51 protein-coding genes (2 of these 51 only partly in view) are annotated in these 56,647 nt (G+C 60.5%); 29 read left to right on the plus strand and 22 right to left on the minus strand.

Annotation, left to right across the window (positions count from 1 at the left end):
* Both PSCI_RS09200 and PSCI_RS09205 read right to left on the minus strand, forming a co-directional pair.
* A protein-coding gene (locus PSCI_RS09200) for a DUF3301 domain-containing protein (RefSeq protein ID WP_045485495.1) crosses the window boundary here: on the minus strand, positions 1 to 21 show its 5' end (the start). The gene continues 372 nt to the left of window position 1, outside the view; the window shows 21 of its 393 coding nt (coding positions 1-21); the start codon lies at positions 19 to 21; its stop codon lies beyond the left edge, outside the window.
* A gap of 143 nt (positions 22 to 164) precedes the next feature.
* The gene (locus tag PSCI_RS09205; RefSeq protein ID WP_045485497.1) at positions 165 to 650 is read right to left on the minus strand and encodes an acyl-CoA thioesterase; all 486 of its coding nucleotides are present in this window, start codon (positions 648 to 650) and stop codon (positions 165 to 167) included.
* Positions 651 to 942: 292 nt separating this feature from the next.
* Here PSCI_RS09205 and PSCI_RS09210 point away from each other — a divergent pair, with 292 nt between their 5' ends.
* Positions 943 to 2,706 (plus strand): cation:proton antiporter, encoded by a 1,764-nt coding sequence (locus PSCI_RS09210; RefSeq protein WP_045485499.1) that lies wholly within the window; start codon positions 943 to 945, stop codon positions 2,704 to 2,706.
* A 26-nt stretch (positions 2,707 to 2,732) separates the two neighbouring features.
* On the opposite strand, the gene PSCI_RS09215 is transcribed toward PSCI_RS09210, so the two are convergent.
* The 3 genes from PSCI_RS09215 to uvrD form a co-directional block, all read right to left on the minus strand.
* The gene (locus tag PSCI_RS09215) at positions 2,733 to 3,140 is read right to left on the minus strand and encodes an SMI1/KNR4 family protein (RefSeq protein WP_045485500.1); all 408 of its coding nucleotides are present in this window, start codon (positions 3,138 to 3,140) and stop codon (positions 2,733 to 2,735) included.
* A 133-nt stretch (positions 3,141 to 3,273) separates the two neighbouring features.
* Entirely contained in the window at positions 3,274 to 4,119 is an 846-nt protein-coding gene (locus PSCI_RS09220; protein ID WP_045485501.1) for a Tim44 domain-containing protein, read from the minus strand.
* Positions 4,120 to 4,304: 185 nt separating this feature from the next.
* Positions 4,305 to 6,488 carry a DNA helicase II gene (gene uvrD, locus PSCI_RS09225; RefSeq protein ID WP_045485502.1) on the minus strand — a complete coding sequence of 728 codons (2,184 nt, stop codon included), beginning with the start codon at positions 6,486 to 6,488 and terminating at the stop codon, positions 4,305 to 4,307.
* Positions 6,489 to 6,736: 248 nt separating this feature from the next.
* Here uvrD and PSCI_RS09230 point away from each other — a divergent pair, with 248 nt between their 5' ends.
* Together PSCI_RS09230 and hexR are read left to right on the plus strand one after the other, a co-directional pair.
* Complete coding sequence (locus PSCI_RS09230) at positions 6,737 to 9,229, plus strand: putative bifunctional diguanylate cyclase/phosphodiesterase (RefSeq protein ID WP_045485503.1); 2,493 nt, start codon at positions 6,737 to 6,739, stop codon at positions 9,227 to 9,229.
* Positions 9,230 to 9,375: 146 nt separating this feature from the next.
* Positions 9,376 to 10,242: a transcriptional regulator HexR gene (hexR, locus tag PSCI_RS09235; protein ID WP_045485504.1), complete on the plus strand. Its 867-nt coding sequence runs from the start codon at positions 9,376 to 9,378 to the stop codon at positions 10,240 to 10,242.
* 88 nt (positions 10,243 to 10,330) lie between these two features.
* Here the strand turns inward: hexR and PSCI_RS09240 are convergent, their stop codons facing one another.
* Together PSCI_RS09240 and PSCI_RS09245 are read right to left on the minus strand one after the other, a co-directional pair.
* A complete protein-coding gene (locus PSCI_RS09240; protein ID WP_045485506.1) occupies positions 10,331 to 10,648 on the minus strand; it encodes a hypothetical protein in 318 nt (105 codons plus the stop codon).
* 87 nt (positions 10,649 to 10,735) lie between these two features.
* Complete coding sequence (locus tag PSCI_RS09245) at positions 10,736 to 11,038, minus strand: hypothetical protein (protein WP_045485508.1); 303 nt, start codon at positions 11,036 to 11,038, stop codon at positions 10,736 to 10,738.
* Between the two features lie 319 nt (positions 11,039 to 11,357).
* Here PSCI_RS09245 and PSCI_RS29760 point away from each other — a divergent pair, with 319 nt between their 5' ends.
* Entirely contained in the window at positions 11,358 to 11,576 is a 219-nt protein-coding gene (locus PSCI_RS29760) for a PA3496 family putative envelope integrity protein (RefSeq protein ID WP_084709911.1), read from the plus strand.
* Here the strand turns inward: PSCI_RS29760 and PSCI_RS09255 are convergent.
* Positions 11,530 to 12,480 carry a LysR family transcriptional regulator gene (locus PSCI_RS09255; protein WP_045485513.1) on the minus strand — a complete coding sequence of 317 codons (951 nt, stop codon included), beginning with the start codon at positions 12,478 to 12,480 and terminating at the stop codon, positions 11,530 to 11,532. The two genes, PSCI_RS29760 and PSCI_RS09255, sit on opposite strands and share 47 nt — an antisense overlap.
* A 227-nt stretch (positions 12,481 to 12,707) precedes the next feature.
* Between PSCI_RS09255 and PSCI_RS09260 the strand changes: the two genes are divergently transcribed.
* The 4 genes from PSCI_RS09260 to PSCI_RS09275 all read left to right on the plus strand — a co-directional run bounded on the left by PSCI_RS09260 (position 12,708) and on the right by PSCI_RS09275 (position 17,752).
* Complete coding sequence (locus tag PSCI_RS09260) at positions 12,708 to 14,123, plus strand: acetyl-CoA carboxylase biotin carboxylase subunit (protein ID WP_045494075.1); 1,416 nt, start codon at positions 12,708 to 12,710, stop codon at positions 14,121 to 14,123.
* Positions 14,124 to 14,134: 11 nt separating this feature from the next.
* A complete protein-coding gene (gene oadA / locus PSCI_RS09265) occupies positions 14,135 to 15,943 on the plus strand; it encodes a sodium-extruding oxaloacetate decarboxylase subunit alpha (RefSeq protein ID WP_045485514.1) in 1,809 nt (602 codons plus the stop codon).
* Positions 15,944 to 16,154: 211 nt separating this feature from the next.
* Positions 16,155 to 17,480 (plus strand): type II toxin-antitoxin system HipA family toxin, encoded by a 1,326-nt coding sequence (locus PSCI_RS09270; RefSeq protein WP_045485515.1) that lies wholly within the window; start codon positions 16,155 to 16,157, stop codon positions 17,478 to 17,480.
* Entirely contained in the window at positions 17,477 to 17,752 is a 276-nt protein-coding gene (locus tag PSCI_RS09275; RefSeq protein WP_045485517.1) for a helix-turn-helix transcriptional regulator, read from the plus strand. The genes PSCI_RS09270 and PSCI_RS09275 overlap by 4 nt, the downstream gene beginning before the upstream one ends.
* A 9-nt stretch (positions 17,753 to 17,761) precedes the next feature.
* Here PSCI_RS09275 and PSCI_RS09280 read toward each other — a convergent pair whose 3' ends face one another.
* Genes PSCI_RS09280 through PSCI_RS09290 form a run of 3 tightly spaced genes read right to left on the minus strand, consistent with a single transcriptional unit; the run spans position 17,762 to position 19,537 of the window.
* Positions 17,762 to 18,439, minus strand: a complete 678-nt coding sequence (locus tag PSCI_RS09280) for a GNAT family N-acetyltransferase (protein ID WP_045485519.1) — start codon at positions 18,437 to 18,439, stop codon at positions 17,762 to 17,764.
* Between the two features lie 17 nt (positions 18,440 to 18,456).
* The gene (locus PSCI_RS09285) at positions 18,457 to 18,903 is read right to left on the minus strand and encodes a GNAT family N-acetyltransferase (protein WP_045485521.1); all 447 of its coding nucleotides are present in this window, start codon (positions 18,901 to 18,903) and stop codon (positions 18,457 to 18,459) included.
* Positions 18,904 to 18,913: 10 nt separating this feature from the next.
* Positions 18,914 to 19,537 (minus strand): FMN-binding negative transcriptional regulator, encoded by a 624-nt coding sequence (locus tag PSCI_RS09290; RefSeq protein ID WP_045485523.1) that lies wholly within the window; start codon positions 19,535 to 19,537, stop codon positions 18,914 to 18,916.
* 89 nt (positions 19,538 to 19,626) lie between these two features.
* On the opposite strand from PSCI_RS09290, the gene pdxR reads away from it, so the two are divergent.
* The 4 genes from pdxR to PSCI_RS09310 all read left to right on the plus strand — a co-directional run bounded on the left by pdxR (position 19,627) and on the right by PSCI_RS09310 (position 24,362).
* On the plus strand, positions 19,627 to 21,183 hold the full coding sequence (gene pdxR, locus PSCI_RS09295; protein ID WP_045485525.1) for a MocR-like pyridoxine biosynthesis transcription factor PdxR: 1,557 nt from the start codon (positions 19,627 to 19,629) through the stop codon (positions 21,181 to 21,183).
* Positions 21,184 to 21,225: 42 nt separating this feature from the next.
* Positions 21,226 to 22,437, plus strand: coding sequence for a YeeE/YedE family protein (locus tag PSCI_RS09300; RefSeq protein ID WP_045485526.1), 1,212 nt, complete (start codon positions 21,226 to 21,228; stop codon positions 22,435 to 22,437).
* 92 nt (positions 22,438 to 22,529) lie between these two features.
* Positions 22,530 to 23,417 carry a bestrophin family protein gene (locus PSCI_RS09305; protein ID WP_045485528.1) on the plus strand — a complete coding sequence of 296 codons (888 nt, stop codon included), beginning with the start codon at positions 22,530 to 22,532 and terminating at the stop codon, positions 23,415 to 23,417.
* Between the two features lie 111 nt (positions 23,418 to 23,528).
* The gene (locus tag PSCI_RS09310) at positions 23,529 to 24,362 is read left to right on the plus strand and encodes a DUF2314 domain-containing protein (protein ID WP_045485530.1); all 834 of its coding nucleotides are present in this window, start codon (positions 23,529 to 23,531) and stop codon (positions 24,360 to 24,362) included.
* 76 nt (positions 24,363 to 24,438) lie between these two features.
* Here the strand turns inward: PSCI_RS09310 and PSCI_RS09315 are convergent, their stop codons facing one another.
* Both PSCI_RS09315 and aspA read right to left on the minus strand, forming a co-directional pair.
* A complete protein-coding gene (locus PSCI_RS09315) occupies positions 24,439 to 25,887 on the minus strand; it encodes an alanine/glycine:cation symporter family protein (RefSeq protein ID WP_045485532.1) in 1,449 nt (482 codons plus the stop codon).
* A 270-nt stretch (positions 25,888 to 26,157) separates the two neighbouring features.
* A complete protein-coding gene (gene aspA, locus PSCI_RS09320) occupies positions 26,158 to 27,582 on the minus strand; it encodes an aspartate ammonia-lyase (protein WP_045485533.1) in 1,425 nt (474 codons plus the stop codon).
* Positions 27,583 to 27,787: 205 nt separating this feature from the next.
* On the opposite strand from aspA, the gene PSCI_RS09325 reads away from it, so the two are divergent.
* Positions 27,788 to 28,735, plus strand: coding sequence for a LysR substrate-binding domain-containing protein (locus PSCI_RS09325; protein WP_045485534.1), 948 nt, complete (start codon positions 27,788 to 27,790; stop codon positions 28,733 to 28,735).
* Here the strand turns inward: PSCI_RS09325 and PSCI_RS09330 are convergent.
* A complete protein-coding gene (locus PSCI_RS09330; protein ID WP_052483376.1) occupies positions 28,710 to 29,354 on the minus strand; it encodes a hypothetical protein in 645 nt (214 codons plus the stop codon). The genes PSCI_RS09325 and PSCI_RS09330 overlap by 26 nt on opposite strands.
* A 379-nt stretch (positions 29,355 to 29,733) precedes the next feature.
* Between PSCI_RS09330 and purE the strand changes: the two genes are divergently transcribed.
* The 4 genes from purE (at position 29,734) to PSCI_RS09350 (ending at position 32,294) form a co-directional block, all read left to right on the plus strand.
* Entirely contained in the window at positions 29,734 to 30,225 is a 492-nt protein-coding gene (gene purE, locus PSCI_RS09335; RefSeq protein WP_045485536.1) for a 5-(carboxyamino)imidazole ribonucleotide mutase, read from the plus strand.
* A gap of 9 nt (positions 30,226 to 30,234) precedes the next feature.
* On the plus strand, positions 30,235 to 31,317 hold the full coding sequence (locus tag PSCI_RS09340; RefSeq protein WP_045485539.1) for a 5-(carboxyamino)imidazole ribonucleotide synthase: 1,083 nt from the start codon (positions 30,235 to 30,237) through the stop codon (positions 31,315 to 31,317).
* Between the two features lie 115 nt (positions 31,318 to 31,432).
* The gene (locus PSCI_RS09345) at positions 31,433 to 31,681 is read left to right on the plus strand and encodes a GlsB/YeaQ/YmgE family stress response membrane protein (protein WP_045485542.1); all 249 of its coding nucleotides are present in this window, start codon (positions 31,433 to 31,435) and stop codon (positions 31,679 to 31,681) included.
* A 79-nt stretch (positions 31,682 to 31,760) separates the two neighbouring features.
* Positions 31,761 to 32,294: a DUF3299 domain-containing protein gene (locus tag PSCI_RS09350; protein WP_045485544.1), complete on the plus strand. Its 534-nt coding sequence runs from the start codon at positions 31,761 to 31,763 to the stop codon at positions 32,292 to 32,294.
* A 236-nt stretch (positions 32,295 to 32,530) separates the two neighbouring features.
* Here the strand turns inward: PSCI_RS09350 and PSCI_RS09355 are convergent, their stop codons facing one another.
* Both PSCI_RS09355 and PSCI_RS09360 read right to left on the minus strand, forming a co-directional pair.
* Positions 32,531 to 33,439: a D-hexose-6-phosphate mutarotase gene (locus PSCI_RS09355; protein ID WP_045485547.1), complete on the minus strand. Its 909-nt coding sequence runs from the start codon at positions 33,437 to 33,439 to the stop codon at positions 32,531 to 32,533.
* A 96-nt stretch (positions 33,440 to 33,535) separates the two neighbouring features.
* Positions 33,536 to 33,937: an acyl-CoA thioesterase gene (locus PSCI_RS09360; protein ID WP_045485549.1), complete on the minus strand. Its 402-nt coding sequence runs from the start codon at positions 33,935 to 33,937 to the stop codon at positions 33,536 to 33,538.
* A 358-nt stretch (positions 33,938 to 34,295) separates the two neighbouring features.
* Between PSCI_RS09360 and PSCI_RS09365 the strand changes: the two genes are divergently transcribed.
* The 9 genes from PSCI_RS09365 (at position 34,296) to PSCI_RS09405 (ending at position 48,315) form a co-directional block, all read left to right on the plus strand.
* A complete protein-coding gene (locus tag PSCI_RS09365) occupies positions 34,296 to 35,585 on the plus strand; it encodes an MFS transporter (protein WP_045485551.1) in 1,290 nt (429 codons plus the stop codon).
* A gap of 141 nt (positions 35,586 to 35,726) precedes the next feature.
* Positions 35,727 to 36,719, plus strand: a complete 993-nt coding sequence (locus tag PSCI_RS09370; protein ID WP_045485553.1) for a PstS family phosphate ABC transporter substrate-binding protein — start codon at positions 35,727 to 35,729, stop codon at positions 36,717 to 36,719.
* A gap of 98 nt (positions 36,720 to 36,817) precedes the next feature.
* Positions 36,818 to 39,079 carry an ABC transporter permease subunit gene (locus tag PSCI_RS09375; protein ID WP_045485556.1) on the plus strand — a complete coding sequence of 754 codons (2,262 nt, stop codon included), beginning with the start codon at positions 36,818 to 36,820 and terminating at the stop codon, positions 39,077 to 39,079.
* A gap of 16 nt (positions 39,080 to 39,095) precedes the next feature.
* Positions 39,096 to 40,766, plus strand: a complete 1,671-nt coding sequence (pstA, locus tag PSCI_RS09380) for a phosphate ABC transporter permease PstA (RefSeq protein WP_045485558.1) — start codon at positions 39,096 to 39,098, stop codon at positions 40,764 to 40,766.
* Between the two features lie 77 nt (positions 40,767 to 40,843).
* On the plus strand, positions 40,844 to 41,677 hold the full coding sequence (gene pstB, locus PSCI_RS09385) for a phosphate ABC transporter ATP-binding protein PstB (protein WP_045485560.1): 834 nt from the start codon (positions 40,844 to 40,846) through the stop codon (positions 41,675 to 41,677).
* 210 nt (positions 41,678 to 41,887) lie between these two features.
* Complete coding sequence (phoU, locus tag PSCI_RS09390; protein ID WP_045485563.1) at positions 41,888 to 42,649, plus strand: phosphate signaling complex protein PhoU; 762 nt, start codon at positions 41,888 to 41,890, stop codon at positions 42,647 to 42,649.
* 252 nt (positions 42,650 to 42,901) lie between these two features.
* Positions 42,902 to 43,807 carry a response regulator gene (locus PSCI_RS09395; RefSeq protein WP_045485566.1) on the plus strand — a complete coding sequence of 302 codons (906 nt, stop codon included), beginning with the start codon at positions 42,902 to 42,904 and terminating at the stop codon, positions 43,805 to 43,807.
* A 166-nt stretch (positions 43,808 to 43,973) separates the two neighbouring features.
* Positions 43,974 to 47,294 (plus strand): deaminase domain-containing protein, encoded by a 3,321-nt coding sequence (locus PSCI_RS09400; RefSeq protein WP_045485569.1) that lies wholly within the window; start codon positions 43,974 to 43,976, stop codon positions 47,292 to 47,294.
* 118 nt (positions 47,295 to 47,412) lie between these two features.
* Positions 47,413 to 48,315 carry a peptidoglycan DD-metalloendopeptidase family protein gene (locus PSCI_RS09405; RefSeq protein WP_045485571.1) on the plus strand — a complete coding sequence of 301 codons (903 nt, stop codon included), beginning with the start codon at positions 47,413 to 47,415 and terminating at the stop codon, positions 48,313 to 48,315.
* A 147-nt stretch (positions 48,316 to 48,462) separates the two neighbouring features.
* Here PSCI_RS09405 and PSCI_RS09410 read toward each other — a convergent pair whose 3' ends face one another.
* The 5 genes from PSCI_RS09410 to PSCI_RS09430 form a co-directional block, all read right to left on the minus strand.
* Positions 48,463 to 49,803, minus strand: a complete 1,341-nt coding sequence (locus PSCI_RS09410) for a hemolysin family protein (RefSeq protein ID WP_045485572.1) — start codon at positions 49,801 to 49,803, stop codon at positions 48,463 to 48,465.
* Positions 49,804 to 49,939: 136 nt separating this feature from the next.
* Positions 49,940 to 51,262, minus strand: a complete 1,323-nt coding sequence (gene phoR, locus PSCI_RS09415) for a phosphate regulon sensor histidine kinase PhoR (protein WP_045485574.1) — start codon at positions 51,260 to 51,262, stop codon at positions 49,940 to 49,942.
* A 45-nt stretch (positions 51,263 to 51,307) separates the two neighbouring features.
* Positions 51,308 to 51,997, minus strand: coding sequence for a phosphate regulon transcriptional regulator PhoB (gene phoB / locus PSCI_RS09420; RefSeq protein ID WP_045485577.1), 690 nt, complete (start codon positions 51,995 to 51,997; stop codon positions 51,308 to 51,310).
* Between the two features lie 98 nt (positions 51,998 to 52,095).
* On the minus strand, positions 52,096 to 52,986 hold the full coding sequence (gene ubiA / locus PSCI_RS09425; RefSeq protein WP_045485581.1) for a 4-hydroxybenzoate octaprenyltransferase: 891 nt from the start codon (positions 52,984 to 52,986) through the stop codon (positions 52,096 to 52,098).
* Complete coding sequence (locus tag PSCI_RS09430) at positions 52,986 to 53,540, minus strand: chorismate--pyruvate lyase family protein (RefSeq protein ID WP_045485583.1); 555 nt, start codon at positions 53,538 to 53,540, stop codon at positions 52,986 to 52,988. The genes ubiA and PSCI_RS09430 overlap by 1 nt, the downstream gene beginning before the upstream one ends.
* Before the next feature lie 334 nt (positions 53,541 to 53,874).
* Between PSCI_RS09430 and PSCI_RS09435 the strand changes: the two genes are divergently transcribed.
* From PSCI_RS09435 to PSCI_RS09445, 3 genes are all read left to right on the plus strand, one after another.
* Entirely contained in the window at positions 53,875 to 54,147 is a 273-nt protein-coding gene (locus PSCI_RS09435) for an HU family DNA-binding protein (RefSeq protein WP_045485585.1), read from the plus strand.
* A 213-nt stretch (positions 54,148 to 54,360) separates the two neighbouring features.
* The gene (locus PSCI_RS09440; protein ID WP_045485588.1) at positions 54,361 to 54,798 is read left to right on the plus strand and encodes a hypothetical protein; all 438 of its coding nucleotides are present in this window, start codon (positions 54,361 to 54,363) and stop codon (positions 54,796 to 54,798) included.
* 98 nt (positions 54,799 to 54,896) lie between these two features.
* Positions 54,897 to 55,271 (plus strand): hypothetical protein, encoded by a 375-nt coding sequence (locus tag PSCI_RS09445; protein ID WP_045485590.1) that lies wholly within the window; start codon positions 54,897 to 54,899, stop codon positions 55,269 to 55,271.
* Here PSCI_RS09445 and PSCI_RS09450 read toward each other — a convergent pair whose 3' ends face one another.
* Positions 55,272 to 56,647, minus strand: the 3' portion of a protein-coding gene (locus PSCI_RS09450) for a DUF7844 domain-containing protein (RefSeq protein ID WP_045485592.1). Its footprint extends 586 nt past the window's final position; the window shows 1,376 of its 1,962 coding nt (coding positions 587-1,962); its start codon lies off the right edge, out of view — the gene reads right to left on this strand; the stop codon is at positions 55,272 to 55,274.

Below are 56,647 nucleotides of genomic sequence, written 5' to 3' on the forward strand. Positions count from 1 at the left end.
AATATTACCCAGGGTCAGCATGACGGTGTACTCCAGCCGATGAGCCAAACAGGCTGCTACAGATTAACTGGGTGCGATCAATTCCAGCCAGAGCGGGCGCAGTAAATTTCGCACGACTGCATTTGTGTCCTGTTACGCAACGCAGATGAAACGTATCTGTATTTTTACAGCGCCTCTTCTTTGATTTCCTGATAGCGCTTTTCCAGTTCCTGACGCAGTTGACGACGATGCTGGGCCTGCATGAAGCGGCGGCGGGCATCCGGGGTCTGCGGCTCCAGCGGCGGGACGCGCACCGGTTTGCGATTGTCATCAATGGCGACCATGGTAAAGAAGCAACTGTTGCTATGGCGTACCGAGCGCTCGCGGATATTTTCGGTGACCACCTTGATCCCCACTTCCATGGAGGTATTACCGGTGTAGTTCACCGAGGCCAGAAAGGTCACCAGCTCACCGACATGCACCGGCTCGCGAAAGATCACCTGGTCCACCGACAGGGTCACCACATAACTGCCAGCGTAGCGTGCGGCGCAGGCATAGGCGACTTCGTCCAGGTACTTGAGCAGGGTGCCGCCGTGCACATTGCCAGAGAAGTTGGCCATGTCCGGGGTCATCAATACGGTCATCGTCAGTTGCGCGTTTCCAGGTTCCATTGCTGATTCTCACGGTCAAGGTAGGGAGAAGACGCCTATGCTGGCATTTGCTGATACGTGCAGATAACGCGACGCCTGGCGAGTATTTTACGTCACGCGCGGTAACCGATCTGTTTCCATATATTGCACCGGCTTTATGGCAAAGGGTGCAGTGTTACTCTGCAAAAACCCTTGCACAGGGTTTTCCCCACACCTATACCCAATTGACGACGTTGCCGGTCACCTGACCTTGCCTGCGCTATGGACCATGCGTGCAAGCGGCAGCGCCATTATTTAAGGAGCCACACCCGCCATGCATGCTGTTGACTTCATCCAGGATCTGGCAGTGATCATGCTGGTGGCCGGGGTGGTGACGATTGTCTTTCACCGCCTCAAGCAGCCGGTGGTACTGGGCTACATTGTCGCCGGCTTTCTGATCGGGCCGCATACGCCGCCGGTTGGTCTGATCCATGACGAACACACGATCAAGATTCTTGCCGAACTGGGGGTGATCTTCCTGATGTTCTGCCTGGGCCTTGAGTTCAGCCTGCGCAAGCTGTTCAAGGTCGGTGCGACGGCGTTCATCGCGGCGTTCCTGGAAATCTTCCTGATGATCTGGCTCGGTTACGAGATTGGCCAGTATTTCGGCTGGGGAACCATGGATTCGCTGTTCCTGGGGGCGATTCTGGCGATTTCCTCGACGACCATCATCGTCAAGGCGCTCAACGACCTGAAGATGAAGAACCAGCATTTTGCCCAGTTGATCTTTGGCGTGCTGATTGTCGAAGACATTCTGGGGATCGGCATCATCGCGCTGCTGTCGGGTATCGCGGTCAGCGGTGCGGTCAGTTCCGGCGAGGTGTTCTCCACGGTCGGCAAGCTGTCGCTGTTCATGATCGTTGCCTTGGTCGTCGGCATCCTGCTGGTGCCGCGTCTGCTGGCCTATGTAGCACGCTTTGAAAGCGACGAAATGCTACTGATCACCGTACTGGGCCTGTGCTTCGGCTTCTGCCTGCTGGTTGTACGGCTGGAATACAGCATGGTGCTGGGCGCGTTCCTGATCGGCGCGATCATGGCCGAGTCGCGCCAACTGTTGAAAATCGAGCGCTTGATCGAGCCGATTCGTGACATGTTCAGTGCCATTTTCTTCGTTGCTATCGGCCTGATGATTGATCCGGCGATTCTCATCGAATACGCCTGGCCGATTGTGGTGATCACCCTGGCGGTGGTGCTGGGCAAGATGATCTCCTGCGGTCTGGGGGCGTTCATTGCCGGTAACGATGGCCGCACGTCGCTGCGCGTCGGCATGGGGCTTTCACAGATTGGCGAGTTTTCGTTCATCATCGCCGGGCTGGGCATGACCTTGCAGGTGACCAGCGACTTTCTCTATCCGGTGGCCGTGGCGGTGTCGGTTATCACCACCTTGCTGACGCCGTACCTGATCCGCGCGGCTGATCCTTTGTCGATCAAGCTGGCCGGTGTGGTGCCGCGTCGTGTCGGGCGGGTCTTCACCATGTACGGCGAGTGGCTGCGCAGCATCCAGCCGCAGGGTCAGAGCGCAATGCTGGCGTCGATGATCCGCAGGATTCTGCTGCAGGTCGGTGTCAACCTGGCGCTGGTGGTGGCGATCTTCTTCAGCGGCGGTTATTTCGCCGGCCGCATCGGCGCTTACATGAGCGATTGGGTGGCCGATGTCGGGCATCAGAAGGCCTGGATCTGTGGCGCGGCGCTGCTGTTGTCGCTGCCGTTCCTGATCGCCGCCTACCGCAAGCTCAAGGCGCTGTCGATGCTGCTGGCCGAAATGGGCGTGAAGCCGGACAAGGCCGGCCGTCACACCGAGCGGGTGCGCAAGATCGTGGCTGAAGTGATTCCGCTGTTGTCGCTGGTGGTCATCTTCGTCCTGCTGGCCGCATTGTCAGCCAGCATTCTGCCAACCCTGGAGCTGCTGGTGGTCATCCTGCTGGTTGCGGCGGTGGTCGCCGCAGTGCTATGGCGCTGGTTTATCCGTGTACATTCACGGATGCAGATTGCCCTGCTGGAAACCCTGGGCAATAACCAGGACACCCCAGGGCATTGACCTTGCGCGCGGGTCTGGCTGGAAACTCAGCTTTCCAGCCAGACGTCGCGGGCCCAGTGCCAGACCGATTCCCAGCTCTCCTCGGTGACGATTTCTTCTTCGCCAGACCACAGCACCACGGTGCCGTCTTCTTCAACGCAGTAATAGTCGTCGCCATCCTGGCACAGCGGCACCAGATCGCGCTCGACACCGGCATCCCAGGCATTGGCTGCCACGTCGGGCAGGTAGGTGTGCGATTGCGGGTCGGTCACGGTGACCGGCTCAAGGCTGCCGTAGACCACATCGCTGACCTGCAGCAAAAACTCCCGCAAGCCAAATGGCATGTTGATCAGCAGTTCTTCCTCGATTTCGACCAGCAGGTCTTCGTCGGGCAGTTCAAGCCGCACCGGAACCGGCTCGTTCTGTTCACGCAATTGTTCGATGACTTCTTCCACGGCATGGATCCTCTGAGCTAGATGGCGCGGGTTATACAGTAGCCGAAAGCCGCTTTCAAAATAACTATCCGAACGGGTAACAAAAAACCCCGGAACGAGTCCGGGGTTTCGATCACACAAGGGCGCCGGTAGTTCAGCCGTTCTGGCGAATACCTGCAACCAGCCATGGCTGGTTTTCACCTGGCGCGCGTTCCATGTTCCAGCTTTCGCTAAAGGCTTCGCCCTTGTCGAAACGCGAGTTCTTGGACACGCCGTGGAAGGTCAGGGTGGCGATGGTGCGGTCGGCACGGTCATCCACACCGTCAAGTTGAACCTGCAGGTCGTCGATGTAGGTGGACTGGAAGCCGTCACCCTGTTCGGCACGTTCGCGTTTCAGGAATTGCAGCATGTTCGGGGTGACGAACTCGGCAATCTTGTCCATCTCGTTGGCGTCCCAGTGTTGCTGCAAGGCCTGGAAGTGCTGACGGGCGGCTTCCAGGAAGCGCTCTTCGTTGAACCAGGCAGGCGCATTGATCGCCGGGGCCGCAGCGGGCGCAGCCGACGAACCGAAGATCGGAGCGTTGTTCGGCTGAACGGTTTCACGCTGGTAGGGCGCACCGGCACCCGCCATGCTCGCTTGTTGCTGCTGGGCGCGGCGACGGGCGATGAAGCGGAAGATCAGGAAGGCGATCAGGCCGATGATCAGGAAGTCGAACAGCTGCATGCCGTCGAAGCCGTCACCCATGAACATGGCGGCCAGCATGCCACCGGCGGCGATGCCTGCCAGCGGGCCGAGCCAGCGCGATGCGCCGCTGGCCGCAGGGGTTGGACGGGCAGCAGCGTTAGGGGCAGCAGCCGGGGTGGCTGGAGTGGCCTGGCGCGATTGATGAACCGGTGCCGAGCCGCTGCTCTTGCCGCCGCCGAAACGTGCGGCGTTGGCATCCAGGCTCAGCGTCAGGCTGAGGCACAAGGCCATGGCGATGCTGAAAAAGCGTTGCATAAGGGGATTCCCGTTTTTATGAATTGCACGCGCGCAATGGTGCACAGGGTGCAGGCCATTGGCTAGTGAAGGTATGTTTCGAGCTTTTGCATGAAGCTGAAAGCGGCACTGAAGACACCGCATACCGTAGGAGCGGCTTTAGCCGCGAAGGCTTCGCGGCTAAAGCTGCTCCTACGGGGGGCGTGTCAAATCGCTTCGAGCTTGGCGTAGCCCATCATCAGCCACTTGCTGCCTTCGGCGAAGTTGACCTGCACCCGGGCCTGGGCGCCAGCGCCTTCGAAGTTGAGGATCACGCCTTCACCAAATACCGCGTGTTTGACCTGCTGGCCCAGGCTGAACTGGGTTTCCGGGATGCCGGTACCGCTGAACAGGCTGCTGTTGTTGACCTTTGGGGTGCCGCCGAACGGCCGGCTGACGCTGTTGGACAGGCGCACTTCCTGGATCAGCCCGGTCGGGATCTCGCGTACGAAACGCGACACCTTGTTGTAGGTCTCACTGCCATACAGGCGGCGGGTTTCGGCGTAGGTCATGACCAGTTGCTGCATGGCCCGGGTGATACCGACATAGGCCAGGCGCCGCTCTTCTTCCAGGCGCCCCGGCTCTTCGAGGCTCATCTTGTGCGGAAACAGGCCTTCTTCCATGCCCACCAGGAACACGTGGGGGAATTCCAGGCCTTTGGCGCTGTGCAGGGTCATCAACTGAATGCTGTCTTCGTGCTCATCGGCCTGGGCGTCGCCGGCTTCCAGCGAGGCGTGGCTGAGGAAGGCCGCCAGCGGCGACAGGTCTTCTTCGTTTTCGCTGTTTTCGAAAGCGCGGGCGGCGCTGACCAGTTCCTCAAGGTTTTCTACCCTGGCCTGGCCTTTTTCGCCCTTTTCCTGCAGATGGTAGTCGATCAGCCCCGATTGCTCGATGACGGTCTGGGTCATCAGGTGCAGCGGCATGTCCATGACCTTGGCGGCCAGGTTGTCGATCAGCTCGACAAAACCGTTGAGGGCGCTGGCAGCGCGGCCGGTCAGGCCCTTGTTGGCCACCAGCTGGCACATGGCTTCCCACATGGAGACGCTGCTGTGCCGGGCATGTTCGCGGATGGCCTCGACAGTCTTCTCGCCGATGCCGCGGGCCGGCACATTGATGACCCGCTCCAGCGCAGCATCGTTGCCACGGCCTTCGAGCAAGCGCAGGTAGGCCATGGCGTTTTTGATTTCGGCGCGTTCGAAGAAGCGCTGGCCGCCATAGATACGGTACGGAATTCGTTCGCGCAGCAGCGCTTCTTCAAGCACCCGGGACTGGGCGTTGGAGCGATACAGGATAGCGATATCGCTACGTGACAGACCGCTCTTGAGCGCGCTCTCGATGGTCTCGACCACATAGCGTGCTTCGTCGTGTTCGTTGAAGGCCGCATACAGGCTGATCAGTTCGCCATCGCCGCCGTCGGTCCACAGCTCTTTGCCCAAGCGGCCACTGTTATTGACGATCAGACCGTTGGCCGCCTTGAGAATGCTGGCGGTGGAGCGGTAGTTCTGCTCCAGGCGGATGACTTCTGCGTCGGGGAAGTCTGAAGAATACTGCTGGATGTTCTCGATGCGTGCGCCGCGCCAGCCGTAGATCGACTGGTCGTCGTCGCCGACCACCATCAGGCTGTCGCCGCCCTTGGCCAGCAAGCGCAACCAGGCGTACTGCACGGCGTTGGTGTCCTGGAACTCGTCGACCAGCACATGCCGGAAACGGCGCTGATAGTGTTCCAGCAGGCCGGGATGGTCACGCCACAGGTCCAGGGCACGCAGCAGCAGTTCGGAGAAGTCGATGACCCCGGCGCGCTGGCAGGCGACCTCGTAGGCCTCATAGATGCTGCGCATGGTCATCAGGAACAGATCGCCACTGGCCTGAATGTGTTGCGGGCGCAGGCCTTCGTCCTTCTGGCCGTTGATGAACCATTGAGCCTGGCGGGCCGGCCATTTCTGCTCATCCAGCCCCAGCTCACGGATTACCCGCTTGACCAAGCGCTGCTGGTCGTCGCTGTCGAGAATCTGGAAGGTCTGGACCAGGCCGGCTTCCTGCCAGTGCGCGCGCAGCAGGCGATGGGCCAGGCCGTGGAAGGTGCCGACCCACATACCGGCCGGGCTGATGCCCATCAGTTGCTCGATACGGTGACGCATCTCTGCGGCGGCCTTGTTGGTGAAGGTCACCGACAGGATCGAGTGCGTCGAGGCCTGCTCGACCTGCATCAGCCAGGCGATACGGTGCACCAGGACGCGGGTTTTGCCGGAGCCAGCGCCAGCCAGGACCAACTGACGACCCATGGGCGCGGCTACTGCCTGGCGCTGGGCGTCGTTGAGGGAATTGAGCAAAAGGGAGAGGTCATCATGCATGGGCGACATTCTAGGGTTTGCATTGATGCCGGGCAAACCATGCGTGCACCCATGGATATAAAAAGTCTGGGTCAGCAAACGATTGCGCGCTGGCGCAGCGCCGGTATCAAGGCCGCAACCTGTCTGGCTCAAGGTTGTCAGAGAAATAAGGCGATAATTTTTCTACACTCAGGCTGTTTGGACTTGCCGAGTGCTTGTGTATGCTCCGCACACGCTCAAGGCACCCTAATATCAACAAGAATGACGCCATGACTCTCCGCTTCAGTCCGCACGATCCCTTTGGCACGCGTCGTCGGGACATCCGCCAGCAGTTTGCCCCGCACCTTGAGGTCGAGCGCACCCGGCTGCTCTATCAAGGCTCGCTGCTGCCCACGCTGTGTATGTTCATCAATGGCCTGATCTGCGCCTGGCTGTTATGGAGCCCGCAGCGCGACTGGCAGGTGGGTATCTGGCTGGTCTGGCTGGTGGCTCTGGTCGGCTTGCGCATCGTGCAGGTCACCGCGTTTCATGCCGCAGCGCCCGAGCGTCAGGCGCTGCCAGCCTGGCGGCACCGGTTTTTGCTCGGCGCGCTGGTCAGCGGCCTGACCCTGGCTTGCGCGGCGATGCTGCTGGTGCCGGTGGACAATTTCGAACAGCAAGCCTGGGTGTTCGGCATGATCGGCGTGGCGACCCTGTCGGCCAGTGTCGCTTATGCAGTGAGCCTTTCGGCGTTCTTCACGTTCAGCCTGTCTTGCCTGCTGCCGCCGATCATCTACCTGTTCTGGGGCACAGATGTGCCCAATCGTGGCTGGGGCTGGCTGGGGCTGGTGGTGTTGCTGGCGCTGATCGTGGTGGTGGTGCAGATCAATCGTCTGGTCCGGCGCAGCCTGATCCAGCGCTTTCAGAATCAGGCGCTGATCGAGCATTTGCAGCAGGCTCAGAGCCGCAGCGAACAGCTCAATGAAGAGCTGGCCAGAGAAATCGAACAACGCCGCCAGGCCGAGCGCAGTTTGCGCAAGGCTCAGGCCGGTCTGCAGAATCGTGTCGAACAGCGCACCCGGGAGCTGGAGCAGGCTCGCCAGGCGTTGAGCAAGAGCCCGCCGCCCCTGGCGGCGACGGTATTTGCCTCGGCCAACGAAGGCATTGTCATCTTCGACCCCGAGTACCGGATTCTGACCATCAACCAGGCATTCAGTCGGGTTTCGGGTTACAGCCAGGAAGACCTGGTCGGCCGTAAGGTCACCGATATCGCCAGCAGCCGCGATGCCCGGCGCTACTTCCCGGCCATTCATCAGGCGCTGGAAGAAACCGGCCATTGGCAGGGCGAGTTGGTAGAAGCGCGCAAGAACGGCGAACTGTACCCGCAATGGTTGCAGTTGAGCCTGGTGCGTGATGCTGCGGGAACGGCCAGTCACATTGTCGGCTTCTTTACCGACCTGTCATTCAAGCGTGAATCCGAAGAGCGTCTGCGCTACCTGGCGCACTTCGACGAACTGACCGGTCTGGCGAATCGCTCGCTATTTAAAGAACGCCTCAACCAGGCTTGCCAGCGAGTACGCCAGGGCTCGCGCAGTCTGGCCTTGCTGCACATCGATCTGGACCGCTTCAAGCTGCTTAACGACAGCCTGGGTCATGAAGTGGCCGACCAGTTGCTGCAGCACATCGCCCGGCGGCTGAGCAGCGCCTTGCCGGAAGCCGACACCATTGCGCGGCTGTCTGGCGATGAGTTTGCCGTGTTGTTCGATACTTATGCCAACCTCTCCAGCCTGGCGCGGGTCACTACCCGGATGCTCAACAAACTGCATGCGCCGGTACTGGTGGCCGGCCACGAGCTGGTAATCAGTGCCTCGGTAGGTATCAGCCTGCTGTCGGATTCGGCGCGTGATGTCAGCGCTTTGGTCAATCAGGCCAATATGGCCATGAAGCATGCCAAGCATCTGGGCGGCAATAACTTCCAGTTCTTCACCGAGAGTTTGCAGGCCAGCACGCTGGAACGCCTGCAAATGGAAATCCAGCTGCGCAAAGCCATCGAAGAGCAGCAGTTGCGGGTCTTTTACCAGCCCAGATTGTGCCTGAGCAGCGGACGCCTGGATGCCGCTGAGGCGCTGGTGCGCTGGCTGCATCCGGAGCGCGGCATGGTGCCGCCCGGCGAATTCATCGGCCTTGCCGAAGAAACCGGGCTGATCGGTGCGATTGGCGAGTTCGTGCTGCGCCAGGCCTGCCGGCAAGCCTGTGAGTGGGAGCGTATGGGGCTGGAGCCGATCCGGGTGTCGGTCAACCTGTCGGTGTATCAGTTGCGCCAGGGCAAGCTGGTCAGTCTGGTGCGTCAGGTGCTCGAAGAAACCGGGCTGGACCCGCACCGCCTGGAGTTGGAACTGACCGAGAGCCAGTTGCTCGACAGCGTGGAATACATCATCGCCACCTTCCAGCAGCTGCGCGGCCTGGGGGTGAAGCTGGCGATCGATGATTTCGGCACCGGTTATTCGTCGCTGAGCTACCTCAAGCGCTTCCCGGTGGACTACGTGAAGATCGACCAGACCTTCATTCGTGGTCTGGACGAAGGCTCCGGTGATGCGGCGATCATTCAGGCGATCATCGCCATGGCCCACAGTCTGGGCCTGAAAGTAGTGGCCGAAGGGGTCGAAGAGCAAACCCAGCTTGAGTTTCTCAAGCAGCAGGGCTGCAACGAAGTGCAGGGCTATCTGATCAGCAGGCCGGTAGAAGCGCAGGTGCTGGCAGAAAAGCTGCAGGGTACGGTCTGAATGACGTTCGGGGCAGGGCAGTTATCGCCTTGCACGCTCTGATGTTTGCTTGGATGTGCCCTTTAGCTGGGCGTCTGGCGGCTCATGTAGTATAACTACAAGCCAGCTACACACCTGCCACCGCACCTTCTGATCGAGTCTTTCCTGTGAATCTGCTGCAACACATCACCCAGTCCCGCAACCTGCTGCGCAAGTCGGAACTCAAAGTCGCCGATCATGTGCTGCTTGATCCTGCGGCCGTGATGCACAGCTCCATGGCCGATCTCGCGCACAGCGTGGGTATCAGTGAGCCGACCATCGTGCGCTTCTGTCGCGCCATTGGCTGCACCGGCTTTCAGGACCTGAAGCTCAAGCTCGCGCAAAGCCTGGCGGCGGGTGCCAGTTTCGGTCAGTTCGCGATCAATGAAAACGACTCGGTCGCCGACTACAGCCTGAAGATTTTCGACACGACCCTGCACACCCTGATGGAAGTGCGTGAGAGTCTTGATTCCCAGGCTGTGCAGTTGGCGGTGACCGCCATGGCTGGCGCCAATCGGGTCGAATTCTACGGTTTCGGCGCTTCCGGCGCGGTGGCGGCTGATGCCCAGCACAAGTTCTTCCGCTTGCTGCTCAATGCTGCGGCCTACTCCGACCCGCACATGCAGGCCATGTCGGCGGTGACGCTCAAACCCGGTGATGTAGCGGTGTGCATTTCTCAGTCGGGGCGCTCCAAGGACCTGCTGATCAGCGCCAACATGGTTCGCGAAAGTGGCGCCACGCTGATCACCCTGTGCCCCAGCCAGACCCCGCTGGCCGAGCTGTCGACCATCAATCTGGCGATCGATGTGCATGAAGACACCGAGATTTACACGCCACTGACCTCGCGCATTGCGCACCTGGTGGTCATTGATGTGTTGGCCATGGGCGTGGCCATGGCCCGCGGCCCAAGCCTGGTCAATCACCTCAAGAGCGTCAAGCGCAGCTTGCGCAGCCTGCGGCTGTCGCCCAAGTCGATCAAGAATCACGACGACTGATCCGCGTTTTTCCTGGGCTGGTGTGTTCCGGGCATGGCGAGCGCCAGCGAACACAAGGATCGCTGGCAAATCACGCTGGCGGGTTAAATCAGGCTGCCGGCTGAATACCGCTGATGCTCAGGATGACCTCGCCTCTATGGTAGACAGACACGCTTTGGTAGCTGATCAGGTCGAACACCGAGAAACTCACGGGTTTGTCGAGCGCAGTGGTGTCGCCAAAGACGGGCTCGCCGGTCAACTGCAGGTCCAGTTGAAGGTGGGTGGGTGAACGATCTGCTGCCTGGATCAGTACCGGCTCATAGGCAGCGCTCGGCACAGTGACCATCGCTGACACCTTGACCTCACGCTTGTTGGTGGCCGCTGCTTTGTCGAACCGGATATTCCAGTTTTTGGTTTGAATCGTCATTTGAGTCTTCCTTGGGTGGACATTTTTTAGCGAAGAGATCATCGCCGAAGGGCACGAAGATCGAGGCTGGTTTGGACCGAGGATTGCCTAGCACAGCATCAGAAGGTCGGTGCTCTTGAGGATTAGTTCCTCTCCATGAAAGATGAGCACGTCGTTGTATTTCATGGGGCCTGGCTCAAAGTAAGACACCGGTTTGTCGACCAAGGGGGCAGCAGTTGAGTTGTATTCAACGGGCAGGATGATATTAAGTCGTAGCGCGGAGGATGCTTGATCTGGAGCGGCCTCCAGCCTGGCATCGTAAGGAACGCTAACGATACCTGAAACCCTGAGGCCTTCAGCATCAGGTGTTTTGTCGAATTCGATATTCCAGTTTTTGGTCTGAATGCTCATCTTTAATATTCCCTTATTTGTGATTGTCAGCAGGGTGTCATAAAGCTTTATTCGCCCTGTAAATTCACTATCCGGGAATTGAACAGCGGGGTTGCGGTATATATATATGTTGGGCTTTTGGTTGTTAGTTGTTTTTTCTGGTTGTTCAGGGGGGTAATAGTTTGATGGCGAGATAAGTATATTTTGCTATTGGTTTAAAGGTGGCAGAGCGTCTGTAACGGCGGCCAGAAATTTCATCAACCTGTCATGCCTTTGCCAAGGTATCGTCATCGCTGCAAGCCACTCTGAAGCTCCCGCATAACGTACTGGGAGACAGAAAATGGCTCGGCATTACGATGATATTCAGAACAGCGCCGTAAAAACCCGCCGTCAGCAAGAAGATCAGCGGCGCATGGCGTTTCGCCGTGCAATCGAAACCTACTCCGAAGAACGTCGCCTGACCCAGAGTCTTGGCGACTATATCGACGACGTTCCTGACCAGCTTTGGCAAGTCAGCCTCGCGTCTTCTGATCGTCGAAGCGCTCGGCCAGCCGGCTGATCTGCGCTCGCTCGGTGCGGATAAAGCCCAGGAAGGCATGCGCCACCGGCGACAGCCGCTTGTCCCGGGCCTGAACCACGCACCAACTGCGATACAGCGGCAACTCGGCCACCGGCAGCTCCTTGAGTGTGCCGCTGGCCAGTTCGGCGCTCAGCGCATGGCGAGTCAGCATCGCCAGCCCGAGACCTGCGACCACGCACTCGCGCTGCGCTTCACTGGAGGACACTTCCAGGGTCTGGGTGAAGTGCACACGCTTTTCCTTGAAGTATTCCTCGCAGGCTTTGCGCGTGCCCGAGCCGCTTTCACGAATCAGCAGCGGCCATGGCTCCAGATCTTTCAGGCTCAGCTGCGCCTGCTCGCACAGCGGATGACCGGCAGGCGCCACCGCGACAATCGGGTTGTTGAGAAAGGGCAGGAACTCCAGGTCCATGTCCTGGGGCACCATCGACATGATCACCAGGTCATCGCGGTTATCTGACAAACGCCGGATCACCTGAGCGCGGTTGACCACTGCCAGTGCCAGGCTGACTTCCGGGTATTGGCGCTTGAAGGCGGCGAACAGGTGCGGCACGAAGTATTTGCAGCTGGACTCGATGGCCAGCTTCAACTGGCCCTGAAGCGAGCCCTGCATGTCCGATAATTGCATGTCCAGGCTTTCGAGACGCCCAAAAATATCGCGACTGGCCTGGCGCAGGGCGTCGGCGGCTTCGGTCAGGTATAGCTTTTTGCCCACGTACTCGAACAGCGGTTGGCCGACCAGCTCTTCAAGCTGGCGAATCTGCAGGCTGACAGCAGGTTGAGTGAGCGACATTTCTTCTGCCGCCCGGCTGTAGGAGCGCAGGTCGCACACTTCGTTGAAAATTCGTAATTGACGCAATGTCATACGCATCAATGACTTACGCATTTTCTTGGCATCCGGTTCAGGCTTGAGAAACTGACTATAAGCTTTTGCTTATGCTTCACCCAATTTTTACTGATTTTTGTTTATCGCTGATCCGGCTTAGGGTGTCTTGGCGTCGACGAGTCACATGAGCTGTTACAAAAATAAAGCGACGACTGTCCGGGTTCACGGGCAGTCCAGTGCCGACCGGGATACCCGGAAGGTCTGAATCAATGGTCGAGGAAAAGCCAGTGATCAAGAAAATCCTGATCGCCAACCGCGGAGAGATTGCCGTGCGCATCGTGCGCGCCTGCGCCGAGATGGGCATTCGCTCGGTTGCGATCTATTCGGATGCTGACCGTCATGCGCTGCATGTAAAGCGTGCCGACGAAGCCTATAGCATTGGCGAAGAGCCGCTGGCCGGGTATCTGAACCCGCGCAAGCTGGTCAACCTGGCGGTAGAGACCGGTTGCGATGCGTTGCACCCCGGTTATGGTTTTCTGTCGGAAAACGCCGAACTGGCGGATATCTGCGCCGAACGCGGGATAAAGTTTATCGGCCCGGCGGCCGAAGTCATCCGCCGCATGGGCGACAAGACCGAAGCGCGACGCAGCATGATCAAGGCCGGCGTGCCGGTGACTCCCGGCACCGAAGGCAACGTGGCCGATATCGCCGAGGCGCTGACCGAGGGTGACCGCATTGGCTATCCGGTGATGCTCAAGGCCACCTCCGGCGGCGGCGGGCGCGGCATCCGCCGTTGCAACAGCCGCGAAGAGCTGGAGCAGGCATTCCCTCGGGTGATTTCCGAAGCCACCAAGGCGTTTGGTTCGGCAGAAGTGTTCCTGGAAAAATGCATCGTCAACCCCAAGCACATCGAGGCGCAGATTCTCGGTGACAGCTTTGGCAATGTCGTGCACCTGTTCGAGCGTGATTGTTCGATTCAGCGCCGCAACCAGAAACTGATCGAGATCGCCCCCAGCCCGCAACTGACCCCCGAGCAGCGTGCCTATATCGGTGACCTGTCGGTGCGTGCGGCCAAGGCGGTGGGCTACGAGAATGCCGGTACTGTGGAGTTCCTGCTCGCCGAGGGCGAGGTGTACTTCATGGAGATGAACACCCGGGTGCAGGTGGAGCACACCATCACCGAAGAAATCACCGGCATCGATATTGTTCGTGAGCAGATCCGCATTGCTTCGGGCCTGCCGCTGTCGATCAAGCAGGAAGACATTATCCACCGCGGTTTTGCCCTGCAGTTCCGGATCAACGCCGAAGACCCGAAAAACGGCTTTCTGCCCAGCTTCGGCAAGATCACCCGTTACTACGCGCCCGGTGGCCCTGGCGTGCGTACCGACACGGCGATCTATACCGGCTACACCATTCCGCCGTACTACGACTCGATGTGCCTGAAGCTGATCGTCTGGGCGCTGACCTGGGAAGAGGCCATGGACCGCGGCCTGCGGGCGCTGGATGACATGCGCTTGCAGGGTGTGAAGACCACCGCTGCCTATTACCAGGAAATCCTGCGCAATCCGGAGTTTCGTACCGGGCAGTTCAACACCAGCTTCGTTGAAGCCCACCCTGAACTGACCAATTACTCGATCAAGCGCAAACCTGAAGAGCTGGCCCTGGCCATCGCCGCCGCCATCGCTGCCCACGCCGGCCTGTGAGGAATACAACAATGAGTAAGAAGATTTTCGTCACCGACACCATCCTGCGTGACGCTCACCAGTCGCTGCTGGCCACCCGCATGCGCACCGAGGACATGCTGCCGATCTGCGACAAGCTCGACAAGGTCGGTTACTGGTCGCTGGAAGTCTGGGGCGGCGCGACTTTCGACGCCTGTGTGCGCTTTCTCAAGGAAGACCCATGGGAGCGCCTGCGCCAGCTGCGCGCGGCATTGCCCAACACTCGTCTGCAGATGCTGCTGCGCGGTCAGAACCTGCTGGGCTACCGCCACTACAGCGACGATGTGGTCAAGGCGTTTGTTGCCAAGGCAGCGGTCAACGGCATCGACGTGTTCCGTATTTTCGACGCCATGAACGACGTGCGTAACCTGCGCGTGGCCATCGAAGCGGTCAAGGCCGCCGGCAAGCACGCCCAGGGCACCATTGCCTACACCACCAGCCCAGTGCATACCATCGATGCGTTCGTGGTCCAGGCCAAGCAGATGGAAGCCATGGGTTGCGACTCGATCGCCATCAAAGACATGGCCGGCCTGCTGACACCATTCGCCACCGGTGAGCTGGTCCGGGCGCTGAAGTCCGAGCTGTCGCTGCCGGTGTTCATCCACTCCCACGACACTGCCGGCCTGGCTGCCATGTGCCAGCTCAAGGCCGTCGAAAACGGCGCCGATCACATCGACACCGCGATCTCCAGCTTCGCCTGGGGCACCAGCCATCCGGGCACCGAGTCGATGGTCGCTGCGCTCAAGGGCACTGAGTTCGATACCGGCCTGGATCTGGAACTGCTGCAGGAAATCGGCCTGTACTTCTACGCAGTGCGCAAGAAATACCACCAGTTCGAAAGCGAATTCACCGCTGTCGATACCCGTGTGCAGGTCAACCAGGTGCCGGGCGGGATGATTTCCAACCTCGCCAACCAGCTCAAGGAGCAGGGTGCCCTGAGCCGCATGAGCGAGGTACTGGCCGAGATTCCACGGGTACGCAAGGACCTCGGCTACCCGCCGCTGGTGACCCCGACCTCGCAGATTGTGGGTACCCAGGCGTTCTTCAACGTGCTGGCCGGCGAGCGCTACAAAACCATCACCAACGAGGTGAAGCTTTACCTGCAAGGCGGCTACGGCAAAGCGCCGGGTGAGGTGGACGACAAGCTGCGCCGTCAGGCCATCGGCAGCGAAGAGCTGATTGATGTGCGCCCGGCCGACCTGCTCAAGCCGGAAATGGCCAAACTGCGCACCGATATTGGCGCTCTGGCCAAGTCCGAAGAGGACGTGCTGACTTTCGCGATGTTCCCGGACATTGGCCGCAAGTTCCTCGAAGAGCGCGCAGCGGGCACCCTGACTCCAGAAGTGCTGCTACCGATCCCCGAAGCCGGCGGCGTGGCCCGTGCAGGCGGCGAGGGTGTACCGACCGAGTTCGTCATCGACGTCCACGGCGAGACTTACCGGGTCGATATCACCGGGGTCGGGGTCAAGGCTGAAGGCAAACGCCATTTCTACCTGTCTATCGACGGCATGCCGGAAGAAGTGGTGTTCGAGCCGCTCAACGAGTTCGTCAGCGGCGGCGCCAGCAAGCGCGGCCAGGCCAGTGCGCCAGGCCACGTCAGCACCGCCATGCCGGGCAACATCGTCGATGTATTGGTCAAGGAGGGCGACACCGTCAAGGTCGGCCAGGCCGTGTTGATCACCGAAGCGATGAAAATGGAAACCGAAGTTCAGGCACCGATTGCCGGCAAGGTCGTGGCCATCCATGTGGCCAAGGGCGACCGCGTCAACCCGGGCGAAATCCTGGTCGAGATCGAAGGCTGACCGCTCCTCACAGTTACAACGGTTAACCTCATTTGGGGAGCGTATGCTCCCCTTTTTTTTGCCCGCCATTGACTGTAGGAACGGCTGCAGCCGTAAATACCTGATCTGCAGTAAAGTGCATTTTTTACGCTGCCAGGCCGTTAAAAATGCACTATAGTGCAGATTAACCGCTCATCCTGATCGGTTAAATGCATTAAATTGCAGGTGAGCCATGTATAACCTGACATTGCAGGCATTCTTCAGCGGAGCCTGGCAAGACGCCATGACGCTGTCTTTCGCCGAGCCAGCCAAAGGCTTCGAAAGCCCGTGCCGCATCAGTTACAAATCCACTTATGTGCATGCCAACCCGGAAGCGTTCGAAAGCACATTCGAGCCTGCGGTGAGCATTGGCATGCCGGTGGACTTTGAGCCGCTCTCGCTGCCGCACGCCCCGGCCTTCTTGCATGACATTGCCCCGGCGGGTGCGGCGAAGCGCTATCTGATGGCCTTTTTGGGTCGGCAAAAGCCGCAAGACATCAACGACGACCTGTATTTATTGGGCCGTTGCACGCCTGCCCCGGTTGGCCATCTGCGTATCAAGGAGTCGGCCGAGGCGCTTGATCAGGACCCGCCGCTGGGCTTTGCTCGTGATGATGTGATTACCCGGGACCAACGGTTTCTGGAATATGCCTACGAGCAGGGCGCGGCGATTGGCGGTGCCACCGGTGCCGGAGGGGAAGCGCCGAAACTGCTGATGACCCAAGGGGCTGATGGCCTGCTGTATCCGGACGCGATCCTGCCCGATCAGCAGGCGCGTGCACATTGGTTCATCAAGTTCGCCCGCAATCAGGCCTTGAACAATGATCAGGACATTCTGCGCAGCGAATACCTGTATTACCGGGCGCTTGGGCAACTGGGCATCGATAGCGTGGCCACTGCCGACATGGTGCTGGAAGAGGGCAACAAACCAAGCCTGTGGATGAGGCGTTTTGACCGGCAGGTTACCCGCCAGGGTGTCGAGCGACTGGCGGTCGAGTCGATCTACTCGCTGGCCGGTGTCACGGTGCCGGGCAGTGCGATGGAGCATGTGGAGGTCATCAGGTTATTGGCTGGTCTCTGGAGGCAAAACGGACAGCAAAAAGACATTGATGATCTGGTGGCCGAGTATCTGCGTCGTGACCTGATCAACAAGATCCTTGGCAACTCGGACAACCACGGTCGCAATACCGCTGTGATCCGCAGCCATGGTCGTTATCGGCTGGCGCCGATCTATGATCTGGCGCCCATGGTCATGGATGCCGAGGGCGTTACCCGCACCACCAAATGGGCCAGGCCGATTGAATTGGCAGGGGATATTGATTGGCGCGCAGCCTGCGAGACGCTGGCCGATATTGTTGTGCCTCAACAGGCATTCGAACGCCTGCGCCATGACGCTGAATCACTTCGTGCCTTGCCCGACATTCTGCGTGACAGTGGCCTGCCTGAGGTGACCTTCAATCACCCGGCGATTGCCTTGAGCAACCTTGACCAGCGCTTGAGTGACTGGGGGTTGCGATGACGCTTTCCATGGATATTCGCGCACTGCTGATCGAAAACGTGCAGCAAGGCATTGCCGACGGCACCTTGCAGATTGGCGAGGCGGTAAAACGCCTGCGTGTGGAAGGGGCCGGGATGCTTCAGACCCAATATGCGCGGATGTGCAAAATCTCGGTGCGCACCCTGATCCAGATCGAGCAGGGCGAGGGCAACCCGACTATGAAGTCCCTCAATGCCGTGTTCCGCCCCTTCGGTTTGCAGATGGGCGTGGTGCGACGGCCCCGGAAGTTGTAGGCGCCCGAGTCAGATAGCCTGGCGGCACGCTTGCAGGCTTTTGATCTGCTGCCCGCCGATAAAGTTATCCTCTGCCAGCCACTGTTCGAACGCCCGCTGCAGGGGCGGCCATTCGCTGTCGATGATCGAGTACCAGGCGGTGTCGCGGTTAACGCCCTTGACCACCATGTGCTGGCGGAAGGTGCCTTCGAAGCTGAAGCCAAAGCGATCCGCCGCGCGCATGGAGCGGGCGTTGTTGGCGTTGCACTTCCACTCCAGGCGGCGATTGCCCAGGGCGAAAGACTCTTTGGCCAGCAGGTAGATGGCTTCAGTGCTTTTGGGGGTGCGCTGCATGGGCGCGCCGAAGGTGACGTGGCCGATCTCGATGCGGCCCTGGGCCGGGACGATGGACATTAGGCTGAGAATCCCTTCGACCTTGCCGGTGGTTTTGTCCACCACGCTATAGAACCACGGGTCGCTGCTGGCGGCGTGGCCGGCCAGCCAGCTATCGAAGTCGCTGCGTGCCTGGAAGGGGCCGTACGGCAGGTAGTCCCAGAGTTTTGCATCGGCGCCCGGACCCTCCAGCGCCAGCCACAGGTCGTCGCCATGGCGTGCCGGGTCGAGTTTTTCCAGGCGGATGAAACGTCCTTCCAGCGCCTGGGAGGTGGGCAGGCGTGCGGCTTGCCAGTTCAGCTGTACGTCGGACATGGGCAGCGATCCTGTGCTTAGAAAGTCTTGCGAAATTGAATGAAGCCACCGCGCTCGGCCACTTGCTCATAGAGCCCGATGGCGGTGCTGTTGGTTTCGTGGGTCAGCCAGTGCACCTTGCGACTGCCGTGTTGTGTGGCGCTGGCGTAAACGTATTCGATCAATTGCCGGCCCACGCCGCCGCCGCGTTGCTGTGGATCGACGAACAAATCTTGCAGGTAGCAGGCGTCTTCGATGCTCCAGTTGGAACGATGGTAGATGAAGTTGACCATACCCACCGCCTCATTGCCTTGCCAGGCCAATGCGCTATGGCAGGGTTGTGCCGGGTCGAGCAGGCGTTGCCAGGTTGTCGCGCTGACTTCATTGGCCAGTTCGGTTTCGTAGAAGCGCAGGTAGGCCAGCCACAAGCCCAGCCAGGCGGCATGGTCGGCAGCGTTTACCGGGCGGATCTGTACAGCGGTCATGGCGTCTCCTTCAGCTCATCAATTGAGCAATACGTTGATCCTGTGGGTCAGGACTGGCGGCCAGGCCCTCGCGGACCCCGGCGATATCGCGGGCGTCGCGGTTCTGGCTGAGTTTGCGTTTGCCTTGCAGGCGCTCGATGGGCAAGGCGAAACCGGCAATGGCGGTGAGCATCTTGTCGATGTATTCGGCCGGCGCGTCAGCGATGGACCATGGCTGGTTGCGGCCGCTTTCATGCCGCTCAGTCAGGGCACCAAGGAGCGCGCGCAAGGGCGCCGCTTCAGTGATCAGGCGCGGCCTGCCGTAAGCATGAACGGCCAGGTAGTTCCAGGTCGGCACTGCTTTGCCGTGTTCGGCCTTGCTGGGGTAGAACGAGGGGCTGATGTAGGCGTCCTCGCCGGGAAAGACCACCAGCACTTCAGCGCTGCCGGACAGCTCACGCCACTGCGGATTGCCTTTGGCCAGGTGGCCGTACAGCGTACCGTGAGGTCCTTCGTCACGACGTAGCAGCAGCGGCAGGTGAGTGGCCTGCAAGCCGGATTCACCCTGAGTGACCAGCAAGGCCAGGCGGCAGCGTTCGATCTGTTGCCATTGGCTGTGCAGGTCGTTGTCGCGGAAGGCAGTGGGTGTGTACATGAGATTCCCCTTGGCGAATGGACTCATCCTAGGCAGGCTAATGGCTCTTTGTAAGAGCCATTACTGAGCCATTTGATAGGGCCAATTCAATGACCGACGCACCGCTGTTTCCCTTCGACCCGGCCGGTTTTGCTCTGGACCGGCGCAAGGGGCTGAGTCGTCAGCTCTACCAGGCACTGCGCGAGCGTATTCTGGATGGGCGTCTGGCCAGTGGTACCCGGCTGCCCGCCAGCCGGGACCTGGCCGCCGTGCTGGAGATCTCGCGCAATAGCGTGATGCGCGCCTTCGACCAGCTGTATGCCGAAGGCTTTACCGAGGCCCGGGTGGGCGACGGAACCTATGTCGCCAACTTGTCGCGCATTGCGCTCAAAAAAACCTCGCCCGCAGAGTTTTCCACAATACTGTCCACAGGGTTATCAACAAGCTTATCCACTGGTTTATCCACAAAATCGTCAAAATCGACCCATCTTGAACTCTCGAAAGTTATCCACAGTGATGCGCTACAGATCCTGGAGAGGCATCACTTACCCGCGCCCAAGGGTGGACCGCCGCGGGCTTTTCGGGTCGGTATCCCGGCGTTCGATCTGTTTCCGTTTGCCACCTGGAGCAAGCTCCACGCGGCTTTCTGGCGCAAGCCTGACTTGCAGCAGCTCGGTTATGGCGACCCGGCCGGGGATTGGCGTTTACGTGAGCTGATTGCGGTTTATCTGCGAACTTCTCGCGGTTTGTCTTGTACCCCTGAGCAAATTGTGATCACCAGTGGCGCGCAGCAGGCAATCAGCCTTTGTGCACAATTGCTTCTGAATGCCGGGGACACCGTGGCTGTGGAAAACCCCGGGTATCGGGCGGCAGGGCACGCGTTCGCGATCGCCGGGGCGCGTTTGCAGGGTATGCCGGTCGATAACGAGGGCATGTGCTGCGCGCGATTGAAGGCCACCGGTTGCAAGTTGGCTTATGTGACGCCGTCGCATCAATACCCGACCGGGGTCGTGATGAGCCTGGCACGGCGCCTGCAACTGCTCGACTGGTCACACAAACATGGCGGCTGGATTGTCGAGGATGACTACGATGGCGAGTACCGCTACAGCGGCGCGCCGCTGGCACCGTTGGCGGCACTGGATGCTCAAGGACGGGTGCTATACGTCGGCACCTTCGGCAAGGTTGCCTTTCCGGCGTTGCGTCTGGGGTATCTGGTGCTGCCGCCCGGTCTGGTCGCGCCATTCAGCCAGCGGCGGGCGCTGGACGTGCGCCATTCTGACGTGGCGACCCAGGTCGTCATGGCGCAATTCATCGCCCAAGGGCACTTTCAACGGCATATCCGGCGCATGCGGCGCGCCGCGTTGAACCGCCGTGATGCGTTGCTGAGCGGCTGGCCGCAGGCATTGCCTGGCTGTGAGGCGATGCCTAAAGCCGTCGCCGGTCTGCATGTGGCGGTACGGGTCGACAGCCTGGCGCGTGAGCAGCAACTGATTGCCCAGGCTGAAGCGGTCAGGGTGGAAATCAACGCCCTGAGTGACTATTGGCTGGCGGACGACAGCGCGCCGCCGGACCTGCGGGCCGGGCTGGTGCTGGGGTTTGCTGCCGTGGCCGAAGCAGAGATCGCCGCTGCGCTGGGGCGTTTGCGGCGGGCCTGGGGTTGTCAGTAACCGTTATACTCGGCGGTCTTTCTTGCAGGCTTGGGATACATCATGAGTAATTCGCTATCAGCCATGCCCCAGCGCCGGCTCGGTGCACCGTTGGCTGCGCTGTTTCTGTTGCTGATGGGTACGCAGTTTTTGCTGCTCAGCGTCGGCATGCGCCAGGTTCTGCTGTTGTTGCTTGGCGCAGCATTGGGCGTGACCCTGTACCACGCCGCTTTTGGTTTCACCTCGGCCTGGCGGGTGTTCATTCTGGAGCGCCGTGGCGCGGGCCTGCGTGCGCAGATGGTCATGCTGGCCATCGCCGTGGTGCTGTTTTTCCCGACCCTGGCCAGCGGATCGCTGTTCGGCCAGCCGGTCAATGGCCTGGTGGCGCCCGCCGGGGTTTCAGTGATCGTCGGGGCGTTTATTTTCGGTATCGGCATGCAACTGGGTGGCGGCTGCGCCTCCGGTACTTTGTTTACCGCAGGTGGCGGCAATGCGCGGATGCTGGTGACCCTGGTGTTCTTCATTCTCGGCTCGCTGATCGCGACCCACCACGTGCACTGGTGGTTCGCTTTGCCGTCGCTGCCGGCCACCTCGATGGTCAAGAGCTTCGGCTGGCTGCCGGCACTGCTGCTGAATCTGGCTATTTTCGGTTTGATTGCCTGGGTCACGGTGCGCCTGGAAAAGCGCCGTCATGGCCAGCTTGAAGCGCCGGTCAGCAGCGCGCATCGCGGCTGGCGTCGGCTGCTGCGTGGTCCGTGGGTGCTGGTCTGGGGCGCAGTGGCGCTGGCGCTGCTGAACTACGCGACGCTGGCCCTGGCCGGGCGGCCGTGGGGCATTACCTCGGCGTTCGCCTTGTGGGGTGCGAAGATTTCCATGGCGGCGGGGCTGGATGTCAGCACCTGGCCGTTCTGGCAGAGCGCCGGTAATGCCAAGGCGCTGGCTGCCCCGGTGTGGCAGGACATCACCAGTGTGATGGATATCGGCATCATGATCGGCGCCCTGTTGGCGGCCGGCCTGGCCGGGCGTTTCGCGCCGAATCTGGATATCCCGACCCGTTCGCTGGTGGCGGCGGTGATCGGTGGCTTGCTGTTGGGCTACGGTTCGCGGCTGGCCTACGGCTGCAATATCGGCGCGTACTTCAGCGGCATCGCCTCGGGCAGTGTGCATGGCTGGCTGTGGCTGGTGGCGGCTTATCTGGGCAACTGCGTCGGGGTTGGCCTGCGGCCGATTTTCTTCGCCGCTGAGCAGCCCAAGGCCGGCCTGAGCGGCTGCTGAATCGTAACAGTCGTCGAACCATCTGCAGCAAAGGCATTCAAAGCCCTGCGGGGTGGTTCGACTGCCACCTCTTTCACTGACGAGGTGGCTCGGTGCAGAAAACCATCATTTCCAAGCTCAGGTTCCTGGGCAAAACCTTCGGCTATGTAGGTTGGTCACTGTTCTGGTTGCTGATCTGGGACGTGATCGTCACGGTCGATTTCATGCTGTTTCTCGACTACAAATACTCGATGCCGGCCATGCCGCTGACGCTGCTGGGTTCGGCGCTGGTGGTGCTGACCAGCTTTCGCAATTCCAGTGCCTACAACCGGTGGTGGGAGGCCCGCACCCTGTGGGGCGCGCTGGTCAATAACTCGCGCAGTTTTGCCCGCCAGGTGCTGACCCTGGTCGAGGATGAGGGTGAAACCAATCCGATCAAGGCGGTGTTGCTGCGCCGTCATGTCGCCTATGTGAAATGCCTGTCGGCGCACCTCAAAGGCGAGAGTTGTGGCGCTGAGATCCAGGCGCTGATCGGTGCCGACGAGTTCGAGCGTCGGCATGAAACCAACAATTTCCCCAATGACCTGCTCAACGTTTCGGCACTGATGATCGCCAAGGAGTATGAGGCCGGGCGTCTGGACAGCATTCGCCTGGCGCGTATCGAATCGACTCTGGTGGATATCTCCAACTGTCAGGGCGGCATGGAGCGGATCGCCAATACGCCGTTGCCTTACCCTTACGTGGCCTTTCCACGGCTGTTCATCACCCTGTTTTGCCTGATCGTGCCGATCGGTCTGGTGGAAACCCTGGGCTGGTTCACGCCGCTGGCTTCGACGGTGGTGGGGTTCATGCTGCTGGCCATCGAGAAGATCGGCACCGACCTGCAAAGCCCGTTCCGTACCAGTGAGCATGAGATTCAGATGAAGGCACTGTGTGAAAACATCGAGCGTAATCTGGACTCGATGTTGCGGGTGACCGAGTTCGAGCGCAGGGTGCGCTGAGCGGCTCGTCACACAATGGGTTTATTCTTCGTTGAGCGCTGAACGCCAGGGCGTTGTCCTGATCTGATGGGCTTTGGCAACGCCAGCGCGATGACAGGAGTGATCTGACGCATGACGCAAAATCCCATCTACACCGTCGAAGGCGAAAACAGCGAGTTCCAGCGTGCCGTCGCGGCGGCCCAGGCCACGTTCAAGTTCATGTACCGCGAGCTTTCCTGGGAGCGCCGCCGGGTGGTGCCGGGCCTGGACCTGGCGGCGGTGAAAATTTCTTTCCCGGTTGAGCCCCTCGATGCCTCATCCCCCTCGGTGGAGAATATGTGGGTGACTGACGTGCTGTTCGACGGGCTGACCCTGCGGGGCGAGCTGATGAACGAGCCGCACTGGGTCACCTCACTGAATGCCGGGGATCTGGTCGCGGCGCCGCTGACAGACCTCAATGACTGGATGTATGTCTGTGGCGGGCGAGTGTTCGGTGCCTTCACCGTCGATGCACTACGCAGTGACATGGAGCCTGACGAACGGGCCGGGCACGACGAAGCCTGGGGGCTGGACTTCGGTGAGCCGGGCAGCGTCGAACTGGTCATGACCGGCATCGATCAGCCACTGCTGCGCTTTTCTCGCGACCTCGACAGCGCAGCAGACCGCGCCGCACTGGCTGAACTGGAGCGCGCCGAACATCCAATGGCTGTCAACGTGCAGGACAACATCGAACAGAACCTGGCTGAGGACCCGACGCTGATTGCGCAGACCGACGATAATGGCCAGCAATACCTGCACCGCGAAACCCTGGCGGGCAATTACGGTTTTGTAGAGGCTTTGCTGCGTCACGGTGCCGACCCTCAGGTACGCGACAGCAACGGACGCACGCCGCTGACGCTGGCGAGAATGGCCGGATGGCCACGGATCGTCGAACTGCTGGAGGCGCACAGCCCGGCAAGCATCTGATGCACACAAAAAAAGGGCCATCACGCACCGGACTGTGGGTCGGTACGCGATGGCCCTTTTCATTGGGGCGCTTTAATTAGCGTGCGCTGGGCACGCTTTCAGCGTTCTCGCCCGCTTTGACCTGCGGTTGCTGGGTCGGGTTGGCCGGCCAGGCGTTACGGTCCAGATCCAGATCAGGGAATTTGCTGGAGTCGAACACCGGGGTCTTGATGCCGGCGGCACGCTGGTCGTCGTAGTCGCGCAGGATCCGCATGGCGACTTTGAACAGCAGGGCCAGAGCCAGCAGGTTAACGAACGCCAGCAGGGTCATGGTGATGTCGGCGAAGGCGAACACGGTCTTGAGGTCCACTGTCGAGCCCCAGAGGATCAACGCCAGCACGAATACCCGATAGCCGACGATGGCCGACAGCTTCTCGCCGACCAGAAAGCGCAGGCTGTTTTCACCCAGATAGTAGTTGTAGAGAATCGAGGTGAATACGAACAGGGCCAGCGCCACGCTGATGAAGACCCGCCCCCAGTCACCGACCACTGCGGCCAGCGAGTTCTGCGCCAGCACAATACCGTCGCCGCTGTAGCCCACATCGTAGATACCCGACAGCAGGATCAGCAACGCGGTGCAGGTGCAGATGGCAAAGGTGTCGAGGAACACGCTGAACGCCTGGACCACACCCTGGGAAGCCGGATGCTCGACCTGTGCCACAGCGGCAACGTTTGGTGCGCTGCCCAGGCCCGCTTCGTTGGCGAATACACCACGCTTGACGCCCATGACGATGGCGCTGCCGATCAGGCCGCCGAACACTGGGTCCAGGCCAAAGGCGCTCTTGACGATGGTCAGCAGCATGCCGGGCACGTGCTCGATCTGCAGACCAATGACGTACAGGGTGACGGCGATGTAGATCAGGGTCTTGACCGGCACCAGCAGGTCAGAGATGGCCGCGATGCGCTTGATGCCGCCGATGAAACCCAGACCCAGCAGGATCGCCAGACAGATGCCGGCGGTGGCTCTGTCGAAGCCGAAGGCGTTGTTCAGCGAACTGGTCACTGCGTGCGATTGCAGGCCGTTGAAGGCGAAGCCGAAGGTGACCAGCAGCAGGACTGCCATGATCATGCCCAGCCAGCGCTTGCCCAGGCCGTACTGGATGTAGAACGAAGGGCCGCCACGGTACTGGCCCTCGGAGTCCTTGCGCTTGTAAGTCTGGGCCAGGGTACATTCGATGAAGCTGCTGGCCATGCCGACCAGCGAGGTGACCCACATCCAGAACACCGCACCTGGACCACCGAGGGTGACGGCCAGGCCGACGCCGGCAATGTTGCCTGCGCCGACACGACCGGCCAGGCTGAGCATCAGCGCCTGAAATGAACTCAGTTGGCCGGAGCTGCTGCGCAGGCTGTCACGGAACACCGCGAACATATGGGTGAAATGACGAAACTGTACAAAGCGCGAACGGATGGTGAAGTAACCGCCCAGACCGACGATCAACACGATCAGCAGTTGGTCAGCTATGTGAACGAAAAAATCCAGCATCTTATTATTGCCTCGTGTTTTTGAGGGGGCGCACTATACCGGTGCAATATCGAGACGTCTGTAGTCGTTTTCTTGTATGTAGATGTACGGCTATAGAACATCGCGCTTGCGAGGGTTGTGCTAAGGGTTTTGCCGGTGAAACCGGAGCCTCCTTGCGTCCTGTAATCGGCAGTCATAAAAAAAGGGCCTGGAGGATTTTCCAGGCCCCTGAAAAAGCGGAGGGGTGTCTAGGCCCTCAGCCTGGTGAGCGGTGTCGGTGGAGCAATAACGTCAGGCCTTCAGTGGAACCAGGCGTGGCGCGATCATGTTTTCCGGACGCAGGATGTCAGCCAGTACGTCTTCTTCCAGCAAGCCTTCTTCACGCACCAGTTCCAGTACGCCACGACCAGTTTCCAGGGCGATGCGTGCGATACGGGTAGCGTTTTCGTAGCCGATGTAAGGGTTCAGTGCGGTGACCAGGCCGATCGAGTGCTCGACCAGCTCGCGGCAGCGTTGTTCGTTGGCCGTGATGCCGGTGATGCAATGCTCGCGGAGCATGTCCATGGCGCGTTGCAGCAGGCGGATCGAGTCGAAGATCTTGTAGGCGATCAGCGGCTCCATCACGTTCAGTTGCAGTTGGCCGCCTTCGGCTGCCACGGTCAGCGCCAGGTCGTTACCCATGATGGCGAAGGCCACTTGGTTGACCGCTTCCGGAATCACCGGGTTGACCTTGCCGGGCATGATCGAGCTGCCTGGCTGGCGCGGCGGCAGGTTGATTTCGTTGATGCCGGTACGCGGGCCGCTGGACAGCAGGCGCAGGTCGTTACAGATTTTCGACAGTTTGACTGCGGTACGCTTGAGCATGCCGGAGAACAGCACGAACGCGCCCATGTCGGAGGTCGCTTCGATCAGGTCAGCCGCCGGCACCAGCGGCTGGCCGCTGATCGTCGCCAGGCGCTGCACGGCCAGGTTCTGGTAGCGCGGGTCAGCGTTGATGCCGGTACCGATTGCCGTACCGCCCAGGTTGACCTCGGTCAGCAGCTCTGGGGCCAGGCTGCGCAGCCGGTTCAGGTCTTCGGTCAGGGTGGTGGCGAAGGCGTGGAATTCCTGGCCCAGGGTCATCGGCACGGCGTCTTGCAACTGGGTGCGGCCCATTTTCAGCACGTGGCTGAATTCTTCGCTCTTGGCCGAGAACGCATTGATCAGGCTGTCGAGGCTGGCCAGCAACGCGTCGTGACCGAGCAGCAGACCCAGACGGATCGCGGTCGGGTAGGCGTCGTTGGTCGACTGCGCCATGTTCACGTCGTTGTTGGGGTGCAGGTACTTGTACTCGCCTTTTTCATGGCCCATGGCTTCCAGGGCGATGTTGGCGATAACCTCGTTGGCGTTCATGTTGGTCGAGGTGCCGGCCCCGCCCTGAATCATGTCGACCACGAACTGCTCGTGGAAATCACCGCGTACCAGACGCGCACAGGCTTCGCTGATTGCAGCGTGCTTGGCCTGGCTCAGGTGACCCAGCTCAAAGTTGGCATCGGCTGCCGCCTGCTTGACCATGGCCAGGGCCACGACCAGTTTCGGATAATGCGAAAGAGGAACGCCGGAGAGGTGAAAGTTGTTCACCGCACGAAGGGTCTGGATGCCGTAGTAGGCGTCGGAGGGTACTTCGAGCACACCAAGCAGGTCTTTTTCGATACGCGATGATGCAGGCGAGGACATGATAGAGGTCATCTCAAGGAAGGCATGAATAATGCCGGAGCGCCTTGATATTGGGGCTCCAGGAGAATCTTGACCAATGCTGTTGCATAATATGCCATGCACTAACGGCATAATGTCATGTGACTTGACCTAATTTATGCTTTATATACGCGCGTCAATCGCGCTTTGCGTTTCTTAGTGAAAAACGGGTGTCCGGGAGGACCAGATGAACCTGGAAAGCAAATGGCTGGAGGATTTCAGCGCCCTGGCCGCGACCCGCAGTTTTTCCCAGGCGGCCGAACGTCGATTCGTCACCCAGCCGGCCTTTAGCCGGCGTATCCGCAGCCTTGAGGCGGCGCTGGGGCTGACCCTGGTCAACCGTTCGCGCACGCCCATCGAGCTGACCGCTGCCGGGCAATTGTTTCTGGTTACCGCGCGTACGGTGGTCGAGCAGCTCGGGGAGGTGGTGCGCCACCTGCATCATCTGGAAGGCGGGCAGGGCGAGGTTATCCAGGTGGCAGCGGCGCACTCGCTGGCGCTGGGCTTCTTCCCGCGCTGGATCGCTCAATTGCGCAATGACGGCCTGAACATTGCGACCCGTCTGGTGGCGACCAACGTCGGTGAAGCGGTGCATGCCTTGCGTGAAGGTGGTTGTGACCTGATGCTGGCATTTTACGACCCGGATGCGGCGTTGCAGATGGACGCCGAAATTTTCCCCTCGCTGCATCTGGCGCACAGCGAGATGCTGCCGGTCTGCGCTGCCGACGCGCAGGGCCAGCCGCTGTTCGATCTGGACAACGGCAGTACCGTGCCACTGCTGGCTTACAGCGCCGGCGCGTTTCTCGGGCGTTCGGTGAACTTGTTGCTGCGCCAGAGCAATCTGCGTTTTTCCACGGTGTACGAGACGGCCATGGCCGAGAGTCTCAAGTGCATGGCCGTGGAGGGGTTGGGCGTTGCCTGGGTTCCGCGCCTGAGCATGCGTGCCGAGCTGGAGCGCGGTGAACTGGTGGTGTGTGGCGGGGCGCACTGGCATGTGCCGCTGGAAATCCGCCTGTACCGCTGCGCCCTGGTACGCAAAGCCAACGTGCGCCTGCTATGGCGCAAGCTGGAAAGCGCGGCGGCTGGCACCAGCGAAGACGTCGAAGGGGTCATTCATCCTTCAGGTAATGCCTGATGGCCTCACGATTGGACTCGCTGAATTCATAGCAATTGGCGACCAGAGCGGTGTGGTTGGGATACATCAAGGTACGGCAGGGTGGCAGGGCGGCCAGGCGGAAATAGGCGTTCTCATGGGTGGCGCCAAACAAATGGCCGACTTCGTGGGCGATATTGATGTAGGCACGCAGCGAAGCAATGGCTTCGTTCATCTGCACCCGGGCAATTCCGCCCACGTCGTGGGTCAGGTTGTGACGGGTCACCAGCACATACTTGTGGCGTCGGGAGTCGAGGGGCAGGTTGTTGGCATGCAGGTAGGCGCTCAGCCGCTGGCGCCATTGCTCGATGGCCTGGGTGCTGTCGCCGGTCCTGTAGCCGAAATCGGTGATTCCCGGTTGATGGCGCTTGGTGATGACATGGGTCCGGCGACCGGTAACTTCGGTTAGCTCCTTTAAAAACCAGTCAAGATTGTCAGATTTGACCCCGGCGATTTCCTGATCGGTGAGTTGGTCGTGGAAAAACAGGGTCAGAAAGATCGGTAGCAGGTGGTCACTATCCACCTGGTCGTGAGCGGCCAGGGCGCTGCTTGAGAGGTACAGATTCAAGGCCAGTATCAGGCCAAGTTGTTTCAGGCTCATGTTCAAGACTCCATTCAGGGAACGTGGCAACCGGGCAAGTCCGGTTCAAGGTTCACCTAATCGTCTTTGTCAGTGTCGGGGAAGCACCTGCAGCCAGCACGAGGTGTATGGCTAATGCGAGCCGTGGTGCAGGAAAAACCGCTGTCGTGCTGGCCAGGTTTGCAGGATTTTTCCGGGCTGCTTGCCGTCTCTGCTGGCGCCTGACTCCCTCAGGCAGACGGATGGTCGCAGAGGGTGCTTTTGTTATTCGACTTTGGGGTATACTGCGCGGCCTTTGGCCGGCTCGACGGTCATTTTTTGTACAGCAAGCCACGCCGGTTTTCCTGCGTGGCTTGTTGTTTTTAGACGCGCCTGCGGGCGCCCGATGAGAGGCTCGACGATGAGTGCACTGGTTGGCGTGATCATGGGCTCCAAGTCCGATTGGTCCACCCTTAGCCACACCGCCGATATGCTGGAAAAGCTCGGCATCCCTTACGAAGTCAAGGTGGTGTCTGCACACCGCACGCCGGATCTGCTGTTCCAGTACGCCGAAGAGGCTGAAGGACGTGGCATCGAAGTGATCATCGCCGGTGCCGGTGGTGCTGCTCACCTGCCAGGCATGTGCGCTGCCAAGACTCACCTGCCGGTGCTTGGCGTGCCGGTGCAGTCCTCGATGCTGTCGGGCGTAGACTCGCTGTTGTCGATCGTACAGATGCCGGCCGGTATCCCGGTCGCTACCCTGGCCATCGGCAAGGCCGGTGCGATCAACGCCGCGCTGCTGTCGGCGAGCATCCTGGGCGCCAGGCATCCGCAGTATCACGCGGCGCTCAAGCAGTTCCGCACTGAACAGACTGAAACTGTTCTGGACAATCCAGACCCGCGCATCGCCTGAGGTTTTTCCATGAAGATCGGTGTTATCGGTGGCGGCCAGCTGGGCCGCATGTTGGCTCTGGCGGGTACACCGCTGGGCATGAACTTCGCTTTTCTCGACCCGGCACCGGATGCCTGTGCGGCGTCGTTGGGCGAGCATCTGCGTGCCGATTACGGCGATCTGGATCACCTGCGGCAACTGGCCGACGACGTTGATCTGGTGACCTTCGAGTTCGAAAGCGTACCGGCTGAAACGGTGGCGTTCCTGTCGCAGTTCGTGCCGGTTTACCCGAGCGCTGAAGCGCTGCGTATTGCCCGCGACCGTTGGTTCGAAAAGAGCATGTTCAAGGACCTGGGCATCCCGACGCCCGAGTTCGCCGATATCCAGTCGCAACAGGACCTGGATGACGCCGTGGCGCGCATCGGGCTGCCAGCGGTGCTCAAGACCCGGACCCTGGGTTATGACGGCAAGGGCCAGAAGGTCTTGCGCAGCCAGGCCGATGTGGCCGGCACCTTTGCCGAGCTGGGCAGCGTGCCATGCCTGCTCGAAGGCTTCGTACCGTTCACTGGCGAAGTGTCGTTGATCGCGGTGCGTGCCCGTGACGGCGAAACGCGTTTCTACCCGTTGGTCCACAACACCCACGAAAGCGGCATTCTGCGCCTGTCGATCGCCAGCACCGATCACCCGTTGCAGGCGCTGGCCGAAGACTATGCGGGCCGGGTGCTCCAGCAACTCGATTACGTCGGTGTGCTGGCATTCGAGTTCTTCGAGGTCGACGGTGGCCTCAAGGCCAACGAAATCGCGCCGCGGGTCCACAACTCCGGGCACTGGACCACCGAAGGTGCCGAGTGCAGCCAGTTCGAGAACCATGTGCGCGCCGTTGCCGGTCTGCCGCTGGGCTCCACCGCGAAGGTGGGTGAAAGCGCGATGATCAACTTCATCGGCGAAGTGCCGGCGGTTGCCGCCGTGCTGGCGGTTGAGGATTGCCACTTGCACCATTACGGTAAGGCCTTCAAGGCTGGCCGCAAGGTCGGCCACGCCACCGTGCGCAGCGCCGACCGTGCCACCCTCGACCGTCAGGTCGCGCAGGTCCAGGCGCTGGTCAAGGCCTGATCGCGGAACATCCGGGGCTCTGCCCCGGAACCAAACCGCCGTTTCCGTCCTCACATAGCAACACGCCAAGATGTACAGCGTCCTGGCGGGTTCTATTCATCGGGAGGAAAACCACATGGGTATCATCGGAACTATCTTCATCGGCTTGATTGTCGGTCTGCTGGCGCGGTTTCTGAAACCGGGTGATGACAGCATGGGCCTGATCATGACCGTCTTGCTGGGTATCGCCGGCTCCCTGGCCGCGACCTACGGTGGCCAGATGCTGGGTATCTATCATGCTGGTGAGACCGCCGGCTTTCTTGGCGCCCTGGTCGGCGCGATCATCCTGCTGGTGATCTACGGGATGATCAAAAAGAAATCGTGAAACATCCGCTTCTGCCCTCTGCTTCGTGCGTGCGCAGGGCTAGAATGCGCGACTTCCATCTGTCTTGCCGAGTCGTACGATGCGCCGCTTCCTGTTGCTGCCCCTGCTGCTGGTGTCCACCCTGGCCTGCGCTGAAATTCCGGAAACCGACTGGCTGGAGCTGATGCCGAAGTCGGACCAGAAGGCTCTGGAAGCCATGCCTGAGATTGATCACAACTCGCCGGAAGCGATGGGGACCTTCGACAGCAAGGGCGGGCTCAAGCAGGGCAAAGGCTTGCCTGCGGTGATGTACTCGACCAAGACGGTCGCCGGCATGAACGGCAAGACCATCCGGCTGGGTGGCTATCCGGTACCGCTGGAGACCGACGCCAAGGGCAACAGCACGCTGTTTTTCCTGGTTCCGTATCCGGGTGCCTGTATCCACGTACCGCCGCCGCCGCCCAACCAGCTGGTGCTGGTGCGCTACCCCAAGGGGGTAAAGATCGACGATATCTATACCCCGTTGTGGGTGACCGGTGGGCTGAAAATCGAGAAGGTCAGCAACGACCTGGCCGACGCCGCCTACGCCCTGGATGCGGCGAAGGTGAGGGTGGTGGTCGAGGCTGACCTCTAGGGGCTGTTGCCATTTCAACGCAAGCCGCGTTGCAGCGCCAAATCGTGTCAGGCGAGGCGAAGGACGCAGGAAATGGTCGCTCCCTTTTCAAGTCCTTCAACGACGCATGGCGCGATTTGGGGCGCAACCCGCAGGGCCGTGGCTGTTTTGTCACACACACTTCAACAGACTGAAGCCTATGCAGGCCGACAAAACAGACCTCGGCGCGGTTGTGATGAAACGGCAACAGACCCTAGTCACTCGCCCTGCAGCGCCTCGCTCCAGATGCTGACACTCAAGACGTGCATCTGATCCGGGGCCAGGGTGACCACATCGCTCATCACGTTGGCGGTTTCCACGCACAGCATGCGCTGCCAGCCGTCGTCGGCCATGTCGGGCAGGGCGCGGGCGCGATCTATCCAGGGGTTCCACACCACGGCTGAATGCGAGCCGCTGGTCTGGATCTGGATACGCCGCTGCAGGCCGGGGTCAACGATGCTCAGCAGGGGCGGGGTGTCGAGGTAGATGCGGTCGGTTTCGCCGGCAAAACCCAGGTCGCCGGACTGCTTGCGCTCTTCCCAGTTCTCCAGAGTTTCGATATAGCGCAGGCCGTCGACGCCCTGCAGGCTGACCTGACGCACGTCGCTGACCACGAAATAGGTGTGCAGTGCCTGGCTCAAGGTCACTGTTTCAGCGCCGCAGTTATAGCTGACCAGGCTGACGTTCAAGGCCTGGTCCAGGCGGATGCTGAGTTTCAGGGCGACTTTGTGCGGCCAGCCGGGCAGGCCTTGTTCGGCGTGGGGTTGAATGAACTCGACCAGCAGGGCATCACCGTCTTCGCCGATGCCCAGCAGTTGCCAGTCCAGAATACGCACTTCGCCGTGGGCATTGGCAGGTTCGGTGCTGTCGCGCATGGCCTGGACGCTTTCGGGGTTACGTGCCAGGTTGCCGAACCATGGCCAGCACACCGGGATGCCGGCGCGAATGGGCGTGCCTTGTTTGAACGACGCCTTATCGTTGTGCCACACCAGCGGTTGCTGGCCGGCGAGCTGATAGCTGAGGATGTGCGCGCCTTGCTGGGCAATCAGCAGCTCGGCGTCGCCGTGGCGGATGCGCAAGCATTCGAGCTCATCGATGGTAATGGATTCAACCTGGGGCGTGGGCATGGGAAGTTCTCACTCAAAGGCTATGGACATTGACTGCACCAAAGCCGTCGAGTTTAGCGCCAACCGGCGCTCCTGTGCCCGCCTGTGTGGCTGAACTCAGCCGCGGCGCTTGATCGAGCGGGTCCGGCCCCTGTCGTCTATGGCGACAAAGACGAAGGCGGCTTCGGTCACTTTGCGCCATTCGCTGGTCAGCGGGTCATCGCTCCAGACCTCGACGAGCATCTTGATCGAGCTGCGGCCGACTTCCTGGGTGCGGGTATAGAAGGTCAGTTGTTCGCCGACTGCCACCGGAACCAGAAAGGCCATGCGGTCGATGGCCACGGTTGCAACCCGCCCGCCCGCGATCTTGCTGGCCATCGCAGTGCCTGCCAGGTCCATCTGTGAAACCAGCCAGCCACCATAGATATCGCCGAAACCGTTGGTTTCACGCGGCAGCGCGGTGATTTGCAAGGCCAGATCGCCCTGCGGGATTGGATCTTCTTGTTCAAGCTCGATCATGCCTGGGGTGCCTCTGACCCATGACTCTCTTGGATAGCTGAAAAGACGCTCTACCAGAGCTTTCGGGAAGCCTGAGCCGCTCTGGCACAGGGTTCTGGTGTCTGGCGAGTATATCGGTCGTGCTCTCATGCGACGACCGTCAATGCGTATTTGTAACAGGTACGCGCAGTGCTCATGAGTTTTTTGCAACATTTTGCTATCTTGCCAGACCCGTACCGGTAACAAGATTACTGATACAGGCAATTTTGATGCCTACCCGCGCCATTGCCATGGACAAGCGCTTCTGCCCGCTACAGCGAGGCAGCCAGCGTCGCTGTCGCCTGCCACTCAAAAGAAATGCCCTTAGAGAAGCCTTGTCATGTCCTCTGTTCCTTCTGATAGTGCGTCTTCCTCGCGCCCTTTGACCCGTAGCGACTACAAAACCCTGTCGCTCTCTGCGCTGGGCGGCGCTCTGGAATTCTACGATTTCATCATCTTCGTGTTCTTTGCTGCGGTCGTCGGCAAGTTGTTCTTCCCGCCCGACATGCCGGAGTGGCTGCGTCTGATGCAGACCTTCGGCATTTTTGCCGCCGGTTATCTGGCCCGGCCGTTGGGCGGTATCGTCATGGCTCACTTCGGCGACCTGCTGGGCCGCAAGAAGATGTTCACCCTGAGCATCATCATGATGGCGATCCCGACGCTGATCATGGGTTTGCTGCCGACTTACGCGCAGATCGGCCTGTGGGCCCCGGTGTTACTGCTGTTGATGCGGGTCATTCAGGGCGCGGCAATTGGTGGTGAAGTCCCGGGCGCCTGGGTGTTCGTTTCTGAGCACGTGCCGGCCCGGCAGATCGGCTTCGCCTGCGGCACCCTGACCGCTGGCCTGACTGCTGGCATCCTGCTCGGCTCGTTGGTCGCCACGCTGATCAACAGTATCTACAGCCCGGTAGAGGTCTCGGACTACGCCTGGCGGATTCCGTTCCTGCTCGGCGGTGTTTTTGGTCTGATGGCCGTGTATCTGCGTCGCATGTTGCACGAGACCCCGGTATTCGCCGAACTGCAACTGCGCAAGGCGCTGGCCGAGGAAGTGCCGCTCAAGGCGGTACTGCGCGAGCACCGTGGTTCGGTGGCGCTGTCGATGCTGCTGACCTGGCTGCTGTCAGCGGGCATCGTGGTGGTGATCCTGATGACCCCGACCCTGCTGCAGACCGGTTACGGTTTTGCCGCCGCCACGGCGTTGAAGGCCAACAGCCTGGCTATTGTTTGCCTGAGTATCGGTTGCGTCGTCGCCGGCGTGCTGTCTGACCGCTTCGGACCGGGCTGGGTGCTGCTGCTTGGCAGCATCGGCCTGCTGCTCAGCTCCTGGACCTTCTACCATACCCTGAGCGCTCATCCGGACTGGCTGTTCCCGCTGTATGCCGTGACCGGCGCGTTTGTCGGCACCATCGGTGCGGTGCCCTATGTGATGGTCAAAGCCTTCCCGCCGGTGGTGCGCTTCTCGGGCCTGTCGTTCTCCTACAACCTGGCGTATGCGATCTTTGGCGGGCTGACGCCGATGGTGGTGACCCTGATGCTTAAACAGAATCCGATGGGGCCTGCCTGGTATGTGGCGGCGCTGTGCGGGCTGGGCATGCTGTTGGGGCTGTTTTTGCTTTCACGCAAGCGCTGAGTCTGGTTCCAGCCGCTTTGATAAAGGCCGACTTGCGTGCGCAAGTCGGCCTTTCATCTTATTGTCATAATCAGTTCATACAGTGGTCATCCGTTCTGCGTATTCGGGCGGATTGATGAGTATTTTCCGGGAGCCCCAGGCATGACACTCAAGCGTTGGATGGTGATCTTGTCTCTGGCTGCCGGAGGTTATGCAAGCCATGCGCTGGCTGCTGTCGACCCGTCGATTGCGTCCTATACCAAGGTCAGCGGGGTGTCAGGTAACCTGTCGAGCGTCGGCTCCGACACCCTGGCCAACCTGATGACGCTGTGGGCCGAGGCCTACAAAAGAGAATACCCGAGTGTAAATATCCAGATTCAGGCGGCCGGTTCGTCCACTGCGCCCCCGGCACTGGCCGAAGGTACGGCCAACCTGGGGCCGATGAGCCGCAAGATGAAGGATGGAGAAGTCTCTGCGTTCGAGCAGAAGCAGGGCTACAAGCCGACGGCGGTGCCGGTGGCGGTGGATGCCCTGGCGATATTCGTGCACAAGGACAATCCGATCAAAGGGCTGAGCATGCCGCAGGTCGATGCGATCTTTGCCGAGACCCGTTTGTGTGGCGCAAAAAAACTGGCCCTGACCTGGGGTGATGTCGGGTTGACAGGCTACCTGGCCAATCAGCGCATTCAGCTGTTTGGCCGTAACTCGGTCTCCGGCACTTATGGTTATTTCAAGGAAGAAGCGCTGTGCAAAGGCGACTTCAAAAACAGCGTGAACGAGCAGCCTGGCTCGGCTTCTGTGGTGAGTGCGATCAGCGGCTCGCTCAACGGCATAGGCTATTCAGGTATTGGTTACAAGACCTCTAGCGTCAAGACCGTGCCGCTGGCCAGGCAGGCCGGTGAAGAGTATTTCGAAGCCACCGAGGCCAATATTCTCGCTGGCCGCTATCCGCTTTCGCGTTTGCTGTATGTCTACGTCAACAAGGCGCCGAACAAACCGCTGGCACCGCTGGAAGCCGAGTTTCTCAAGTTGATCCTGTCCAGGCAGGGGCAGGAGATCGTCATGAAGGATGGTTACATTCCGCTCCCGGAGCCGGTTCTTGACAAGGCGCTTGTCGATCTGGGGCTCAAGGCGCCGGTCAGGGCTGCTCGCTGATGCCTTGGCATGAGTGTGTTTCGACAGTTCGGCGCCAGAGGGTTGGGCGCCGGGCTCTTTTATGTCATTTAGTGCCGCACGGATGAACCGAAAGTCAGATGAATCGTAGTCCCGCACCCGAAGGCATTGACTTCAATACCCCAGCGATGCAACGCAAGCGGCGTGCCCGGGCGTTCAAGGATCGCCTGACTCGCTGGTATGTCGCGTTGGGCGGCATGGCGGTGCTGGCCGCTATTACCCTGATTTTCTTCTATCTGGCCTGGGTGGTCGCGCCGCTGTTCAAGGGCGCGAGCCTGAACGTTGCCGCACCGATGACGCCGGCCTGGATGCAGGCTGCCGGCAAACCCTTGATGATCAGCATCGAGGAGCAGAACCAGGTGGGGATGCGAATCTCCGATCAGGGCCAGGCGATCTTCTTCGACGTCAGCAGCGGAGCGCAGCTCAAGCAGATGGCCCTGCCGTTGCCCGAAGGTGTGCAGATCACCGCGATCGGCAAGGACCAGCCCGGCACGCCGCTGATTGCCGTGGGCCTGTCCAACGGCCAGGTTCTGGTGTTCCGTCATGCCTATGAAGTCAGCTACCCGAACAACCAGAAGACCATCACCCCGGCCATTGCCTGGCCTTACGGGCAGGCGCCACTGACCCTGGACGAGCAGGGCCAGGCCATCGGCCAGGTGACGGTCAGCGTCAGTGGCAGCCATCTGCGTCTGGCGGGCAGTACCGGCACGCAACTGCATGTACTGGCTGTGGAACTGGGCGAGAACCCGCAGACCGGTGAAGTGCTGCGTGAGCAGAGCCGCATCGAGTTGCCGCAGTTGTCGGCTGAAGTGAAAGCCATTTACATCGACCCGCGCCAGCAGTGGCTGTATGTGATCAATGGCCGCGCCCAGGCTGACGTGTTCAGCCTGCGTGATCGTACCCTCAATGGTCGTTACAAACTGCTGGAAAACGCCAACGCCGAAATCACCTCCTCGACTCAACTGGTCGGTGGTGTTTCACTGCTGTTTGGCGACTCGCGTGGCGGCATCAGCCAGTGGTTCATGGTCCGTGATACCGATGAAGAGCCGCGCTTCATGAGGATCCGCGATTTCCGTCTGGGTGATGCGCCGATCGTGCAGATCAGGGCCGAACAGCGCCGCAAGGGCTTCGTCGCACTGGATAGCACGGGGCAACTGGGGGTTTTCCACAGTACCGCGCACCGTACCTTGCTGGTCGAGAAGGTCACCGACGGCGCCGGCCTGATGACCCTGTCACCGCGCGCCAATCAGATCCTGATCGAGTCTGGCGGTACATTGCGCGGCGTGGGCCTGAATAACCCGCACCCGGAGATTTCCTGGAGCGCGTTGTGGGAGAAGGTCTGGTACGAAAACTACGACGAGCCCCGGCATGTCTGGCAGTCGACGGCTTCAACCACTGACTACGAACCCAAGCTGAGCCTGGCGCCATTGACCTATGGCACGCTCAAAGCGGCGTTCTATGCCATGTTGCTGGCCGCACCGCTGGCCATTGCGGCGGCGATCTACACCGCGTACTTCATGGCCCCGGTCATGCGCCGCAAGGTCAAGCCGGTCATCGAATTGATGGAAGCCATGCCGACGGTGATCCTTGGCTTCTTTGCCGGTCTGTTTCTGGCGCCGTACATGGAAGCCAACCTGCCAGGGATCTTCGCCCTGATGTTGCTGACCCCGGTCGGTATCCTGCTGGCCGGCTTTCTGTGGAGCCGCCTGCCCATTTCGCTACGCCTGCGGGTGCCCGATGGCTGGGAAGCGGCGATCCTGATTCCGGTGGTGCTGGGCGTGGGCTGGCTGTCGCTGGGCATGAGCCCGCACCTTGAAAGCTGGCTGTTCGACGGTGACATGCGCACCTGGATCAGCCACGACCTGGGCATTACCTTTGATCAGCGCAACGCGCTGGTGATCGGCCTGGCCATGGGCTTTGCAGTGATTCCGAATATCTACTCCATCGCCGAAGATGCCATTTTCGGCGTGCCGCGCAGCCTGACCCTGGGCTCGCTGGCGCTGGGTGCCACACCGTGGCAGACCCTGACCCGAGTGGTCTTGCTGACCGCCAGCCCCGGTCTGTTCTCCGCGCTGATGATCGGCATGGGGCGGGCAGTGGGTGAAACCATGATCGTGCTCATGGCCACCGGCAACACGCCGATCATGGACATGAACCTGTTCGAGGGCATGCGCACCCTGGCGGCCAACGTGGCGGTGGAAATGCCTGAATCGGAGGTGGGCAGCAGTCACTACCGCGTGTTGTTCCTCGCGGCCCTGGTACTGCTGATGTTTACCTTCGTCATGAACACCCTTGCGGAGCTGATTCGTCAGCGCCTGCGCAAGCAATACTCGTTGCTCTGAGGGAGACTTGATTCAAATGAAACGAGACTCTCTGAACAAATGGACCAAAAGTGGCGCGCCGGGCATCTGGCTCAGTGCCGGCGCGGTGTCCATCGCGGTGATCCTGACCATCGGTCTGCTGACGATCCTTGCGGTGCGCGGACTCGGGCACTTCTGGCCTGCTGATCTGGTGCGGGCGCAGTACAGCGTGCCGGGGCAGGCAGCGCATGTGCTGATCGGCGAGCGGGTCGAACGTGAGCAGGTGCCGCGCTCACGCCTGCTCGATGCCGGCTTGCCGGTGGCAGCCGATGGCTCGGAGTTTCTCGGCCGCGAGCTGTTCAAGGTCGGCAACCGTGACCTGACCCGCAGCGATTTCACCTGGGTGGTCAGCGAATGGCTGAGCCAGCACGGCAAGCCGGCCGAGCTGATGACCCTGGAGCGGCGTGAGTGGGGCAACTTCTACGGCTATCTGGTCAACGTCAAGGAAGCGGGCCGGGTGGTGGCAGTTGGCGAGGCTGCCTGGGGGCCATTGCAGGAACGCCTCAAACGCGTCCAGGCGCTGGCCGTGCAACTGCATCAGCTGGAAAAGCGCGACATCGTGCAGGTCAATAACAGCCTGGAGCAGTTGCGCCTGCAAACCCGGCAACTGGAGCTTGATGGCCGACTGGATGCGATTGCCCAGGCGGACATTGCCGCCTCACAGGCGCAGCTCGAGGCCCGCTACAGCGAGGTCGAAAGCCGTCTGATGGAACTGCGCCAGGCGGTCGAACGTGACAGTCTGACCGCCAGAGACGCCGAAGGACGAATCACGGAAATCAGCCTGGGCAAGGTGGTGCATGCCTACCAGCCCAACACCATGAGCGTGCTGGACAAGCTCGGGTTCTATTTCCAGAAGCTTTGGGAATTTCTGAGCGAAGACCCGCGCGAAGCCAACACCGAAGGTGGAATTTTCCCGGCCATTTTCGGCACCGTGATGATGACCATGATCATGGCGATCATCGTGACCCCGTTTGGTGTCCTGGCGGCGGTCTATCTGCGTGAGTACGCCCGCCAGGGGCCTGTGACCCGACTGATCCGGATTGCCGTGAACAACCTGGCCGGCGTGCCGGCGATTGTCTATGGCGTGTTTGGCCTGGGCTTTTTTGTCTATGTGCTGGGTGGTTCGCTGGACCGACTGTTCTTTGCCGAAGCCTTGCCGGCGCCGACCTTCGGCACGCCCGGCCTGTTGTGGGCCTCACTGACCCTGGCGCTGCTGGCGGTCCCGGTGGTGATCGTTGCCACGGAAGAGGGCCTGGCGCGCATTCCGCTGAGCCTGCGCGAGGGCTCGCTGGCCTTGGGCGCGACCAAGGCCGAGACCTTGTGGAAGATCGTTTTGCCAATGGCCAGCCCGGCGATCATGACCGGCCTGATCCTGGCGGTGGCCCGCGCCGCCGGTGAGGTGGCGCCGTTGATGCTGGTGGGGGTGGTGAAGATGGCGCCGTCGCTGCCGGTGGACGGCAATTACCCCTATCTGCATCTGGATCAGAAGATCATGCACCTGGGCTTTCATATTTACGATGTCGGTTTCCAGAGCCCCAATGTCGAGGCCGCGCGCCCGCTGGTGTACGCCTCGGCCTTGCTGCTGGTGCTGGTGATCGCCTTGCTCAACCTCTCTGCTGTGGCCATTCGCAATCACTTGCGTGAGAAGTACAAGGCGCTGGACGACTAGCGTTCGTAAAGCCCAGGATCCGTGGAAGCCGTGCGTAGCACGGCGCTATGCAACGACCGTTCTTTCAGGAGTCACCCATGCCACATGACAGCCCGAACCGGGGTGCCACTATTGATGCTCTGGCGCGCAACAGAGACGGGTCGCGCCTGGCCGCCGACAATGTGGCGTTCGAAGTGGCGGGCCTGAACCTGTTTTATGGCAACAAACAGGCACTGTTCGACATCGGTCTGGATATTCCCAGGCAGAAGGTCACCTCGTTCATCGGGCCTTCCGGTTGTGGCAAGTCGACCCTGTTGCGCACTTTCAACCGGATGAATGATCTGGTCGATGACTGCCGCGTCGAGGGCACCGTCAACCTGTACGGGCACAACATCTACAGCAAGGGTGAGGAAGTCGCGGAGCTGCGGCGGCGGGTCGGCATGGTGTTCCAGAAGCCTAATCCGTTTCCCAAGACCATCTACGAGAACGTGGTCTACGGTTTGCGTATCCAGGGCATCAACCGCAAGCGCATGCTCGACGAGGCCGTGGAGTGGGCGCTGCGCGGTGCGGCGCTATGGGACGAGGTCAAGGACCGCCTGCACGAGTCGGCCCTCGGGCTGTCGGGCGGTCAGCAACAACGTCTGGTGATTGCCCGGACCATCGCCGTGGAGCCTGAGGTTCTGCTGCTTGATGAGCCTTGTTCGGCGCTGGATCCGATTTCTACGTTGAAAGTCGAAGAGCTGATCTACGAACTGAAATCGAAATACACCATTGTGATCGTTACTCACAACATGCAGCAGGCGGCGCGGGTCTCTGACTACACCGCTTTCATGTACATGGGCAAACTCGTCGAATTCGGTGATACGGACACGTTGTTCACCAATCCGGCAAAGAAGCAGACCGAAGATTACATCACCGGCCGTTATGGCTAGCGGGTACTTCGTCAGGCCTTAGAGGGGGTCTGCAAAAGGCTGCACTCGGCAATACGGCGTTGAAAACGGGCTAAAAAGACTCATCGACTTGATGTCAACTGCGCTTTTTCACCCAATTTCGTCTTGTCTTGCCTTCGTCCGCCTGTTTTGTAAACACCCTCTTACCACCGTGCGTTTTCGCCTCAACCGGACGTTCCAAGGACACCCAGCATGATCCATAAAGACAGCCTCACGCATCACATTTCCCAACAGTTCAACGTCGAACTCGAAGATGTTCGCAGCCACTTGCTCGAAATGGGCGGTCTGGTTGAAAAGCAGGTCAACGATGCCGTGACCGCGCTGATCGAAGCCGACTCGGGCCTGGCTCAGCGGGTCCGGGAAGTCGACGAGCGGATCAATCAGATGGAGCGCAACATCGACGAAGAATGCTTGCGCATTCTCGCCCGCCGCCAGCCGGCCGCTTCGGACCTGCGCCTGATCATCAGTATCTCCAAGTCGGTGATTGATCTGGAGCGTATCGGTGACGAAGCGACCAAGATCGCCCGCCGTGCCATCCAGTTGTGCGAAGAAGGTGAAGCACCACGTGGTTATGTGGAAGTGCGCCACATCGGTGACCAGGTGCGCAATATGGTTCGCGATGCGCTGGATTCGTTCGCCCGCTTCGACCCGGAACTGGCCTTGTCGGTCGCCCAGTACGACAAGGTTATCGACCGCGAGTACAAAACGGCGCTGCGCGAGCTGGCCACTTACATGATGGAAGATCCACGCTCGATCTCCCGCGTATTGAACGTGATCTGGGTGCTGCGTTCGCTGGAGCGGATCGGCGACCACGCGCGCAATATCTCGGAACTGGTGATCTATCTGGTACGCGGCACCGACGTGCGCCATATGGGGCTCAAGCGCATGCGTGAAGAAGTCCAGGGTCACGCTAGCGAAAAGGCTCATGTTCCGGACGCTGCTGACGATAAATAAGATTGTCTGCCAAGAACGCCCAGCATGCGCTGGGCGTTTTGCGTTGCAGCACCAGGGTTGAATCGACCGCGCGGCTTGCGTATCGCCAGCATCGAGCCCTGGTTTTTGCAGTTGCCCGCCAGGAAAAATGCCGAGGTACTGTCAATCAAAGTGGCCGTTGGCCATGCGTCAACGATATGCTAGCCGAAACAAAGGGGCGTGTTGGCATACTGCAGCTCACCCGCCAAGGTGAACACGTCCGCAGGAGCGTCGATGAGTAAAGTCAGTGTATTGGTTGTGGATGACGCGACTTTCATTCGCGACTTGGTGAGAAAAGGGCTACGCAATTATTTTCCCGGCATTCATACCGATGAAGCCGTTAACGGACGCAAGGCCCAGGTCATGCTGAGCCGCGAAGCGTTCGATCTGATTCTATGTGACTGGGAAATGCCCGAAATGTCCGGGCTTGAGTTGCTGGAATGGTGCCGTCAGCAGGAAAACTACCTCAAGACAGTACCGTTCATCATGGTCACCAGCCGTGGCGACAAAGAAAACGTCGTCCAGGCTATTCAGGCCGGGGTATCGGATTTTGTTGGCAAACCGTTCACCAATGAACAGTTGCTGACCAAGGTCAAAAAAGCCCTGGCCAAGGTCGGCAAGCTTGACGCAGTGATGTCCAGTACGGGTGTACCAAGCCGTATAAACTCTGCGCTCAACGACTCATTGAGCGCCCTGACCGGCGGCAAGGCTGAGGTGGTGCGTCCGACCGCGCCTGTGGCAGCGGCCGCTCCTGCGCCCCGTCCTGCCGCCGCTCCCGCCCCTGCCGCCAGCCAAACGCTGAACGGTCGTGGCCAGGGCCAATTGCGCCTGCCCAGTGGCAACCAGTCATGCATCATCAAGAGCCTGACCCTCAAGGAGGGGCTGTTGGTGATCAAGCGCAGTGAGGCGCTGCCGCAGATTCTGGAAAGTGCCGTGCTGGATCTGGAGCAGGGCGAAGAGAACGAAGTGGCCCGCCTCAATGGCTACATCCACGCCATCGTGGCATTCGAGCAGAAGCCTGACAGTGAGTGGCTGCAAGTGACCTTCCGGTTCGTCGACCAGGACGCCAAGAAGCTCGACTACCTGTCGCGGCTTATTGCCCGCGGTACGGCGCAGAAGCACTTCGTTCCAGGGGCATGACCGATCAGCGGCAGGCAAGCCACGTTATACCTTGTGGTCTGACCTGCCGCGCTGCCTTTTCCTGCTGCCCACGTCCGGGTAGGCCCCTTCAAGGCTGTGTAATCCTTCGTTTAGCTCATCCGTAGACCCGCAACATTCTCAAGCGGGTATTACAGGATAGCTTCGTATGGATGAGGTAACAGTCCGGCTTCTGGACAACACAGGCGTCGATGATCGTTCGGCGTATGACGTCAGCAATCTTGCCCAGTTACGGGTGACAGGCGTTCCCGACCACTTGCAATACGGACGCTCGTTACAAAGCGTCGCCCTGATCCACGGCACGGCACTGATCGAGGCGCTGGCGCCAGGGCTGTCGGCCGACGTGAGCTTTGATGATCTGGTTCGGGTCAGTGCGACCCTCTGTGCCAGCCCCGAGCCGGCGATCCAGGCCTTGTTGGCCACAACCCTGGTGCGACCGGCGTTGCTCTATGCAAGCGCCCATCAGGCCGTCGAACTGGAGGGCGATGCTACCGACACGGCCAGCGCCGCGCAGATCGCTACGGCAATGGACCACCTCAAGGCCCGGCAGGATGCCCATGCCGGTGAACTGCAGGCGTTGTTGAGCCTCAAGGCACCGGATCGTCGGCAGCTGGCCGACAACCTGTTGCGCGAGTCAGGCATTGCTGAGGACGTCTGGACCTTACCCGCAGACCCTTCGGGCATTGCGTTGCTCCAGACGCGAGGCTTCAGCCTCGCCTGGTCTTACTCGCTTGATCGGCTGGCCGCATGGAATCGACCGCAGGCAAGCCTGGTCGAACTGGTGATGATGGGCGAGCTCTGGCGTGACGGCCAGCCCACGATCCCTGAAGCCTATGAGCGTGCCTGGCAGGTTTACGAGGCGGCGCTGCTGCGTGCACAAACGGCGGTGATCGCCCGCCTGTTTGGCGAGATGCAGCCCGCACAGCGTGAGCTGCTGCTGAAATCGACCTGCGAACTGAACCGGGTCAGATTCCAGGACGGCGAGGGGACACACGGTCTGTTGATTCGCTGTCGACAGGTGGATCAGCCGAGCGAATTTCATAATCAGGCGGCCGGCGAAACCTTCTTCGAATTGTTTCCGGCGGCGGGTGTGGTGCGTTTGACCACCCAGCGCTTCGACTACCATCCTGCGCACCGTTCCATCGACTCGATCAATCTGCCTGAGCTATGGCGCAATCACGAGGCCAACCTGGCGCTTGATGCCAAGGCGCCGTTCATCGCACTGGAGCCTTTCGACAGCGATGCCTACCTGTATGGCCAGCTGTCGCGCAGCGCGAAGAGCCTGCACACACCCGCTTTGGGCGAGTTGGTTCCGGCGGCGCAACTGTGCACGCCTGACTCCCTTGCCTCACTGGCAAGCGCGGCTGCCCGGCATCTGCTGGCCGGATTCTTGAAGCAGAGCAAGCAAGCGCATCGGCACCTCAATGGCTGGGAGCAAACCTGGGCCAAAGAGCGCGAATGGGCGGACACGGCCGCCCGCTGGCTGGTGCCGTTCTATGGCTGCATCAAGGACCTGTCGAGCGGCGAGCACTCTGCTGCGGTGGTGGCGCAATGCAGCCTGGACACGGCATTTGCCTTGATCCCCTTGGGGCAGTTTGTCAGTGCCACGACCCGTATCGTGCTGCGTGCCGGGGAACTGAGCGTGGTATCGCTGGGCGTCCAGGGTGCCAAGGCTGTTGCCGGCCTGGCCGAGGGGCTGGCACAACAAAGTGCGGCGTTTCTGGCGCGTGATGTTGCCCAGGCTGCTGCGCTGGCCGGCCAGTCTGCGCTGGACCTGCTGCATGAGCTGCCGTCCTTCAAACGCGTGTTTGCGTCGTCCGTTGGAGTGGATTGGCATGAATCCGGGCTCGCTATGCGCCAGTTGGCGGGTGAGGCGTTCAGCCCTGAAGGTGTTCGCCTGCAACGGATGGAACGTAGCTGTAGGATGCGCCGCGATCTTGTGCCTGTCGCCTGCACCGAAGGGATCGTGCTGCAAACCCCGCCGCCCTTATTGCCAGAAGAGCCGCTAGAGCAGGTAAAGGCGGGCCATCACTACAGTCATGCGATGGCCGCTCGCCGCTTTGAACTGGCTACGCTGAATGCCGGGTCGCAGCAATTGCACGTCTTCGTGCATGAAAACCGGCTGTTCACATGGAAAGTGCCTGATGCGCTGCAGCCTTCTTCTTCCACGCAGGCGGTTGCCGCAAGAGCGGTTGAAGTCAGCATCCCTGACAAGGTGACGTATAACTTGCCTCTACAGCCGCAGTTGCAGTATCGGCAGAGGCTCAACGCTCAGCAACTGCAGGAGCCCGATTTTGGCGTGAGCGCGCATGCCATGGAGCTGAACCTGAATTTATTTGAGCACCAAGAGCCGGTCATACGATTGGGCGGTATTGTCGAGGGTGTCGAAGACGCTCGGGTTTTGCGTGGCTCGTGTCTTTTTAGCCCCCTGGATCAGCGTCAATGGATCTACATCGAGGCTGACCACAGTATCTTCTACCGGGCACCGGCCCCCACCAAGGCGTCACCAGAGCTACTGTTTGAGCGCTTGGAGGAGGGCGATCCAGGCCTCGCCGATTATCTGTCTCACACCGAGCAGTATCGGTTGGTGCGGGAGGTCCCGAGCATCTGGCAAGACCGGCAGAACATTGCCCGCATGCTGTTTGACATGCTCAATGAGACCGAGCGTGCCCTGCTGCCAGAGGCTGGCATGACTTTCGAGCAATACGACCAACTGTGTCACGACCGGCAGTGGACCAATCAGTTCTTCGAATACGCCACCAACGTGTTGTCGGGAAAATCGTTCCAGGACGCTTATATCGAGCTGGCCAGGCAAACCGTAGCGGACTTCAGGCCAATGGCCGAGCGCAGTCCGGCAGAGGTCCAGCCCTTGCTGGACGTGCTCAATAACCTGCTGCCTGCCAGGCCTGTGCGCAAAGGCTGGCAGGCGCTGAGCGCCGACAACATTGTGCAGCCCGCAGCGATCAAGCGGATTCGCAAGCAGGTCAACGGCGCCAACCTCGCATTCGCTTGCGTGCATGTGGACGGGCGCCAGGCCTATGTGTTTTATGCCGTCTCCGGCGGCCGGCTCGGCGAGAACGTGCGATTGCAACCGGAGTGGCCGTGGACCGACGGCTCGTTTATCAACGGAGTCGATTACATTGATGCTCACCCACGTCGCCCGACCCTGGTTGACCCTCAAGAGTATGCGATTGCGGATGACCCGCGTTTCACCACGTTGCCCACGTTGCGCCATGCCGACCGCCTGCAGGTGCGTGCTATCAACCGTAGCCTGGACTCGGAGCGGCTGATCGGTACGCGGCTCAAGGATGAACTGCAAGACAGGGCTGGCTCCGTTACCCGCATCGACTTCTTTACCTTGCTGGATGCCTGTCGTTCCTGTGGTGGCTTCGCCTTGCCGAGGCTCAAACATGATTTCCCAACGGCTGAGTTTTCGGTGACCTATCTCAAGCCTTACCAGGACGACTGATTCACTGGCGCAGATTATCTGGCGCAATCGCGTCAGGTCATTGATAACCATGAGTGCTTATTGATCAGTAAGCCTGCTAGGCTTGGTGCCCATTGCCAATCAGCCCGCGCTTACTCTTATGCTTGAACGCTTACTGACCTTGGGCGGCCTGCTGCTGGTCGCACAGATGGCGCAGGCCGTGACCATCTACAAAACCACAGACGCCAATGGGGTGGTGTCATTCAGTGACCGGCCTTCGCCGGGCGCGGCCGTGGTGGTGTTCCGCGACCGGATGGTCGAGCACATCGAGCGCCAGGTGCGGCTGGACGTGCGCAAGGTCAATGGGGTCGACAGCCTGTATGTGCGCAATGACCTGTATGCGCCGGTCGAGATCGAACTCAGGCTGAGCAACCTGAAGAACGTGCTGGGTGTGCAGGGCAATTCCACGACCCTGCGCCGCACCTTGGCGGCGCGCAGCAATGAACGGGTGATCGTGCTCAGCCCCAGGCAGGCTGGGCAAGCGATCAACTACAGCACCCGGCTGACCTCGACCCTGGGGGCGCCAGGAGGCAACCCTCTGGCGTACCGCTACCCGCTGCCGTGGGTGGGCGGGCCATTTCGCCTGACGCAGGGGCCGGGCGGCAAATACAGCCACAGCGACCCCAAGGGCCGCTATGCGATGGATATCGCCATGCCTGAGGGCACGCCGATCATCGCGGCGCGGGCCGGCACAGTGATCAAGGTGGAAAACAACCAGACCGGGCGTGGTTCGAACCCGGCTGGCAACTTCGTCAGGATTCTCCACGACGACGGCACCATGGGCGTTTACCTGCACCTGATGCGCGGCTCGGTGGTGGTCAGTGAAGGGCAGAAGGTCAGCGTCGGCAGCGCCCTGGCCCGGTCAGGCAATACCGGCAACAGCACAGGTCCACACCTGCATTTTGTCGTGCAGCGCAATGTCGGCCAGGAGCTGGTGTCGATCCCTTACGAATTCAACCGGCCGATCCAGAGCCTGCCGAACTTCGCCGTGGGCGGCAATTGATAAGCGGATTCCCATCCCGACACACCGTAGGAGCGGCTTCAGCCGCGAAAGCTTCCCTGCTAAAGCAGGTCCTACGAGGTCCGGTGTTTGCTGCGCGACAGCGCGGCGCCGAGGCGGTGGGTGATCTCCTACAGCGTGCCGGGGTGATCAATCGAGCTTGAGCACCTTGGCCAGGACGATCTTCGGGCCTTTCATCTTCTTGATGATGATGCGCAGGCCTTCGAACTCCATCTGTTCCTCTTCTTCAGGCACGCGTTTGAGCGATTCGTAAATCAGCCCGGCGAGGGTCTCGGCTTCGATATGATCCAGGTCGATGCCCAGCATGCGCTCGATCTTGAACAGCGGGGTGTCGCCACGCACCAGCAGCTTGCCGGGCTGGTAAGCGAGGATGCCGCGTTCGACCTTGCGGTGTTCGTCCTGGATGTCGCCGACCAGTACCTCCAGCACGTCTTCCATGGTCAGATAGCCAATGACCTTGCCGTCGGCTTCTTCGACCAGAGCAAAGTGAGCGCTGCCCTGACGGAACTGCTCCAGCAGACGGGCCAGCGGCATGTGCCGCGAGACGCGTTCCAGCGGCCGGATCAGGTCGGCAAGGTTGAACAGCTCGGGAACGTGGTCGAGTTCGGCCAGCTCCAGCAGCAGGTCCTTGATATGCAGCAGGCCGACGAACTCGCCGCGCTCGGCATCGAATATCGGGTAGCGACTGAACTTGTGGCGGCGAACCTGGGCAAGGATTTCCTTGAGTGGCGCGTGGAAGTCCAGAAAGATCATGTCTTCGCGCGAGTTGGCCCAGTCGACCACCTCCAGTTCGCCCATCTCGACCGCTGAGGCCAGCACGCGCATCCCCTGATCGCTGGGGTCCTGGCCACGGCTGGAGTGCAGGATCAGTTTCAGTTCTTCGCGGCTGTAGCTGTGTTCGTGATGCGGGCCAGGCTCGCCTTGCCCGGCGGTACGCAGAATGGCATTGGCGCTGGCATTGAGCAGGTAGATGGCCGGGTACATCAGCCAGTAGAACAGGTACAGCGGCGCAGCAGTCCACAGCGACAGCAGTTCAGGCTTGCGAATCGCCCATGATTTTGGCGCCAGCTCGCCGACCACGATGTGCAGGTAGGAAATGATAAAGAATGCGGTGAAGAACGACACGCCCTTGATCACTTCCGGGCTGTCGACGCCAGCCGCGGCCAGCAGAGGTTCAAGCAGGTGGGCGAAGGCCGGCTCACCGACCCAGCCCAGGCCCAGCGAGGCGAGGGTAATACCCAGTTGGCAGGCTGACAGGTAGGCGTCCAGTTGCCCGTGCACGGTGCGCAGGATCCGCCCGCGCCAGCCGTTCTTGTCGGCGATGGATTCGACCTTGGTCGAGCGCAGTTTGACCATGGCGAACTCGGCGGCAACGAAGAAGCCGTTGAGCAGCACCAGCAGGAAAGCGAAGAGAATCATGCCGAAATCGGCGAACAGTGAAGCCAGGTTGATACCAGGGGAAGGGTCCATGATGGAGATTTACAGTTTCCGTTTGATCCGAAGAGATTTGGCTTTGACTTTGGCTTTATCCATAGCAAATACAAGGCCATGAGAAACGCAATGTAACGATTGCGCGCTTGCTTGCATAGGGACATGAACGGCGAGGTCAGAGTTCGTCGAAGTCGTCGTCCGGGTCGGCCATCTGGATTGACGAGAAATGACAGACAAATACGCTGCCTTTACCGATCACGCTGTTGATTTCCAGCTTGCCACGGTGGCGCAGCAGCACGTGCTTGACGATCGCCAGGCCCAGGCCGGTGCCGCCGGTGTTCGACGCGCGGCTGGTGTCGACCCGGTAGAAGCGTTCGGTCAGGCGCGGCAGGTGCTTGGTTTCGATGCCGATGCCCGAGTCCTGAACGCTCAGGTGTGCACCATGGGTATCGACCCACCAGCGCACGCGTATCTCGCCGCCGGCCGGGGTGTACTTGACCGCATTGAAAATCAGGTTGGAAAACGCACTGCGCAGCTCGGTCTCGCTGCCCTTGAGCCCCATGTCGCTGTCGATGGCCAGGCTGATGCTGTGATTGTTGCTGGCCGACAAGGCCTGGGCATCGCTGGTGATGGTTTTGAGTAACGGGCCGACAGCGATCGGCTGGCTGTCTGAGGGGTAGTCGGTGGCTTCGAGCTTGGCCAGCAGCAGCAGGTCGTTGAGCAGGGTCTGCATGCGGCTGCCTTGCTGGTGCATCTGCTGCAGCGCGCGGACCCAGCGCGGGTTGACGCTTTCACTGTTGTCGAGCAGGGTTTCCAGGTAGCCGAAAATCACTGTCAGTGGCGTGCGCAGTTCGTGAGACACGTTGGCCACGAAGTCTTTGCGCATCTGTTCCAGTTGATGGATACGGGTGACATCACGCACCAGCATCAGGTGCTCGTTGTTACCGTAGCGGGTAATCAACAGCTGGATACGGATGCGGTCGTTGTTGGGTGAAGGAATTTCCAGCGGCTCGGCGTAGTTACCGTGGGCGAAATACTCCTTGAAGCGCGGATGGCGTACCAGGTTGGTCACCGGCTGGCCGCTGTCCTGAGGGGTCTTGAGGCCCAGCAGGGTTTCGGCGGCGCGGTTCCACCACTCCAGGTTGCCTTCGGAGTCGAGCATGATGACCGCGTCACGCAGCGCGGCGGTGGACTCCTGAACCCGGTCGATCACCGCCTGCAAACGTCCGCGTACGCGTTGGTCGCGGCGTTGCAGGTGATAGATGCTGTCGAACACGTCGCCCCACAGGCCGTAGCCGTCCGGTGGCGGCTCATCGGCTTTGTGGCTGCTCAGCCAGGCATGCAGGCGCAGCAGTTGCTTGAGTGTCCAGGCCAGATACAGCCCAAGGCCGATCGACAGGCTCCAGCCATATTCGCCGCTGATCAGACCAACGACCATGCAGGCGGTCACCAGCAGCAACATATGGCGTATCAGGGTGCCGTGCCAGTTGGGGTTCAATTAGGGGTGTATCCTTGTCTGTACAGCGGGTTCAGGCGGCCGGATTCAGCTTTTGGTTGAGAACCGGTAGCCAGTGCCGCGTACGGTCTGTACCAGGTTCTCATAGGCATCACCCAACGCTTTGCGCAGACGACGGATATGCACGTCTACGGTGCGTTCTTCGACATAGACGTTGCCGCCCCACACCTGATCGAGCAACTGGCCGCGGGTATAGGCGCGCTCCTGGTGGGTCATGAAGAACTGCAGCAGGCGGTACTCGGTCGGGCCCATCTCGGCTGGTTTGCCGTCGATGGTGACGCGGTGGCTGATCGGGTCGAGCAGCAGGCCACCGACTTCAATCGGTGCTTCGCCGTCGGTCGGACCGGCGCGGCGCAGGACTGCCTTGAGGCGTGCGACCAGCTCGCGCGGGGAGAACGGCTTGGTGATGTAGTCGTCGGCACCGACTTCCAGGCCCTGGATCTTATTGTCCTCTTCGCCCTTGGCGGTGAGCATGATGATCGGGATGTCCCCGGTCAGCTCGTCACGCTTGAGGCGCCGTGCCAGCTCGATACCGGAGGTGCCGGGCAGCATCCAGTCGAGCAGGATCAGGTCCGGCTTGCGATCGATGATGATGGCGTGCGCCTGTTGGGAATTTTCGGCTTCAAGGCAGTCATAGCCGGCCATTTCCAATGCAACGGCGATCATTTCGCGAATAGGCGCTTCGTCGTCAACGATCAGAATGCTCCTGCCAACCATGCTTGAACCTCTTGTCATTTAACTGTCTTGGGGCGCATTAGATAACGGAATTATTGCAGTCGTGTGACATCTGTGGTCAGGCTAGCATTGCGGGGCTCTTAACGCAGCGCATAATCGGCCACGATCCCGCCGAAGATCGCCATGCCCGCCCAGTGGTTATGCAGGAATGCCTTGAAGCAGGCGTCACGATCACGCTGCCGGGTGCTGTGCCACTGCCAGGCGAAGCAGCCAGCGGCGCCCAGCAGGCCGAGCTGGAACAGGCCGCCCAGGCCGAACCGGTTGCCAGCCAGCAGCAGGCAGCCCAGCGCCAGGGCTTGCAGCGTCACGATGATGGTACGGTCGGCATCGCCGAACAGCACGGCGGTGGATTTAACGCCGATACGCAGGTCGTCGTCACGGTCGACCATGGCGTAGTAGGTGTCATAGGCCACAGTCCATAGCAGGTTGGCGATATACAGCAGCCAGGCCGCCGCCGGCAGGCTGCCGGTCTCGGCAGTGAAGGCCATCGGCATACCCCAGGAGAACGCAGCGCCCAGCACCACCTGCGGGTAATAGGTGTAGCGTTTCATGAACGGATAGCAGGCCGCCAGGGCCAGCCCGCCGAACGACAGCCAGACCGTCGTCGAGTTGGTCAGCAATACCAATAGAAAGCTCAAGGTCACCAGCACGGCGAACAGCACCAGTGCTTCGCGGGACGTCACCTTGCCACTGGCCAGCGGGCGCTGCTGGGTGCGTTTGACGTGGCCATCGACCTTGCGGTCGGCAAAGTCGTTGATCACACAGCCCGCTGCACGCATCAGGAACACGCCGATGACGAAAATCAGCACATTGCCCAGCGACGGGCTGCCGGTGCCGGCAATCCACAACGCCCAGAGCGTTGGCCAGAGCAGCAGGTAGATACCGATCGGTTTGTCGATGCGGGTCAGTTGCACAAAGTCCCAGGCGCGTGGATTCAGGCGATTCAACGATTTGAGCAGCGACAGGTACATCAGGTGAGATCCTTTAATGAATTCCAGAAGGCCGGCAAAAATACCTCCGCGACCAGGATACTCAGCGGGCCGCGGCTGAAACACGAGCGGCGTGCCCACAAGCCTTCGGCGCGGTCCTGGGCGGGCAGCCACTGGCCGGGCCAGGCGCGCACCTGCAGGGCGCCGCGATCGAAGGCCGGGTCGCTGAACAGCAGTTCGCCCAGCGAGCGGGTGCCCAGTTCGTCCATCTGCAACCCGCAATCCTGTAACGCCGCATGGCCGGCCACACTGCGGGCGAAGACCCAGGCCTGGCCATTGCCGCGCAGATAGACTTCGCGCACCCAGCCCAGGCTGGCCGGGGCCAGCTTCAGAGCCGCGCATTCGTCGTCACGCAGGGTTTGCCAGCCTTGATCGACCAGGGTGACGCTGAAGCCGTCATTGGACAGGCGGGTCAGGCGCCGGGTGAGCGAGTCCTGATTGAACAGCCAGTCCGCTATGCGGGCAGGCGGCAGCGGATTGAGTTGCTGGCGTTCGAGCCACTGATCGGGCGGGGAAGCGGGATTTTGCTGGGTCACGGTCAGCCATTGGCGGCAATCTTCGAGGCGCCGAGCTTAGCATGAGCGCTGTGGCGCTTGCGCCGTTTGCAGGTGCAGCGGCGAGGTCGCAAACGGCTCTGTTCAGGCTCATTGTGTCGCGTCCGGCGCGGCCAGGCCGGAAAAATCGGGTTATTTGTCGGCTTGAGCGCATTTTTCGTCGCAGATTCGTCGCGCCCCCACTGGCGCGGGCGTTTGCCGCGTGCCATTCTGCTGTTCGACCGCCGTTGCGTGGAGCCGTAACGGCAGCTGAACGCCGGCCCGAATGGGTGGCGCGGTACATAAAAACAAAAAATCGCAGAAAGAGGCTTAGTACATGCGTAAACCAGATCTCGCAGCCGCCATTGCTGAAAAAACGGACCTGACCAAAGACCAGTCCACTCGCGTTCTCAACGCCATTCTCGAAGAAATCACCGGCGCACTGCACCGCAAGGACAGTGTCACCCTGGTCGGTTTCGGTACCTTCCTGCAACGTCATCGCGGTGCCCGCACCGGCAAGAACCCGCAAACCGGTGAGCCAGTGACCATCAAGGCCAGCAACACGGTGTCCTTCAAGCCAGGCAAGGCTCTGAAAGACACGGTCAACTGATCGCCAGGCGCAGGCGGCTTCAAACGGTCAAAGCCCTCGATTCTGGAGGGCTTTACTTTTTGTGTTTATGTTTATCGCTGTAACTTGGGAAATGTCCTACATATTTTGGTAGATATTCCGTCTTTTTGCGGATTTTTCCGACATTTTTTCCGAACTTTTCTCCGTAAAGTGCGCGCCCGTTGCATCTCTTAAACGCGTCTCTTTGGGAAAAAAATGAAAAAATTATGGATGTCGGCCGCCGTGGCAGTACTGATCGCAACCACCAGTGGCTGCGTCAGCTACAACACCAGCCAGCCGAGTGCTCCGGTCAGCAGTTCGGTCAAGGCAGACCTGAAGGCTGACGTCGCCGTGGGCGGTTCCATCTCCGGTCAATCCTCGACCAATATCCTGTTCAACTTCCTGAGCTTCGGCGGTGATAACGAGTTCGCCGACGGTGTGGTTTATGGTGGCTCGGACGGTGGCTTGAGCCTGAGCATGCTGGACCCGATTTCCAGCGTAAAGGCGGCAGCCGCCTACAAGGCGGTTAAGTCCTCCGGGGCCGATCTGATCGTGGCGCCGCGCTACGAGGTCAAGGTACAGAACTACTTCATCTTCAAGAAGGTAGAGGTGAAGGTGACAGGCAATAAGGGCAGCATCAACAGCATCCGCTGACGATTGCGCCGGATGTGGGGACAAACCGCATCCGGCTGTTTAATTCAAGAATCAACCCGCTACACTGCCTGCCGCTCTTACTGATCGGCGCAACCTGCATGAAGTTTCGTTTCCTTCTCTGGGCACTGGGTCTATTGATGGCCCGTGCCAGTCGCAACAATCCGGCATTCCAGCAACAGTTGGTCGATAAAGACCTGACCTTCCAGCTGCAAACCGCTGACGGCAAAGTGGCGCGTCATTACATCGTGCACGGGCAGCGGATACGCAGCGCGAGAGGTGCCGCTCAAGCGCCGGCGTTCACCATCGCCTTTCGCGATTGCGCTTATGGGTTTGCCACGCTGCAGGCCAGCAACAAGCAGCTGGCGTTCATGCAGGGTATCCAGAGCAAGGATATCCAGATCAAGGGCAACCCGGCGTTGGTCATTTGGTTCCAGGGCCTGACTCGTTACCTGAAACCGAAAAAGAAAGCCTGATCAGGGTAATTGCAAACCACCTGCTGCCTTGTGCATGGCACGCAGATGCTCGCCGATCTGTTTGAGGTTGGCTTCGGTTGCCGTGATCTCGGCGGCCCGCCCCGGTTCAAGTAAAGCGCGGATTTCGCCGTCCAGATCGCCGGTCAGGCGCTTGAGCAGTTTCTGTCGCTCGCTGCTCTGTGATTCCAGGCGCTGCCATTCATCGACTTGCGGCAGGCCATAACCGCGGCTGTCGAGCAATTCGGCAGGCCGGCTCAGAAAACCGCTGTTGGCCAGGATGTCCTGCAACGTGCCGGTGGCTTTCGAGACCCGGCCGTCTTGCTGTTCTCTGGCACTCAGATAGCGTTGTTTGACCTCGTCCTGGGCCAGTAGTAACTGGCGACGCAGGCTGGCCTGCTCGAGCAGCAGAATGGCCGCACTGGTGCGCAGGTCGGCCTTGGCAAGCCACGGACGACGCTCACTGGCTGGCTGTTGCAGCCAGTCTTCCACGCTGTTCTGGCGGATCGGCAGGTTCTTTTTCAGCACCTCGAACATCGCCTGGTAGCGGTCGCGGTAGGAGTCGAAGCGATAACCCAGGCGTAGCGCCTCTTTGGGGTTGTCCAGCACGCTGGTGTCGGCCAGTTTGCGGCCCTTGAGCACTTCCAGCAGACCGTTGGGCAAGATGCTGTCCAGAGCCGTCAGACCAGGATTGGCAGTGCCGGCGCGCAGCAGCTTGAGGGTTTCCACGGCGCAGTTATTGGACAGGAAGTAATAGTCGCCGTCGTAACTCCAGTGCATTTCGGCAGCGTGGCGCACCAGATTGTCGATCTCCTGGCGGTTCAGCTTCAGCGGCACGGAAGCCAGGCTGCGCAGTTCAGTCTTGGTGTATTCGTCGATCACCTGGCCCAGCGGCAACACAAACAGGCGTGACGGATAGGCGCCGGTCAGGCCGTCCCAGCTGGACAACTGTACATCACCGACAAATGCCCGGTAGGACAACACCAGGTGCTGGTCAAGGTCCAGACGGCAATCCGGGCCGCGCGGCCTGCCGGGTTTGCAGATCACCAGGCGCAGCATGCTGTGCCCCCAGCGGCTCATCAGGTTCTGGTTGGCTTCTGCCAGCAGGTAATCCACGGTGTAGACCCGTTCAGGGTCGAGCTTGCCCAGCGGCTCGCGGGCAAAGTCATTGCCGGCGTTGAGGTAGGGATAGACCGTCGGGCATGGCTGTTGACTGGCCGGTGCCCAGCCGAACTGCTGCTTGTACCAGGCGTACAGCGCGGGGCGTCGGCAAGCATAGGCCGGATCAAGCAGGAAGTACTCCATGTTGACGGCGACAAACTCCAGCGGGCTGCTCAGCTCGTAGCTGTCCGGGCTGCGTACGCCCTGGCCATTGTGTT

Origin of the sequence: Pseudomonas sp. StFLB209 (genome assembly GCF_000829415.1) — a bacterium.
Lineage (GTDB): Bacteria > Pseudomonadota > Gammaproteobacteria > Pseudomonadales > Pseudomonadaceae > Aquipseudomonas.

Bases quoted from the DNA above. Each gene is read 5' to 3' on its own strand.
- PSCI_RS09410 (WP_045485572.1), bottom strand. From the start codon at position 49,803: ATGGACCCTTCCCCTGGTATCAACCTGGCTTCACTGTTCGCCGATTTC.
- PSCI_RS09325 (WP_045485534.1), top strand. From the start codon at position 27,788: ATGAACCTGGAAAGCAAATGGCTGGAGGATTTCAGCGCCCTGGCCGCG.
- PSCI_RS09435 (WP_045485585.1), top strand. From the start codon at position 53,875: ATGCGTAAACCAGATCTCGCAGCCGCCATTGCTGAAAAAACGGACCTG.
- PSCI_RS09445 (WP_045485590.1), top strand. From the start codon at position 54,897: ATGAAGTTTCGTTTCCTTCTCTGGGCACTGGGTCTATTGATGGCCCGT.
- PSCI_RS09405 (WP_045485571.1), top strand. From the start codon at position 47,413: ATGCTTGAACGCTTACTGACCTTGGGCGGCCTGCTGCTGGTCGCACAG.
- PSCI_RS09285 (WP_045485521.1), bottom strand. From the start codon at position 18,903: ATGACCGCTGTACAGATCCGCCCGGTAAACGCTGCCGACCATGCCGCC.
- PSCI_RS09330 (WP_052483376.1), bottom strand. From the start codon at position 29,354: ATGAGCCTGAAACAACTTGGCCTGATACTGGCCTTGAATCTGTACCTC.
- PSCI_RS29760 (WP_084709911.1), top strand. From the start codon at position 11,358: ATGGCTCGGCATTACGATGATATTCAGAACAGCGCCGTAAAAACCCGC.
- oadA (WP_045485514.1), top strand. From the start codon at position 14,135: ATGAGTAAGAAGATTTTCGTCACCGACACCATCCTGCGTGACGCTCAC.
- pstB (WP_045485560.1), top strand. From the start codon at position 40,844: ATGCCACATGACAGCCCGAACCGGGGTGCCACTATTGATGCTCTGGCG.
- PSCI_RS09280 (WP_045485519.1), bottom strand. From the start codon at position 18,439: ATGTCCGACGTACAGCTGAACTGGCAAGCCGCACGCCTGCCCACCTCC.
- uvrD (WP_045485502.1), bottom strand. From the start codon at position 6,488: ATGCATGATGACCTCTCCCTTTTGCTCAATTCCCTCAACGACGCCCAG.
- PSCI_RS09210 (WP_045485499.1), top strand. From the start codon at position 943: ATGCATGCTGTTGACTTCATCCAGGATCTGGCAGTGATCATGCTGGTG.
- PSCI_RS09340 (WP_045485539.1), top strand. From the start codon at position 30,235: ATGAAGATCGGTGTTATCGGTGGCGGCCAGCTGGGCCGCATGTTGGCT.
- pdxR (WP_045485525.1), top strand. From the start codon at position 19,627: ATGACCGACGCACCGCTGTTTCCCTTCGACCCGGCCGGTTTTGCTCTG.
- pstA (WP_045485558.1), top strand. From the start codon at position 39,096: ATGAAACGAGACTCTCTGAACAAATGGACCAAAAGTGGCGCGCCGGGC.
- PSCI_RS09360 (WP_045485549.1), bottom strand. From the start codon at position 33,937: ATGATCGAGCTTGAACAAGAAGATCCAATCCCGCAGGGCGATCTGGCC.
- phoB (WP_045485577.1), bottom strand. From the start codon at position 51,997: ATGGTTGGCAGGAGCATTCTGATCGTTGACGACGAAGCGCCTATTCGC.
- PSCI_RS09270 (WP_045485515.1), top strand. From the start codon at position 16,155: ATGTATAACCTGACATTGCAGGCATTCTTCAGCGGAGCCTGGCAAGAC.
- PSCI_RS09230 (WP_045485503.1), top strand. From the start codon at position 6,737: ATGACTCTCCGCTTCAGTCCGCACGATCCCTTTGGCACGCGTCGTCGG.
- PSCI_RS09220 (WP_045485501.1), bottom strand. From the start codon at position 4,119: ATGCAACGCTTTTTCAGCATCGCCATGGCCTTGTGCCTCAGCCTGACG.
- aspA (WP_045485533.1), bottom strand. From the start codon at position 27,582: ATGTCCTCGCCTGCATCATCGCGTATCGAAAAAGACCTGCTTGGTGTG.
- PSCI_RS09290 (WP_045485523.1), bottom strand. From the start codon at position 19,537: ATGTACACACCCACTGCCTTCCGCGACAACGACCTGCACAGCCAATGG.
- PSCI_RS09350 (WP_045485544.1), top strand. From the start codon at position 31,761: ATGCGCCGCTTCCTGTTGCTGCCCCTGCTGCTGGTGTCCACCCTGGCC.
- PSCI_RS09365 (WP_045485551.1), top strand. From the start codon at position 34,296: ATGTCCTCTGTTCCTTCTGATAGTGCGTCTTCCTCGCGCCCTTTGACC.
- PSCI_RS09310 (WP_045485530.1), top strand. From the start codon at position 23,529: ATGACGCAAAATCCCATCTACACCGTCGAAGGCGAAAACAGCGAGTTC.
- PSCI_RS09355 (WP_045485547.1), bottom strand. From the start codon at position 33,439: ATGCCCACGCCCCAGGTTGAATCCATTACCATCGATGAGCTCGAATGC.
- PSCI_RS09205 (WP_045485497.1), bottom strand. From the start codon at position 650: ATGGAACCTGGAAACGCGCAACTGACGATGACCGTATTGATGACCCCG.
- PSCI_RS09370 (WP_045485553.1), top strand. From the start codon at position 35,727: ATGACACTCAAGCGTTGGATGGTGATCTTGTCTCTGGCTGCCGGAGGT.
- PSCI_RS09375 (WP_045485556.1), top strand. From the start codon at position 36,818: ATGAATCGTAGTCCCGCACCCGAAGGCATTGACTTCAATACCCCAGCG.
- ubiA (WP_045485581.1), bottom strand. From the start codon at position 52,986: ATGTACCTGTCGCTGCTCAAATCGTTGAATCGCCTGAATCCACGCGCC.
- PSCI_RS09345 (WP_045485542.1), top strand. From the start codon at position 31,433: ATGGGTATCATCGGAACTATCTTCATCGGCTTGATTGTCGGTCTGCTG.
- purE (WP_045485536.1), top strand. From the start codon at position 29,734: ATGAGTGCACTGGTTGGCGTGATCATGGGCTCCAAGTCCGATTGGTCC.
- PSCI_RS09440 (WP_045485588.1), top strand. From the start codon at position 54,361: ATGAAAAAATTATGGATGTCGGCCGCCGTGGCAGTACTGATCGCAACC.
- PSCI_RS09245 (WP_045485508.1), bottom strand. From the start codon at position 11,038: ATGAGCATTCAGACCAAAAACTGGAATATCGAATTCGACAAAACACCT.
- PSCI_RS09255 (WP_045485513.1), bottom strand. From the start codon at position 12,480: ATGCGTAAGTCATTGATGCGTATGACATTGCGTCAATTACGAATTTTC.
- phoU (WP_045485563.1), top strand. From the start codon at position 41,888: ATGATCCATAAAGACAGCCTCACGCATCACATTTCCCAACAGTTCAAC.
- PSCI_RS09240 (WP_045485506.1), bottom strand. From the start codon at position 10,648: ATGACGATTCAAACCAAAAACTGGAATATCCGGTTCGACAAAGCAGCG.
- PSCI_RS09395 (WP_045485566.1), top strand. From the start codon at position 42,902: ATGAGTAAAGTCAGTGTATTGGTTGTGGATGACGCGACTTTCATTCGC.
- PSCI_RS09315 (WP_045485532.1), bottom strand. From the start codon at position 25,887: ATGCTGGATTTTTTCGTTCACATAGCTGACCAACTGCTGATCGTGTTG.
- PSCI_RS09400 (WP_045485569.1), top strand. From the start codon at position 43,974: ATGGATGAGGTAACAGTCCGGCTTCTGGACAACACAGGCGTCGATGAT.
- PSCI_RS09275 (WP_045485517.1), top strand. From the start codon at position 17,477: ATGACGCTTTCCATGGATATTCGCGCACTGCTGATCGAAAACGTGCAG.
- PSCI_RS09300 (WP_045485526.1), top strand. From the start codon at position 21,226: ATGAGTAATTCGCTATCAGCCATGCCCCAGCGCCGGCTCGGTGCACCG.